The sequence below is a fragment of the Citrobacter sp. wls710 genome (genome assembly GCF_005281115.1).
GTDB classification, from domain to species: domain Bacteria; phylum Pseudomonadota; class Gammaproteobacteria; order Enterobacterales; family Enterobacteriaceae; genus Citrobacter; species Citrobacter werkmanii.
In genome coordinates this window covers 57672-115342 of the sequence record NZ_SZXD01000025.1, presented here as the reverse complement: position 1 = coordinate 115342, position 57671 = coordinate 57672, and the positions used below count along the sequence as shown (strand labels likewise).

Annotated in this window: 50 protein-coding genes (2 of these 50 cut by a window edge); 35 read left to right on the top strand and 15 right to left on the bottom strand. The window is 53.2% G+C overall.

Going from position 1 to position 57671, the window contains the following annotated elements; translation table 11 throughout:
• Both FDX14_RS08780 and FDX14_RS08775 read right to left on the bottom strand, forming a co-directional pair.
• A protein-coding gene (locus FDX14_RS08780; RefSeq protein WP_137349352.1) for a sugar ABC transporter ATP-binding protein crosses the window boundary here: on the bottom strand, positions 1-807 show its 5' portion. 702 nt of this gene lie to the left of the window's left edge; the window shows 807 of its 1509 coding nt (coding positions 1-807); its start codon is at positions 805-807; its stop codon lies off the left edge, out of view.
• Positions 808-910: 103 nt separating this feature from the next.
• A complete protein-coding gene (locus FDX14_RS08775) occupies positions 911-1894 on the bottom strand; it encodes an autoinducer 2 ABC transporter substrate-binding protein (RefSeq protein WP_137349351.1) in 984 nt (327 codons plus the stop codon).
• 417 nt (positions 1895-2311) lie between these two features.
• Between FDX14_RS08775 and FDX14_RS08770 the strand changes: the two genes are divergently transcribed.
• Positions 2312-2950: a DUF1007 family protein gene (locus FDX14_RS08770; RefSeq protein WP_079223151.1), complete on the top strand. Its 639-nt coding sequence runs from the start codon at positions 2312-2314 to the stop codon at positions 2948-2950.
• Complete coding sequence (locus tag FDX14_RS08765) at positions 2941-3921, top strand: nickel/cobalt transporter (RefSeq protein ID WP_137349350.1); 981 nt, start codon at positions 2941-2943, stop codon at positions 3919-3921. Before FDX14_RS08770 ends, FDX14_RS08765 begins: the two co-directional genes overlap by 10 nt.
• A 67-nt stretch (positions 3922-3988) precedes the next feature.
• Here the strand turns inward: FDX14_RS08765 and suhB are convergent, their stop codons facing one another.
• A complete protein-coding gene (gene suhB, locus FDX14_RS08760) occupies positions 3989-4792 on the bottom strand; it encodes an inositol-1-monophosphatase (RefSeq protein WP_137349349.1) in 804 nt (267 codons plus the stop codon).
• Between the two features lie 118 nt (positions 4793-4910).
• On the opposite strand from suhB, the gene trmJ reads away from it, so the two are divergent.
• The 11 genes from trmJ (at position 4911) to sseB (ending at position 13718) form a co-directional block, all read left to right on the top strand.
• Entirely contained in the window at positions 4911-5642 is a 732-nt protein-coding gene (trmJ, locus tag FDX14_RS08755) for a tRNA (cytosine(32)/uridine(32)-2'-O)-methyltransferase TrmJ (protein ID WP_042306733.1), read from the top strand.
• Between the two features lie 173 nt (positions 5643-5815).
• A complete protein-coding gene (gene iscR, locus FDX14_RS08750) occupies positions 5816-6307 on the top strand; it encodes a Fe-S cluster assembly transcriptional regulator IscR (RefSeq protein ID WP_003037674.1) in 492 nt (163 codons plus the stop codon).
• A 242-nt stretch (positions 6308-6549) separates the two neighbouring features.
• Complete coding sequence (gene iscS, locus FDX14_RS08745) at positions 6550-7764, top strand: cysteine desulfurase (protein WP_003835233.1); 1215 nt, start codon at positions 6550-6552, stop codon at positions 7762-7764.
• 26 nt (positions 7765-7790) lie between these two features.
• Positions 7791-8177, top strand: a complete 387-nt coding sequence (iscU, locus tag FDX14_RS08740) for a Fe-S cluster assembly scaffold IscU (RefSeq protein ID WP_002913991.1) — start codon at positions 7791-7793, stop codon at positions 8175-8177.
• Between the two features lie 20 nt (positions 8178-8197).
• Positions 8198-8521, top strand: coding sequence for an iron-sulfur cluster assembly protein IscA (gene iscA / locus FDX14_RS08735; RefSeq protein WP_003037681.1), 324 nt, complete (start codon positions 8198-8200; stop codon positions 8519-8521).
• Positions 8522-8595: 74 nt separating this feature from the next.
• Entirely contained in the window at positions 8596-9111 is a 516-nt protein-coding gene (hscB, locus tag FDX14_RS08730; RefSeq protein ID WP_042306735.1) for a co-chaperone HscB, read from the top strand.
• Between the two features lie 15 nt (positions 9112-9126).
• Positions 9127-10977 carry a Fe-S protein assembly chaperone HscA gene (gene hscA, locus FDX14_RS08725; protein WP_042306737.1) on the top strand — a complete coding sequence of 617 codons (1851 nt, stop codon included), beginning with the start codon at positions 9127-9129 and terminating at the stop codon, positions 10975-10977.
• Position 10978: 1 nt separating this feature from the next.
• The gene (gene fdx / locus FDX14_RS08720; protein ID WP_003037690.1) at positions 10979-11314 is read left to right on the top strand and encodes an ISC system 2Fe-2S type ferredoxin; all 336 of its coding nucleotides are present in this window, start codon (positions 10979-10981) and stop codon (positions 11312-11314) included.
• Positions 11315-11325: 11 nt separating this feature from the next.
• Complete coding sequence (gene iscX / locus FDX14_RS08715; RefSeq protein WP_003037694.1) at positions 11326-11526, top strand: Fe-S cluster assembly protein IscX; 201 nt, start codon at positions 11326-11328, stop codon at positions 11524-11526.
• A gap of 61 nt (positions 11527-11587) precedes the next feature.
• A complete protein-coding gene (pepB, locus tag FDX14_RS08710) occupies positions 11588-12871 on the top strand; it encodes an aminopeptidase PepB (protein WP_042306738.1) in 1284 nt (427 codons plus the stop codon).
• A 70-nt stretch (positions 12872-12941) separates the two neighbouring features.
• On the top strand, positions 12942-13718 hold the full coding sequence (gene sseB / locus FDX14_RS08705) for an enhanced serine sensitivity protein SseB (protein WP_042307197.1): 777 nt from the start codon (positions 12942-12944) through the stop codon (positions 13716-13718).
• A 233-nt stretch (positions 13719-13951) separates the two neighbouring features.
• On the opposite strand, the gene sseA is transcribed toward sseB, so the two are convergent.
• Positions 13952-14803, bottom strand: coding sequence for a 3-mercaptopyruvate sulfurtransferase (gene sseA / locus FDX14_RS08700; protein WP_137349348.1), 852 nt, complete (start codon positions 14801-14803; stop codon positions 13952-13954).
• Positions 14804-15009: 206 nt separating this feature from the next.
• On the opposite strand from sseA, the gene FDX14_RS08695 reads away from it, so the two are divergent.
• From FDX14_RS08695 to FDX14_RS08640, 12 genes are all read left to right on the top strand, one after another.
• Positions 15010-19944 carry an alpha-2-macroglobulin family protein gene (locus tag FDX14_RS08695; protein WP_137349347.1) on the top strand — a complete coding sequence of 1645 codons (4935 nt, stop codon included), beginning with the start codon at positions 15010-15012 and terminating at the stop codon, positions 19942-19944.
• Positions 19945-22257 carry a peptidoglycan glycosyltransferase PbpC gene (gene pbpC, locus FDX14_RS08690; protein WP_137349346.1) on the top strand — a complete coding sequence of 771 codons (2313 nt, stop codon included), beginning with the start codon at positions 19945-19947 and terminating at the stop codon, positions 22255-22257.
• A 149-nt stretch (positions 22258-22406) separates the two neighbouring features.
• Positions 22407-22838, top strand: a complete 432-nt coding sequence (gene ndk / locus FDX14_RS08685; RefSeq protein WP_003037710.1) for a nucleoside-diphosphate kinase — start codon at positions 22407-22409, stop codon at positions 22836-22838.
• Positions 22839-23032: 194 nt separating this feature from the next.
• Positions 23033-24199 (top strand): dual-specificity RNA methyltransferase RlmN, encoded by a 1167-nt coding sequence (rlmN, locus tag FDX14_RS08680; RefSeq protein ID WP_003037713.1) that lies wholly within the window; start codon positions 23033-23035, stop codon positions 24197-24199.
• A gap of 285 nt (positions 24200-24484) precedes the next feature.
• Complete coding sequence (rodZ, locus tag FDX14_RS08675; RefSeq protein WP_042306747.1) at positions 24485-25483, top strand: cytoskeleton protein RodZ; 999 nt, start codon at positions 24485-24487, stop codon at positions 25481-25483.
• Positions 25484-25509: 26 nt separating this feature from the next.
• Entirely contained in the window at positions 25510-26628 is a 1119-nt protein-coding gene (gene ispG / locus FDX14_RS08670) for a flavodoxin-dependent (E)-4-hydroxy-3-methylbut-2-enyl-diphosphate synthase (protein ID WP_016154000.1), read from the top strand.
• 110 nt (positions 26629-26738) lie between these two features.
• Positions 26739-28013, top strand: a complete 1275-nt coding sequence (gene hisS / locus FDX14_RS08665) for a histidine--tRNA ligase (RefSeq protein ID WP_069324459.1) — start codon at positions 26739-26741, stop codon at positions 28011-28013.
• A gap of 13 nt (positions 28014-28026) precedes the next feature.
• Entirely contained in the window at positions 28027-28647 is a 621-nt protein-coding gene (locus FDX14_RS08660; protein WP_042306752.1) for a YfgM family protein, read from the top strand.
• A gap of 10 nt (positions 28648-28657) precedes the next feature.
• Positions 28658-29836 (top strand): outer membrane protein assembly factor BamB, encoded by a 1179-nt coding sequence (gene bamB, locus FDX14_RS08655; RefSeq protein WP_137349345.1) that lies wholly within the window; start codon positions 28658-28660, stop codon positions 29834-29836.
• Between the two features lie 117 nt (positions 29837-29953).
• Positions 29954-31426, top strand: a complete 1473-nt coding sequence (der, locus tag FDX14_RS08650) for a ribosome biogenesis GTPase Der (protein ID WP_038642605.1) — start codon at positions 29954-29956, stop codon at positions 31424-31426.
• Positions 31427-31726: 300 nt separating this feature from the next.
• Positions 31727-33268 (top strand): peptide MFS transporter, encoded by a 1542-nt coding sequence (locus FDX14_RS08645; RefSeq protein ID WP_042306756.1) that lies wholly within the window; start codon positions 31727-31729, stop codon positions 33266-33268.
• 139 nt (positions 33269-33407) lie between these two features.
• Entirely contained in the window at positions 33408-33623 is a 216-nt protein-coding gene (locus tag FDX14_RS08640) for a zinc ribbon domain-containing protein (RefSeq protein ID WP_072276969.1), read from the top strand.
• On the opposite strand, the gene xseA is transcribed toward FDX14_RS08640, so the two are convergent.
• Entirely contained in the window at positions 33620-34993 is a 1374-nt protein-coding gene (xseA, locus tag FDX14_RS08635) for an exodeoxyribonuclease VII large subunit (protein WP_137349344.1), read from the bottom strand. The two genes, FDX14_RS08640 and xseA, sit on opposite strands and share 4 nt — an antisense overlap.
• 160 nt (positions 34994-35153) lie before the next feature.
• Between xseA and guaB the strand changes: the two genes are divergently transcribed.
• A complete protein-coding gene (gene guaB / locus FDX14_RS08630; RefSeq protein ID WP_061382184.1) occupies positions 35154-36620 on the top strand; it encodes an IMP dehydrogenase in 1467 nt (488 codons plus the stop codon).
• A 69-nt stretch (positions 36621-36689) separates the two neighbouring features.
• Complete coding sequence (guaA, locus tag FDX14_RS08625) at positions 36690-38267, top strand: glutamine-hydrolyzing GMP synthase (protein WP_042306761.1); 1578 nt, start codon at positions 36690-36692, stop codon at positions 38265-38267.
• Between the two features lie 108 nt (positions 38268-38375).
• Here guaA and mscS read toward each other — a convergent pair whose 3' ends face one another.
• Both mscS and FDX14_RS08615 read right to left on the bottom strand, forming a co-directional pair.
• Positions 38376-39254 carry a small-conductance mechanosensitive channel MscS gene (gene mscS / locus FDX14_RS08620; protein WP_137349343.1) on the bottom strand — a complete coding sequence of 293 codons (879 nt, stop codon included), beginning with the start codon at positions 39252-39254 and terminating at the stop codon, positions 38376-38378.
• 368 nt (positions 39255-39622) lie between these two features.
• Positions 39623-39826: a YfgG family protein gene (locus FDX14_RS08615; protein WP_032939486.1), complete on the bottom strand. Its 204-nt coding sequence runs from the start codon at positions 39824-39826 to the stop codon at positions 39623-39625.
• A 350-nt stretch (positions 39827-40176) separates the two neighbouring features.
• Here FDX14_RS08615 and FDX14_RS08610 point away from each other — a divergent pair, with 350 nt between their 5' ends.
• Positions 40177-42447, top strand: a complete 2271-nt coding sequence (locus FDX14_RS08610; RefSeq protein WP_042306853.1) for a sensor domain-containing phosphodiesterase — start codon at positions 40177-40179, stop codon at positions 42445-42447.
• Here FDX14_RS08610 and ppx read toward each other — a convergent pair.
• The 4 genes from ppx to purM all read right to left on the bottom strand — a co-directional run bounded on the left by ppx (position 42427) and on the right by purM (position 47894).
• Complete coding sequence (gene ppx, locus FDX14_RS08605) at positions 42427-43968, bottom strand: exopolyphosphatase (RefSeq protein WP_061382182.1); 1542 nt, start codon at positions 43966-43968, stop codon at positions 42427-42429. The two genes, FDX14_RS08610 and ppx, sit on opposite strands and share 21 nt — an antisense overlap.
• A 4-nt stretch (positions 43969-43972) precedes the next feature.
• Positions 43973-46039 carry a polyphosphate kinase 1 gene (gene ppk1 / locus FDX14_RS08600; protein WP_042306859.1) on the bottom strand — a complete coding sequence of 689 codons (2067 nt, stop codon included), beginning with the start codon at positions 46037-46039 and terminating at the stop codon, positions 43973-43975.
• Positions 46040-46218: 179 nt separating this feature from the next.
• Positions 46219-46860 (bottom strand): phosphoribosylglycinamide formyltransferase, encoded by a 642-nt coding sequence (gene purN, locus FDX14_RS08595; protein ID WP_042306860.1) that lies wholly within the window; start codon positions 46858-46860, stop codon positions 46219-46221.
• Positions 46857-47894, bottom strand: a complete 1038-nt coding sequence (gene purM / locus FDX14_RS08590; protein ID WP_061382236.1) for a phosphoribosylformylglycinamidine cyclo-ligase — start codon at positions 47892-47894, stop codon at positions 46857-46859. The genes purN and purM overlap by 4 nt, the downstream gene beginning before the upstream one ends.
• 521 nt (positions 47895-48415) lie before the next feature.
• Between purM and upp the strand changes: the two genes are divergently transcribed.
• From upp to FDX14_RS08575, 3 genes are all read left to right on the top strand, one after another.
• On the top strand, positions 48416-49042 hold the full coding sequence (gene upp / locus FDX14_RS08585) for a uracil phosphoribosyltransferase (RefSeq protein WP_003835110.1): 627 nt from the start codon (positions 48416-48418) through the stop codon (positions 49040-49042).
• Positions 49043-49138: 96 nt separating this feature from the next.
• Positions 49139-50428, top strand: a complete 1290-nt coding sequence (gene uraA / locus FDX14_RS08580; RefSeq protein ID WP_042306864.1) for a uracil permease — start codon at positions 49139-49141, stop codon at positions 50426-50428.
• A gap of 95 nt (positions 50429-50523) precedes the next feature.
• Positions 50524-51225, top strand: a complete 702-nt coding sequence (locus FDX14_RS08575; RefSeq protein ID WP_211924219.1) for a DnaA inactivator Hda — start codon at positions 50524-50526, stop codon at positions 51223-51225.
• Positions 51226-51260: 35 nt separating this feature from the next.
• On the opposite strand, the gene arsC is transcribed toward FDX14_RS08575, so the two are convergent.
• Positions 51261-51620 carry an arsenate reductase (glutaredoxin) gene (gene arsC, locus FDX14_RS08570; RefSeq protein WP_042306866.1) on the bottom strand — a complete coding sequence of 120 codons (360 nt, stop codon included), beginning with the start codon at positions 51618-51620 and terminating at the stop codon, positions 51261-51263.
• Between the two features lie 11 nt (positions 51621-51631).
• Positions 51632-53095 carry a beta-barrel assembly-enhancing protease gene (bepA, locus tag FDX14_RS08565; RefSeq protein WP_042306868.1) on the bottom strand — a complete coding sequence of 488 codons (1464 nt, stop codon included), beginning with the start codon at positions 53093-53095 and terminating at the stop codon, positions 51632-51634.
• Positions 53096-53321: 226 nt separating this feature from the next.
• Between bepA and FDX14_RS08560 the strand changes: the two genes are divergently transcribed.
• From FDX14_RS08560 to iadA, 4 genes are all read left to right on the top strand, one after another.
• Positions 53322-54386: an AI-2E family transporter gene (locus FDX14_RS08560; protein ID WP_006683504.1), complete on the top strand. Its 1065-nt coding sequence runs from the start codon at positions 53322-53324 to the stop codon at positions 54384-54386.
• Between the two features lie 165 nt (positions 54387-54551).
• Positions 54552-55211, top strand: coding sequence for a nucleoside recognition domain-containing protein (locus FDX14_RS08555; RefSeq protein WP_061382181.1), 660 nt, complete (start codon positions 54552-54554; stop codon positions 55209-55211).
• A 1-nt stretch (position 55212) separates the two neighbouring features.
• The gene (locus tag FDX14_RS08550) at positions 55213-55674 is read left to right on the top strand and encodes a YjiG family protein (protein ID WP_003037948.1); all 462 of its coding nucleotides are present in this window, start codon (positions 55213-55215) and stop codon (positions 55672-55674) included.
• An 11-nt stretch (positions 55675-55685) separates the two neighbouring features.
• Complete coding sequence (iadA, locus tag FDX14_RS08545) at positions 55686-56849, top strand: beta-aspartyl-peptidase (protein WP_137349342.1); 1164 nt, start codon at positions 55686-55688, stop codon at positions 56847-56849.
• A 116-nt stretch (positions 56850-56965) separates the two neighbouring features.
• On the opposite strand, the gene bcp is transcribed toward iadA, so the two are convergent.
• Positions 56966-57436, bottom strand: a complete 471-nt coding sequence (gene bcp / locus FDX14_RS08540; protein ID WP_038642568.1) for a thioredoxin-dependent thiol peroxidase — start codon at positions 57434-57436, stop codon at positions 56966-56968.
• Positions 57436-57671: the final stretch of a glycine cleavage system transcriptional repressor gene (locus FDX14_RS08535; RefSeq protein WP_038642566.1), read on the bottom strand. It continues 337 nt past the right edge of the window; only the last 236 of its 573 coding nucleotides appear in the window; the start codon falls outside the window, past its right edge; the stop codon is at positions 57436-57438. Before FDX14_RS08535 ends, bcp begins: the two co-directional genes overlap by 1 nt.

The following is a 57671-nucleotide window of genomic DNA, read 5'->3' as shown; positions in this document are numbered from 1 at the left end:
GCTGAGGTTGCGCAGCTCGAGCAGCGGCTCTTGCTCAATAGCAGGTCTTTCCGGCAGCGGGCTGTAGTGGAAGCGTTGTCCGGTCATCAGGAAGGCCAGTTCGTGACTGTCGAGTTCGCTGGCCGGGTAAGTCCCCACCAGTTTGCCGTCGCGCATCACGCTGATACGGTCCGCCACTTCCATCACTTCATCCAGACGGTGGCTGACAAACACCACGCAAATCCCGGCCGCTTTCAGTTCGTTGACGACCCGTAGCAGGCCATTGACCTCCTGGCGGGTTAACGAAGCGGTGGGTTCATCCATAATCACCAGACGCGCATCGGCGGCAATAGCCCGGCAAATGGCGACCAGTTGCCGGTCGGCAATCGACAGTTTTTCGACTTTTTTATCGGGATCGATGTTCACGCCGATGCGTTTCATAGCGGCCAGCGCCTGCTGTTTCATCGCGCCACGGCGCACCCAGATATCGCCACCGGGCAGATAGCGGTTGACCGCGATATTTTCAGCGACGCTAAAGTTAGGGAATAACGACAGGTCCTGATAAATAACCTGAATACCATAATGGGAAGAAAGCTGCGGCGTCAGGTGATGGAATAATTTGCCATCGAGTAAAATCTGCGCGCCTTTTTCCGGATGATACACTCCAGAGATCACTTTAATAATGGTGCTTTTACCACAGCCGTTTTGACCCGCCAGACAGTGAACTTCGCCTTTTCTCAGCGTCAGATTCACGTTATCCAGCGCCAGCACGCCCGGGAATTGTTTGCTGATATTCTCAAGAGTGATAAATGCGGTGGTGTCTGTCATGGACAATACCCCTGCGCACGTCCGCATGGACGCTAAGTGTTAGTTTGGTTGATAGCGCCGACCAGACGGTCGGCGTTAAGGTTCCCTGGTGTCGGCTAAAGCCTTAGAAACCGAGTGATTGTGCGTTGTCTTTGGTGACTTCGAGGATCTTGTTAAAGCGGATCACTTTCTTCTCCGTGTCGATATCGGCTTTCCCTAAACCATCGATATTCAGATCAGCGTTCACTTCTTTACCCTGCAACAGCTGATCGGCCACCGTTACCAGCGCATAGCCCGCGTCTTTTGGATCCCACAGCAGCGCTTTCTTAATATCACCGCGCATCAGGTAAGGTGCAGCCTGTGCTGGCATGGCGATCCCGACGACGGCGATTTTATCTTTGGCGCGTTTTTTCTGTACCGCCTGACCCGCACCGATAGGACCCAGCGAGCCAAAGCCGATAATGCCCTTCATCTGCGGATAGGTTTTCATCAGGTCCAGCGTGGTGGCGTAGGATTTATCGATGCTTTCCGCGACCGGCAGACGTGAAGTGACCTCGAACATCTCCGGATATTTTTCTTTCTGGTACTTAATTGCATAATCTGCCCACGCGTTATGCAGTGGGACCGTCAGCGAACCGACATAGATGGCATACCCGCCTTTGCCGCCCATGTTTTTTGCTAATTCATCGACGTTAGCCTGCGCATATTTTTCACTGTCGATGGTTTCGATATCCCACTGGCCAATCTGCTCGTCCGGGGATTCGTGCGTCAGCACCACGATGCCTTTGTCGCGCGCTTTTTTCAGCACCGGCTCAAGGACCTTGGCATCATTCGGCACCACGATGATTGCGTTAACATTTTTGGCGATCAGATCCTCAATGACTTTCACCTGCTGAGCCGGATCTGGCGTGGAAGGCCCGGTCTGGTAAGCATTCACATCCAATTTTTTTGCTGCTTCATTCACGCCGGTTTCCATGCGGTTAAACCATGGGATCCCGGTGACTTTGGCAACCACAGCAATTTCATATTTTTCCGCCGCAAAGGACGTGCCGGACAACATGCATGCAGAAACCAGGGTTGCACTGAGTAATGCGAGTTTGAATTTCATAGTTGTACCTTTCGTAGGGGGCAGGACATGTCACGGGGTGAAGTTAACTACGAATGGAAGAGGGAATGAATCATGAGTTTCATGAATGTGATCTATGCCCAGTATTGTGAATTTATGGAAAAATAATGGTTAAAAATTGGTTAAATTAAAGGGGTTTTATATCCATGGCAGCAAAGTTATTGTTAATGAATTATTAAAATGAAACCATAAATTAACAATTAATTATCATTTTGCGTAAATCGTGGTGGCGAGAAGGGATTTAGACGGGGGTTGCTGGAAAAAGAAATCTCGAAATTGAGAACTGAATCGATACCGGAAAAGGGTGCTCAACATTTTTTCGTTCAATGATATCCTCAGCACTCTTTCGCCAAACACACCATTATTTCTGGCGGCCTGGATTTTTATCGTGGAGAAGCCATGCAGCGCGTTAAACGCATCATTGTCACGTTGTTTCTTGCTGTCCTGTCTTTTGACGCAGGCGCTCATCCCCATAGCTTTATCCATTTGAAAACTGAGATCGTGAGCGAGAATAATCAGTTCGTGGCGCTGAAAATGCGCTGGACGATGGATGAAATCACCTCGGCTGATCTGCTTTACGATGCGGGGAATGCCAAACCTGGCTCGGAGATCTGGAAAAAACTGGCGGCGGAAGTGATGGCGAATGTGCTTGGGCAGCATTATTTCACCGAAGTGTGGCATGACGGGCAAAAGGTAAAGTTTAAAAACAGGCCGACGGAATACGGCATGGAACGGGAGGAACATCAGGCGGTGCTAACGTTCGTTTTACCATTAGCTGAACCGCAGCCGCTGAGTGGTCAAAAATATACCATTTCAACCTTCGATCCGACCTACTACGTTGATATGAGCTATGACCAGGACAGCGACGCCAGGCTAACGCAGGCCATTAGCCAGCAATGCCGACTCACTGTCCATACCCCGACGCCGAATGAACAAACGCTGAGCTTTGCCCAGTCGCTGGATAAAGAAGACGCCCCGCCGGAGGATATGGAGTTGGGTAAACAGTTCGCACAAACGGTAACGCTGCAATGTCAGTAGTTTATCAGCCACGCCCCGCCGGACGCCGCTGGCTCACGCTGTGGCCGCTGGCGCTATTTTTGTTGCTGGCGGCAGGCGGCATACTGTGGCTATGGCAGGTCTGGCCGCAGGTGATGATGAAAAGCATCGTCTGGCAGCGCGAAGTAAACCAACAGATGAGCGGATTGCTGAAAGCGGTTGCTGCCAGTCCGACCCAGGCAGGGGGATCGCTGCTACTGTTTAGTTTTCTCTATGGCGTCCTGCATGCGCTGGGGCCGGGTCATGGAAAAGTGGTGATTACTACCTGGCTTGCGACGCACCCGTCAAAACTCAAATCAAGTATCGGCCTGACGCTGGCGTCGTCTTTATTACAAGGACTGGTCGCGATTGGTCTGGTCGTTATCGTGCTCACCGTCTTGCAGTTACCTGCGCGACAGCTGCATATGAGCAGCTTCTGGCTGGAGAGAGGGAGCTATGTGCTGGTGGGCGTGTTAGGCCTACTGCTGTGCTGGCGGGCGCTGAAAAAACTGCGCTTATTGCTAAAACGGCCAACGTTTACTGCCTTCACACCTTACCATGAACATCACGACGGCTGTGGCTGCGGGCATCAGCATTTACCGCAGCCGGAACAGTTGCAAAGCGGTGATGACTGGCGCGCCCGGCTGATGATTATTCTGTCTATGGGGATGCGCCCATGCTCCGGGGCCATCATGGTGCTGCTGTTCAGCAAAGTGATTGGCGTCTTTAGCTGGGGCATGCCCTCGGCGCTGGCGATGGCGGCGGGAACTTCTTTGACGATTACGTCACTGGCTTTATTGGTACACAGTTTCCGCTCGCTGGCGGTAAGACTTAGCGGGCATAAAGCGCCGGTGCTGTGGCGACAGATTGGCTGGACAACGCTGGCATTAGCCGGTGGGGCGATATTGATTGCGGCGGCGGTGGTGATGTGGATGAGCGCGGTGCCGGTAGGCAGGGGATTAAGACCGTTTTAGATTAGTGAGCGGCAGGAATTGTAGGCCGGATAAGACGCGAAAGCGTCGCATCCGGCACCACAGCAGATTAACGCTTCAGCGCGTCGCTCAGTTCGTCACGCATGTTAGCCAGCATGGCTTTCACTACGCGCGGGTTACCTGCAACGATGTTGCCGGTTGTCATGTAGTTATGACCTCCGGTGAAGTCGCATACCAGGGCGCCAGCTTCACGAGCAATCAGCTCACCTGCGGCGAAATCCCACGGGCGCAGACCAATTTCGAAATAACCGTCAACGCGGGCTGCGGCAACGTAGGCCAGATCCAGCGCGGCAGAGCCGGTGCGGCGGAAGTCAGCGCATTCGGTAAACATGTTGCCAAGGATTTTCATGTAAGAAGCAGCGTGCTGTTTCGCTTTGAACGGGAAGCCGGTGGCAATGATGGTGCCGTCCAGATCGCGAGCCGTGCTGCCACGCAGACGGTAACCGTTAAGCTGAGCGCCTTGGCCGCGGGTTGCGGTGAACAGTTCATTACGCATTGGATCGTAAACAACGGCAACTTCAGTACGGCCTTTAATGCGTACTGCGATAGATACCGCGAAGTGCGGCAGACGTTTTACGAAGTTGGTAGTGCCATCCAGTGGATCGATAACCCATTGAACATCCAAATCTTCACCAACATGTTCACCGCTTTCTTCGGTGATGATGGTGTGCTGTGGGTAAGATTTGCGAATCGTTTCGATAATAATCGCTTCGGCGGCTTTATCGACGTTAGTCACGAAATCATTGCTGCCTTTCTGGCTGGTTTCTACAGAGTCTGGGGTTTCGTAGTGTTTGGCAATTACATTACCCGCCTTGCGCGCTGCGCGCACGGCGATGGTCAGCATCGGATGCATCGGTCTCTCTCACTGGATGTTAAAGAACGGGAAAACGGCGCAGAGTATAGCAGCGAGTTCGGAATATGTCTTCGTTTTATGATAATATGCCCGAATAATCTTTAGCCGAAGAAATACAATGCTGCAAAATATTCGAATTGTGCTGGTGGAAACCTCTCACACTGGCAACATGGGCTCTGTGGCCCGCGCAATGAAAACCATGGGTTTAACCAATCTGTGGCTGGTTAATCCACTGGTCAAACCGGACTCGCAGGCCATCGCCCTGGCGGCAGGTGCCAGCGATGTGATTGGCAGCGCGCAGATCGTCGATACTCTCGATGAAGCGCTGGCGGGTTGCAGTCTGGTGGTAGGCACCAGCGCGCGTTCCCGTACGTTGCCGTGGCCGATGCTGGACCCGCGCGAATGCGGCTTAAAAAGCGTCTCTGAAGCGGCGAATACGCCGGTGGCGCTGGTATTTGGCCGTGAACGCGTTGGCCTGACCAACGAAGAACTGCAAAAATGCCATTACCACGTCGCCATTGCCGCGAACCCGGAATACAGTTCGCTCAACCTGGCGATGGCGGTGCAGGTTATCTCTTATGAAGTCCGCATGGCCTGGCTGGCGACGCAGGAAGGTGATAAGACCGTCGAATACGAAGAAGCTGAGTATCCGCTGGTGGATGATTTAGAGCGTTTTTACGGTCATCTGGAACAAACGCTGCTGTCGACCGGATTTATTCGCGAAGGCCATCCGGGACAAGTGATGAACAAGCTGCGTCGTCTGTTTACGCGTGCGCGTCCTGAGAGTCAGGAGCTGAACATTTTGCGCGGAATTTTGGCGTCGATTGAACAGCAGAATAAAGGCAAGTAAGCGAAACGCCTCCTGCAAGTGAAAACGGCACTGAAGGTTAAATACCTGACTAAATTAGTCAAGTAAATAGTTGACTGATTTAGTCGGGAATGTCAGACTTGCCCCTGCTATGCAATACCCCCATTTTACAATAAAAAACCCCGGGCAGGGGCGAGTTTGAGGCTAAGTAAGACATGAGACTGACATCAAAAGGGCGTTACGCCGTGACCGCAATGTTGGACGTTGCGCTCAACTCCGAAACGGGCCCGGTACCGTTGGCTGATATTTCTGAACGTCAGGGAATTTCCCTGTCATATCTGGAGCAGCTGTTTTCCCGTTTGCGTAAAAACGGTCTGGTTTCAAGCGTACGTGGACCAGGCGGCGGGTATCTGCTGGGTAAAGATGCCGGGAGCATCGCAGTAGGTGAAGTCATTAGCGCTGTCGACGAGTCTGTAGATGCGACCCGTTGCCAGGGCAAAGGCGGTTGTCAGGGCGGCGATAAATGCCTGACCCACGCGCTGTGGCGCGATCTGAGCGATCGTCTGACCGGATTCCTCAACAACATTACGTTGGGCGAACTGGTGAATAATCAGGAAGTCCTGGATGTGTCTGGTCGCCAGCACACGCATGACGCTCCACGCACTAATCGTGCTCAAGACGCGATCGACGTTAAGTTGCGCGCATAATTTGCCCGTTATATTTCGTGCCGCAACTGCGTTGGCCGCACTTGCTCGCCCCAGTCACTTACTTGATGTAAGCTCCTGGGCACTCTCAAGTTTGCCGCCTTGCTGCAACACGAACTATTTAGGGCAAAGATAATAAGATATTAGAATCAGGCCGGGGTGTTCGACGCCCCGTTAACTCGGTCGTACATCCAGCCGGTTGCCTGGTTCCTTGCATTGAAGCGATGTACGGAGTTTATAGAGCAATGAAATTACCGATCTATCTCGATTACTCCGCAACCACGCCGGTGGACCCGCGTGTTGCCGAGAAAATGATGCAGTGTCTGACCCTGGACGGAAACTTTGGTAACCCAGCGTCTCGTTCACACCGTTTTGGCTGGCAGGCTGAAGAGGCGGTAGATATCGCCCGTAACCAGATTGCCGACCTCGTGGGCGCTGACCCGCGTGAAATCGTCTTTACCTCCGGTGCGACTGAATCCGATAACCTGGCGATTAAAGGTGCAGCCAACTTTTATCAGAAAAAAGGCAAGCACATCATCACCAGCAAAACCGAACACAAAGCCGTGCTGGATACCTGCCGTCAGCTGGAGCGCGAAGGGTTTGAAGTTACCTACCTCGCCCCGCAGCGTAACGGCATCATCGATCTTAAAGAACTTGAAGCGGCAATGCGTGACGACACCATCCTCGTGTCCATCATGCACGTGAACAACGAAATCGGCGTGGTGCAGGATATCGCGACTATCGGCGAAATGTGCCGTGCGCGCGGCATCATCTATCACGTTGACGCCACTCAGAGCGTGGGCAAACTGCCGATCGACCTGAGCCAGCTGAAAGTTGACCTGATGTCCTTCTCCGGCCACAAAATCTATGGCCCGAAAGGTATTGGCGCGCTGTACGTGCGTCGTAAACCGCGTATTCGTATTGAAGCGCAGATGCACGGCGGTGGTCACGAGCGCGGCATGCGTTCCGGTACTTTGCCTGTTCACCAGATCGTGGGCATGGGTGAAGCGTACCGTATCGCTAAAGAAGAGATGGAAACCGAGATGGCGCGTCTGCGCAGCCTGCGTAACCGCCTGTGGAACGGCGTGAAGGACATGGAAGAAGTGTACCTGAACGGCGATCTCGAACAGGGCGCACCGAACATTCTCAACGTCAGCTTCAACTTTGTTGAAGGCGAGTCGCTGATTATGGCGCTGAAAGACCTGGCGGTATCCTCCGGTTCTGCATGTACTTCAGCAAGCCTGGAGCCATCCTACGTGCTGCGCGCGCTGGGTATGACCGACGAGCTGGCACACAGCTCAATTCGTTTCTCTTTAGGTCGTTTCACTACCGAAGAAGAGATTGACTATGCCATCAATTTGGTTCGCAACTCCATTGGCCGTCTGCGCGACCTTTCTCCACTGTGGGAAATGTTCAAACAGGGCGTGGATTTGAACAGTATTGAATGGTCACATCACTAATTCGGCACCGATAAGGAGAATTCAACATGGCTTACAGCGAAAAAGTTATCGATCATTACGAGAATCCACGTAACGTGGGCTCTTTTGACAACAGCGACGAGAACGTGGGTAGCGGCATGGTCGGTGCACCAGCCTGTGGCGACGTGATGAAGTTGCAGATCAAAGTCAACAATGAGGGTATCATTGAAGACGCGCGTTTCAAGACTTACGGCTGCGGTTCCGCTATTGCCTCCAGTTCTCTGGTTACCGAATGGGTAAAAGGGAAATCTCTGGACGAAGCACAGGCGATTAAAAACACCGATATCGCCGACGAGCTTGAACTGCCACCGGTGAAAATTCACTGCTCTATCCTGGCTGAAGACGCGATTAAAGCCGCGATTGCGGATTACAAAAGCAAACGTGAAGCAAAATAATTAAGAGTTGAGGTTTTATTATGTCGATTACCTTAAGCGACAGTGCAGCAGCGCGTGTAAATACCTTCCTGGCAAACCGCGGTAAAGGGTTTGGTCTGCGTCTGGGCGTGAGAACCTCCGGCTGCTCAGGTATGGCCTATGTACTGGAATTTGTTGACGAGCCGGCGGCTGAAGATACCGTGTTTGAAGACAAAGGCGTTAAAGTTGTGGTCGACGGTAAGAGCCTGCAATTTCTCGACGGTACGCAGTTAGACTTCGTCAAAGAAGGTCTGAACGAAGGGTTTAAGTTCACTAACCCGAACGTGAAAGACGAATGTGGATGCGGCGAAAGCTTCCACGTATAACGCGCTCACCGATAACCCCACACGCATGATTTTACGTGTGGGGTTTGTTCTAACAGGCTACCCCTGAGATAGTTATGGATTACTTCACTCTCTTCGGATTACCCGCTCAATATCCTATTGATCTCCAGGCTCTGACGATCCGTTTTCAGGATCTCCAACGTCAGTATCATCCTGATAAATTCGCCAGCGGTTCTCAGGCGGAGCAACTTGCTGCGGTTTCGCAGTCCGCCACCATTAACCAGGCCTGGCAAACGCTGCGTCATCCCTTGATGCGCGCCGAATACTTATTGTCTTTACACGGCTTTGATATTCGCAATGAGCAGCACACAGTGCGTGATACCGCGTTCCTGATGGAGCAACTGGAGCTGCGGGAAGAGCTTGACGAGATTGAGCAGGCGAAAGACGAATCGCGACTGGAAAGCTTTATCCAGCGCGTGAAAAAAATGTTTGAAAGTCGCCATCAACTGATGGTTGAACAGCTGGATAACGAGATGTGGGACGCGGCGGCGGATACCGTGCGTAAGCTGCGTTTTCTCGATAAACTGCGAAGCAGTGCAGAACAACTCGAAGAAAAACTGCTCGATTTTTAATTTCCGGAAGCGAAAATGGCCTTATTACAAATTAGTGAGCCTGGTCTGAGCGCCGCGCCGCATCAGCGTCGTCTGGCGGTAGGCATCGATTTAGGCACCACCAACTCCCTGGTTGCGACTGTACGCAGCGGCCAGGCCGAAACGCTGGCAGACCACGAAGGTCGCCACCTGTTGCCGTCAGTGGTTCACTATCAGCCGCAGGGCTACTCTGTCGGTTACGATGCTCGCGCCAATGCCGCGCTTGACCCGGCCAATACCGTTAGTTCGGTAAAACGCATGATGGGCCGCTCTCTGGCGGATATCCAGGCGCGCTATCCGCATCAGCCTTATACATTTCAGGCCAGTGAAAACGGCCTGCCGATGATTGAAACCGCTGCCGGTTTACTTAATCCGGTGCGCGTATCCGCTGACATTCTGAAAGCGCTGGCCGCGCGGGCAACCGAATCGCTGTCCGGTGAACTGGACGGCGTCGTGATCACCGTTCCGGCATATTTTGACGATGCGCAGCGTCAGGGGACCAAAGACGCCGCGCGTCTGGCTGGCCTGCACGTATTACGTCTGCTGAATGAGCCGACCGCTGCGGCGATCGCTTATGGCCTGGACTCCGGTCAGGAAGGTGTGATCGCAGTCTATGACCTTGGCGGCGGTACCTTTGATATTTCTATTCTGCGCCTGAGCCGTGGCGTGTTCGAAGTGCTGGCGACCGGCGGTGATTCCGCACTCGGCGGTGATGATTTTGACCATCTGCTCGCCGATTACATTCGCGAGCAGGCGGGAGTTACCGATCGTAGCGACAACCGCGTACAGCGTGAACTGTTGGATGCCGCCATTGCGGCGAAAATTGCGCTCAGCGACGCCGATTCTGTGGCAGTTAACGTGGCGGGATGGCAGGGTGAAATCACCCGTGAAACCTTCAATGAACTTATTTCCGCACTGGTTAAGCGTACGCTGCTGGCCTGTCGTCGCGCGCTGAAAGATGCGGGTGTTGAGCCGCAGGATGTGTTGGAAGTGGTGATGGTCGGTGGTTCAACGCGCGTACCGCTGGTACGTGAACGCGTGGGTGAGTTTTTTGGCCGTACGCCGCTGACCTCTATTGACCCGGACAAAGTGGTCGCTATCGGTGCGGCAATCCAGGCGGATATTCTGGTCGGAAATAAACCGGACAGCGAAATGCTGCTGCTGGACGTCATCCCGCTGTCCCTGGGACTGGAAACCATGGGCGGCCTGGTGGAGAAAGTGATCCCGCGTAATACCACTATCCCGGTGGCGCGTGCGCAGGACTTTACCACCTTTAAAGACGGCCAGACCGCAATGTCCATCCACGTGATGCAAGGCGAGCGTGAGCTGGTGCAGGACTGCCGTTCACTGGCGCGTTTTGCGCTGCGCGGTATTCCGGCGCTGCCAGCAGGCGGCGCGCATATCCGCGTGACCTTCCAGGTGGATGCCGATGGGCTGCTGAGCGTCACCGCCATGGAGAAATCCACAGGCGTTGAGTCCTCAATCCAGGTTAAACCGTCCTACGGTCTGACTGACGGCGAAATCGCCTCCATGATTCAGGATTCGATGAGTTTTGCCGAGCAGGACGTCAAAGCCCGTATGCTGGCAGAACAGAAAGTCGAAGCGGCACGTGTACTGGAAAGTTTATCCGGTGCGCTGAACGCTGATGCCGCGCTGTTAAGCGCCGCAGAACGTCAGGCTATCGACACCGCCGCCGCGCACTTGAGCGAGGTTGCGCAGGGTGACGATGTTGACGCGATAGAACAAGCCATTAAAAACGTAGACAAACAAACCCAGGAATTCGCCGCTCGCCGCATGGACAAATCCGTCCGTAGCGCGCTGAAAGGCCATTCCGTGGACGAGGTTTAATATGCCAAAGATTGTTATTTTGCCTCATCAGGATCTCTGTCCCGATGGCGCAGTTCTGGAAGCTGAGACCGGCGAAACCATTCTCGACGTTGCCCTGCGTAACGGTATCGAAATTGAACACGCCTGTGAAAAATCCTGTGCCTGTACGACCTGTCACTGCATTGTACGTGAAGGTTTTGATTCTTTGCCGGAAAGCACGGAAGAAGAAGACGACATGCTGGATAAAGCCTGGGGTCTGGAGCCGGAAAGCCGTTTAAGCTGCCAGGCGCGGGTAACCGAGGACGATTTAGTGGTCGAAATCCCACGTTACACAATCAATCATGCACGTGAGCATTAACAGAGGGTAGTATGGGACTGAAGTGGACCGATAGCCGTGAAATCGGTGAAGCGCTGTACGATGCCTTCCCCGACCTTGATCCCAAGACCGTTCGTTTCACCGATCTGCACCAATGGATCTGTGACCTGGAAGAGTTCGATGATGATCCACAGGCATCGAACGAAAAAATCCTTGAGGCCATTTTGCTGGTCTGGCTGGACGAAGCCGAATAAGTCAACGGGCTGCCCACGGGTGGCCCGTTTTCCTGTATGCGCGAAAATAAGGATAAATAAAATGACAGAAGCCATGAAAATTACGCTTTCCACGCAACCTGCCGATGCCCGCTGGGGTGAAAAGGCAACATACAGCATTAATAATGAAGGCATTACCCTGCACCTGAACGGAAAAGATGACCTCGGTCTTATCCAGCGCGCCGCGCGTAAAATCGATGGCCTGGGTATTAAACACGTGCAACTGGACGGTGAAGGTTGGGATACCGAACGCAGTTGGGCTTTCTGGCAGGGTTATAAAGGACCAAAAGGCAGTCGCAAAGTTGAGTGGGCTGCCCTGGACGAAGCACAGCGCAAAGAGCTGGATAACCGTCTGAAGATTATTGACTGGGTGCGCGATACCATTAACGCCCCGGCGGAAGAACTGGGTCCGGAACAACTGGCGCAGCGCGCGGTCGACCTGCTGTGCGGGGTGGCCTGCGATAACGTCTCTTACCGCATCACCAAAGGTGAAGATCTGCGCGAGCAGAACTACATGGGACTGCATACCGTGGGGCGCGGTTCTGAGCGTCCTCCGGTGCTGCTGGCGCTGGACTACAATCCTACCGGTGATAAAGAAGCCCCGGTTTATGCTTGCCTGGTTGGTAAGGGAATTACCTTTGACTCCGGCGGTTACAGCATCAAGCAAAGCGCATTTATGGACTCAATGAAGTCCGATATGGGCGGTGCGGCAACGGTCACTGGCGCGCTGGCGTTTGCCATTACCCGTGGTCTGAACAAGCGTGTGAAACTGTACCTGTGCTGCGCGGATAACCTGATCAGCGGCAACGCCTTTAAACTGGGCGATATTATTCACTATCGCAACGGCAAAAAAGTTGAAGTGATGAATACCGATGCGGAAGGACGCTTGGTGCTGGCGGATGGTTTGATCGACGCCAGCGCGCAGAAACCGGAGCTGATTATTGATGCAGCTACGCTGACCGGTGCCGCGAAAACCGCCCTGGGTAACGATTATCACGCGTTGTTCAGCTTTGACGACAAGCTGGCTGCCCGTCTGCTGGCAAGCGCGGCACAAGAAAACGAGCCGTTCTGGCGTCTACCGTTGGCTGAGTTCCACCGTAGTCAGTTGCCATCTAACTTTGCTGAACTAAACAACACCGGTAGCGCGGCCTACCCGGCGGGTGCGAGCACGGCGGCGGGCTTCCTGTCCCATTTTGTGGAAAACTACCAGCAAGGCTGGCTGCACATCGACTGCTCTGCAACCTATCGCAAAGCGCCGGTTGAGCAGTGGTCTGCGGGCGCAACCGGTCTGGGTGTGCGCACCATCGCGAATCTGCTGACCGCATAATTCATGACTGTATTGCCGGATGGCGCGACGCTTATCCGGCCTACATGTATTCATCCAATTTGTGATCCTTATGACCGAAACAAAAAATGAATTAGAAACGTTGCTGGAACAAGCGGCGACAGAGCCTGCGCATCGACCGGCATTTTTCCGTACTTTACTTGAATCCACCGTTTGGGTGCCGGGTACTGCTGCAGAAGGCGAGGCGGTGGTTGAAGACAGCGCTCTCGATCTGCAGCACTGGGAAAAAGAAGACGGCACAACCGTGATCCCGTTCTTTACTTCCCTTGAGGCTTTGCAGCAGGCGGTTGAAGATGAGCAAGCATTTGTCGTTATGCCGGTGCGTACGTTGTTTGAAATGACGCTTGGTGAAACGCTGTTTCTCAACGCGAAACTGCCGACCGGCAAAGAGTTTATGCCTCGTGAAATCAGTCTGCTGATCGGTGAAGAGGGGAGTCCGCTAAGCACCCAGGAGGTTCTGGAAGGGGGGGAATCGCTGATCCTCTCTGAAGTCGCTGAACCGCCAGCGCAGATGATTGACTCGCTGACCACGCTGTTTAAAACCATCAAGCCGGTAAAACGTGCGTTTCTTTGCTCAATCAAAGAAAGTGCGGAAGCTCAGCCAAACCTGTTGATCGGGATTGAAGCTGACGGTGATATTGAAGAGATCATCCACGCTGCGGGCAGCGTCGCGACCGACACATTACCGGGCGATGAACCGATTGATATTTGCCAGGTGAAGAAAGGCGAGAAGGGTGTCAGCCACTTTATCACCGAGCATATCGCGCCGTTCTACGAACGCCGCTGGGGCGGCTTCCTGCGCGATTTTAAACAGAACCGGATTATCTGAGTAAAGGAAAGCCGCCCCGAAGGGCCACGGAGAATAATATCTCACGTTGTGAATAATTTCTCGGCTAACTAACTTGACTTTTACTCCCTTAAAAGGGAGTATTAAATCACTACGATGTGCCTGCGTTGCTATGGCAACACAGCCTGCCAGAAAGGCCGCGAACCGGACTGGCACAAAAAAACCGCTCAACTGAGCGGTTTTTTTGTCGGCGAAAAAGAAGGGTAAATCAGATTTTATTTAGCCTCAGTCGGTTCTACCGGTAAATCGTTGCGCGCTCCCCATTCGCTCCACGCCCCGTCATACAATGAGACGTTCGAAACATCCAGAGTGGCAAGCGCCAGTACCACCACGGCAGCCGTTACGCCGGAGCCGCAGCTGGCGATAATGGGGCGGTCAAAGCTCACGCCGTGGCTGAAGAAAATAGCATCCAGTTCGTCGGTAGTTTTCAGTTCGCCGTCACGAACCAGCTCTGTCCACGGTACGTTAAGCGCACCAGGCACATGACCACGCTTCAGACCAAGACGCGGCTCGTCAACTTCGGCATTAAAACGTGCAGCCGGGCGGGCATCGACGATCTGCGCCGTTTTTTCATGACTGGCCAGCAGCACATCAGTGACGCGCACCACGGCTTCAGGCGTAAATGCGGCGTTAAATTCGCCTTCGGGTAACTCCTCGTTTCCTTCCTGCAGCATTAGCTCATCGCGCTGCCAGCCAGCAAGACCGCCCGCCAGAATGGAGACATTCTCGACGCCAAAAGTCCGCAGCATCCACCATGCGCGGGGGGCGGAAAAAAGGTTGCCGTCATCGTAGACAACCAGATGTTTATCCTGATGAACACCCAATTCGCGCATCGCGACAGCGAAGGCTTCCGGGCGCGGCATCATGTGCGGCAACGGCGAGGTATGGTCAGAAAGCGCTTCAATATCAAAAAAAACGGCGCCAGGAATATGACCCGCACGATACTCCTCGCCAACATCGCGATCTTCCTGACCTGGAGGTGCCATCCGGGCATCAAGGATTTGTATTTCCGGGTCGTCAATGTGTTCGGCAAGCCAGTCGGCAGCGACAAAGAAGGCGGTGGTCATAGGCATCTCCATTTTTACCAGGTTTTGGCAAATTGTCGGACGTTTAGTGCAAAGCGACAAGTAAAAGAGGCTGATTTGGCAGGCGAATCCACATTAATCACGAAAATTAGGACAACGTTGTTCATTTACTGGCTTCCACAGCCAGAAAACTAACGCATAATAGTTGTTCTACGTAGCTAACGGGCCACTACGGCCAGGGATGAACAATGAAACATTTACGCGTAGCGGCCTGCATGCTGATGCTGGCACTTGTCGGGTGCGATAATAATAACGAAAAATCGACGACGGCTGCGAAGCCGGATGCACCTGCGCCGCAGACCGCGCCCGCAAAAGACAAGGCTCAGTTAGAAAAGCTGATGCAACAAAGTCAGGGCAAGTCGCTGACGCTGTTGGATGCCTCAGAGGTCCAACTCGACGGCGTAGCAACGCTCGTATTGACCTTCTCCATTCCCCTCGATCCGGAACAAGATTTTTCCCGTGTAGTGCACGTTGTCGATAAAAAAAGCGGCAAAGTCGATGGGGCGTGGGAACTGGCGCCAAACCTGAAAGAGCTACGCTTACGCCACCTCGAACCTAACCGGGAACTGGTGGTTACCATTGAGCGTGATTTACTGGCGCTGAATAAAGCGACGTTTGGCATCGATTATGAAAAAAACATCACCACGCGTGACGTCCAGCCGAGCGTAGGCTTCGCCAGTCGCGGTTCGCTACTGCCGGGAAAAGTGATTGAAGGGCTGCCGGTGATGGCGCTCAACGTTAACAGTGTGGATGTGAATTTTTATCGCGTGAAGCCAGAGTCGCTTGGCGCGTTCGTCAGCCAGTGGGAATACCGCAATTCGTTGTCGAACTGGGAATCCGATAATCTGCTGAAAATGGCGGAACTGGTCTATACCGGACGCTTTGATCTCAACCCTGCGCGTAACACGCGCGAAAAGCTATTGCTCCCGCTGAGCGAAATCAAACCGTTGCAGCAGGCCGGCGTTTACATCGCGGTGATGAATCAGGCCGGAAAATACAACTACAGTAATGCCGCGACGCTGTTTACGCTCAGCGATATTGGTGTATCGGCGCATCGCTACCACAATCAACTGGATGTCTTTACGCAGAGTCTGGAAAACGGCGCAGCGCAGCAGGGCATTGAAGTCACATTACTCAACGAAAAAGGGCAGACGCTGGCGCAAGCCACCAGCGACGCACAGGGTCATGTACAGCTTAAGACTGATAAAGAAGCTGCCTTATTGCTGGCCCGCAAAGACGGGCAGACCACGCTGCTTGACCTGAAACTTCCGGCGTTGGATCTGGCTGAGTTTGATATTGCCGGCGCGCCGGGATACAGCAAACAGTTCTTTATGTTTGGTCCGCGCGATCTCTATCGCCCCGGTGAAACGGTGATCCTCAATGGATTACTACGTGACAGCGACGGTAAAACGTTACCCGACCAGCCGGTGAAGCTGGAAGTCGTTAAGCCCGACGGACAGGTTTTACGCTCGGTTGTCAGCCAGCCGGAGAACGGTCTGTACCGCTTTAGCTGGCCGCTGGACAGCAGCGCGCCGACCGGGATGTGGCATATTCGCGCCAATACTGGCGACAACCAGACGCGGATGTGGGATTTCCACGTCGAAGATTTTATGCCAGAGCGGATGGCGCTCAATCTCACCGCCAGCAAAATGCCGGTAGCGCCAACTGATGAAGTGAAATTCTCGGTGGTGGGTTACTACCTGTACGGCGCGCCCGCCAACGGCAACGCGCTGCAAGGGCAGCTTTTCTTGCGGCCATTGCGCGAGGCGGTGCAGGCGTTGCCAGGGTTCCAGTTTGGTAATATTGCCGAAGAAAACCTTTCCCGCAGCCTTGATGAAGTTCAGCTCACGCTGGACGATCACGGTCGTGGCGAAGTGACCACCGCCAGCCAGTGGCAGGAGACGCACTCCCCGTTACAGGTGGTGTTGCAAGCCAGCCTGCTGGAGTCGGGTGGCCGCCCGGTGACGCGTCGGGTTGAGCAAGCCATCTGGCCTGCGGATACGCTGCCGGGGATTCGACCACAGTTTGCGGCGAAAGCCGTTTATGATTATCGCACTGACACCACGGTGAACCAGCCTATCGTCGATGAAGACAGCAATGCCGCTTTCGATATCGTTTATGCCGATGCACAAGGCGATAAAAAAGCGGTGTCCGGCTTGCAGGTGCGTTTGATCCGGGAACGTCGTGATTATTACTGGAACTGGACTGAAGGCGAGGGCTGGCAATCACAGTTTGATCAAAAAGATCTGATCGAAGGTGAGCAGACGCTGGATCTTAAGGCCGATGAAACCGGTAAAGTGAGCTTCCCGGTTGAGTGGGGTGCCTATCGTCTGGAAGTAAAAGCGCCGAATGATGCGGTGAGCAGCGTGCGCTTCTGGGCCGGTTATAGCTGGCAGGATAATAGCGACGGCAGTGGCTCTGTTCGTCCCGATCGTGTAACCCTGAAACTGGATAAACCCGGCTATCGTCCTGGCGATACCATGAAGCTGCATATTGCCGCCCCCGCGGCTGGCAAAGGTTATGCGATGGTGGAGTCCAGCGAAGGACCGCTGTGGTGGCAAGAAATAGACGTGCCTGCGAATGGCCTGGATCTCACTATTCCGGTCGATAAAACCTGGAATCGCCACGATTTGTATCTCAGTGCGCTGGTGGTTCGTCCTGGCGACAAATCCCGTTCGGCGACGCCAAAACGGGCGGTTGGGTTGCTGCATTTACCGTTGGGCGATGAAAATCGTCGTCTGGGACTGGCGCTGGAAAGTCCGGCGAAAATACGTCCAAATCAGCCGTTAACCGTCAAGATTAAAGCCAGCGTTAAAAATGGCGACGTGCCAAAGCAGGTTAACGTACTGGTCTCTGCCGTTGATAGCGGGGTGTTGAACATCACCGATTACGTCACGCCCGACCCATGGCAGGCGTTTTTCGGGCAAAAACGCTATGGCGCGGATATTTATGATATTTACGGTCAGGTTATCGAAGGGCAAGGTCGTCTGGCGGCGCTGCGCTTTGGTGGCGATGGCGATGAGTTAAAGCGTGGCGGTAAGCCTCCGGTCAATCACGTCAATATCGTGGCGCAACAGGCGTTGCCGGTCACGCTTAACGAGCAGGGCGAAGGTACGGTGACGTTACCGATTGGTGATTTCAACGGCGAGCTGCGGGTCATGGCGCAGGCCTGGACGGCGGATGACTTTGGCAGCAGCGAAAGCAAAGTGATTGTCGCCGCGCCGGTGATTGCTGAACTGAACATGCCGCGCTTTTTGGCCGGGGGAGATACTTCGCGCCTGACGCTGGACGTGACCAACCTGACCGATAAACCGCAGACGCTGAATATTAAGCTCGCGGCCAGTGGTTTACTGGAACTGATAGGGCAAGATCCTACGCCTGTGAATCTGGCGCCAGGCGTACGGACTACGCTGTTTATTCCGGTGCGCGCGCGGGAAGGCTTTGGCGAGGGCGACATTCAGGCGCAGATTAGCGGTCTGTCCCTGCCAGGGGAAACGCTGCCTGTGCAGCACAAACAGTGGAAGATTGGCGTGCGTCCGGCGTTTCCCGCGCAAACCGTCAATAATGGCATTGCGCTCCAGCCGGGGGCAACCTGGCAGCTGCCAGGCGAAGAGTTGGCTAATTTCTCTCCTGTGACAATGCAGGGGCAACTGCTGTTCAGCGGTAAGCCGCCGCTTAATCTGGCGCGCTACATCCGTGAACTGAAAGCTTACCCTTACGGTTGCCTTGAGCAAACGGCGAGCGGGTTGTTCCCTTCTTTATACACCAATGCCGCGCAACTGAAGGCATTAGGTATCGCGGGCGACAGTGATGAAAAACGCCGTGCGGCAGTAGAGATTGGCATCTCCCGTTTACTGCAAATGCAGCGCGATAACGGCGGTTTTGCGCTGTGGGATAAGAACGGATCAGAAGAGTACTGGCTGACCGCGTATGTAATGGATTTCCTCGTCCGTGCGAACGAACAAGGCTACAGCGTCCCGGTTGAGGTGATTAACCGGGGTAATGAGCGGCTGCTGCGTTATTTGCAGGATCCGGGGATGATGTCGATTCGTTATACTGATGACTCGTCTGCAAGCCGGTTTGCTGTACAGGCCTACGCCGCGCTGGTGCTGGCTCGTCAGCAAAAAGCCCCGCTTGGCGCACTGCGTGAAATCTGGGAGCGCCGCGCTCAGGCGGCTTCTGGTTTACCGCTGTTGCAACTGGGGATCGCGCTGAAAAACATGGGCGATGCTAATCGTAGTGAACAGGCGCTTACGTTGGCGCTGAATACTCCGCGTCGCGATGCACAGCAGTGGATGGCGGATTACGGCAGTCAGCTACGCGACAACGCGCTGATGCTGGCCTTGCTGGAAGAGAACAAGCTCAAACCTGAAGAGCAGAATACGTTGCTGAATACCTTGTCAGAACAGGCCTTTGGTCAGCGCTGGCTTTCTACTCAGGAAAATAATGCGTTGTTCCTTGCCGCACGTACGCTACAGGATTTACCTGGCACGTGGCAGGTGCAAACATCACTCTCTGAACAGCCGTTATCAGGTGAGAAATCGCAAACCCGGAATCTGGATGCCGACGAGCTGTCCACGCTGAGCGTCACGAATACCGGTAATCTGCCGCTGTGGCTGCGTCTGGATGTCAGCGGGTATCCGCAAACCTCACCCACGCCTGCCAGCAACGTCCTGCATATTGAACGTCAGATCCTGGGACTCGACGGGAGCAGCAAATCACTGGATTCTCTGCGCAGCGGCGAGCTGGTGCTGGTCTGGCTGGAGGTGAAAGCCAGCCAGAACGTGCCGGATGCGTTGGTCGTCGACTTACTGCCTGCCGGACTGGAGCTGGAAAACCAAAATCTGGCCAACGGCAGCGCCAGCCTGCAGGATAGCGGTAGCGAAGTGGCGAATCTGCTCAATCAGATGCAGCAGGCGGATATCCAGCATATTGAGTTCCGAGACGATCGCTTTGTTGCTGCGGTGGCGGTCAATGAAGGACAGCCGGTTACGCTGATGTACCTGGCGCGGGCAGTAACGCCGGGGACGTATCAGGTTCCCGTCCCACAGGTGGAATCAATGTATGTTCCACAGTGGCGGGCAACCGGTGCGGCAGAGGGGCTTTTGATTGTCAGACCGTAAATGATGCGCAGGTTGGGTAAACGCGGCTGCTGGCTCTGGCTGGCAGTCGTTGCGCTAGTGTTGGTGACGGCAATTTGGGCGGCAGATAAAATCTGGCCACTGCCGCTTCACGAGGTGGATCCCGCACGTGTCGTGGTGGCGTACGATGGTACGCCTCTCTGGCGCTTCGCCGACGCGGACGGTATCTGGCGTTATCCGGTGACGATTGATGAGGTATCACCCCGCTACCTTGAGGCCTTAATCAACTACGAAGACCGCTGGTTCTGGAAACATCCTGGCGTCAATCCATTTTCAGTGCTGCGCGCCGCATGGCAGGACCTCTCCTCAGGGCGTGTTGTTTCGGGCGGCAGTACGCTCACCATGCAGGTGGCACGTTTACTCGACCCCCACCCACGCACCTTTGGCGGCAAGTTTCGCCAGCTCTGGCGCGCTTTGCAGCTGGAATGGCATCTGTCCAAGCGCGACATTCTGACGCTGTATCTTAACCGTGCGCCGTTTGGCGGCACGTTGCAAGGTGTGGGCGCAGCAAGCTGGGCCTATCTTGGCAAATCGCCTGCACAACTGAGCTACTCCGACGCCGCACTGCTGGCTGTGCTGCCACAGGCGCCGAGTCGTCTGCGTCCGGACCGTTGGCCGGACCGCGCTGAAGCGGCGCGTAATAAAGTGCTCGAACGTATGGCAATTCAGGGCATTTGGCCCGCAAAACAGGTGCAGGAGTCACGCGAAGAGCCGGTCTGGCTGGCTCCCAGGCAGATGCCGCAGTTAGCGCCGTTATTTTCGCGCATGATGCTGGGAAAAAGCCGCAGCGACAAAATCGTGACAACCCTTGACGCCGGGTTGCAGCGGCAACTTGAAGAACTGGCGCAAAACTGGAAAGGGCGGTTACCGGCGCGTAGTTCGCTGGCGATGATTGTGGTCGATCATACCGATATGAGCGTGCGTGGCTGGGTGGGGTCAGTTGATATGAATGATGACTCCCGCTTTGGTCATGTGGATATGGTGAATGCGATCCGCTCACCGGGATCGGTGCTGAAGCCGTTTATCTATGGTCTGGCGCTGGATGACGGATTAATTCATCCCGCTTCGTTGTTGCAGGATGTACCACGGCGAACCGGTGATTATCGACCGGGGAATTTTGACAGTGGTTTTCACGGACCGGTAAGCATGAGTGAGGCGCTGGTACGTTCACTGAATTTACCCGCGGTCCAGGTACTGGAAGCCTATGGTCCGAAGCGTTTTGCCGCATCGTTACGTAACGTCGGTTTACCGTTATATCTGCCTGCAGGGGCTGCGCCGAATCTGTCGCTGATTTTGGGCGGTGCGGGGGCAAGGCTTGATGATATGGCGGCGGCTTATAGCGCCTTTGCCCGCCACGGGAAGGCGGGTAAACTGCGCCTGCAGCCGTCAGACCCGCTACTGGAGCGCCCGCTGATGTCGGCTGGTGCGGCGTGGATTATTCGCCGGATTATGGCTGACGAAGCACAACCGCTACCGGATAACGCACTGAGCAGAGTGGTTCCGCTGGCGTGGAAAACGGGCACCAGCTATGGCTATCGCGATGCGTGGGCGATTGGGATTAACGCCCGTTATGTGATTGGCATCTGGACCGGCAGGCCCGACGGTACGCCGGTGGTGGGGCAGTTTGGCTTTGCCAGCGCCGTACCGCTGCTCAATCAGGTCAACAATCTTCTGCTCTCTCGCGGGACGAATCAGCCGGAAGATCCTCGTCCTGAATCCGTTAGCCGCGGCGTGGTATGTTGGCCGGGCGGGCAATCTCTTGCGGCTGGAGACAGCAACTGTCGCCGCCGTCTGGCAACCTGGTTATTGGAAGGCAGTCAGCCGCCAACGCTGTTATTACCCGAGCAGGAAGGCGTTAACGGCATTCGTTTCCCTGTCTGGCTGGACGGCGAGGGCAAACGCGTGGCGGCGGATTGCCCACAGGCGCGCGAACAGACGCTTATCGTATGGCCGTTGCCGCTGGAGCCATGGCTGCCGGAATCAGAGCGCCGTGGGGCAAGATTACCGCCTGTTTCTGCCACATGTCCGCCGTTGGGGCAGGATCCCGCGTTACCGTTGCAGTTGACAGGTCTGCGCGATGGCGCGATTGTGAAGCGTTTACCTGGTTCTCCAGAGGCTTCATTGCCGGTGCAAACCAGCGGTGGAACAGGCGAGCGCTGGTGGTTTCTTAACGGACAACGTCTGGACGAGCGCGGGCGTCACCTGACGCTACGTCTGACGGTCAAAGGGGATTACCAACTGCTGGTGATGGATGACGCCGGACAGGTGGCGACGGTGAGATTTTCGTTGCAGTAGACCAGTTGCTGACTATTTGTTGCTAAAACTCATCTTATTTTAAAGAAATGTTACCTTCATCAATAGTCAATTGCCGGGATGCTCTTTATAATCCGCGCCAGGTCGTACATCTATATAGACAACAACAGAACATATTACAGAGGTTATCAATGGCTATTGAACGTACTTTTTCCATCATTAAACCAAACGCGGTGGCAAAAAACGTTATTGGGAGCATCTTTGCGCGCTTTGAAGCTGCAGGGTTCAAGATTGTCGGGACTAAAATGCTGCACCTGACCGTTGAGCAGGCGCGTGGCTTCTATGCTGAGCACGACGGCAAGCCGTTCTTTGACGGTTTGGTTGAATTCATGACCTCCGGTCCGATCGTTGTTTCAGTTCTGGAAAGCGAAAATGCCGTACAGCGTCATCGCGATCTGCTGGGCGCTACCAACCCGGCGAACGCGCTGGCCGGTACCCTGCGTGCCGACTACGCTGACAGCTTCACCGAGAACGGGACTCACGGTTCTGATTCCGTTGAATCTGCCGCTCGCGAAATCGCCTATTTCTTTGGTGAGGGCGAGGTTTGCCCGCGTACGCGCTAATCTCCTGCGTCTATAACGCCGTTGAGATGAATTAGCGATTTACATATTATTTTCGCTAATGCTTCGTGCAAACGTGGCATCCCTGCGCCAGACTTTGTACAATGCAACGCCCCGGAAGAGCAGACCGCTTGCCGGGGCGTTTCTTTTTAACCCTCCACGGGCCACAACGTGTAACAACGAGGCCGGAAAAAATTATGTCTGAATTAGTTAACACCTCTGAAGTCGTCATTCCTGCGGTTCCAAATAAAAATGGAAAAATTAACCTGCTGGATCTGAACCGTCAGCAAATGCGCGAATTCTTCAAAGAGATGGGCGAAAAGCCGTTTCGTGCCGATCAGGTCATGAAGTGGATGTACCACTATTGCAGCGACAACTTTGATGACATGACTGACATCAATAAGGTGCTGCGCAACAAGCTGAAAGAAGTCGCTGAAATTCGCGCCCCGGAAGTGGTGGAAGAGCAGCGTTCCTCTGACGGCACGATCAAATGGGCTATCGCGGTTGGCGATCAGCGCGTTGAAACTGTTTATATTCCTGAAGACGATCGCGCGACCCTGTGTGTTTCTTCACAGGTTGGTTGTGCATTAGAGTGTAAATTCTGCTCTACGGCGCAACAGGGATTTAACCGTAACCTGCGAGTGTCGGAAATCATTGGCCAGGTTTGGCGTGCGGCGAAAATCGTTGGCGCGGTCAAAGCAACGGGCGTACGTCCTATCACCAACGTGGTGATGATGGGGATGGGCGAGCCGCTGCTCAACCTGACTAACGTGGTGCCGGCGATGGAAATCATGCTGGATGACTTCGGTTTCGGGCTGTCCAAGCGTCGCGTTACGCTTTCCACCTCAGGGGTTGTACCTGCGTTGGATAAGCTGGGCGATATGATTGACGTCGCGCTGGCGATCTCTCTGCATGCGCCAAACGATGAAATTCGTGACGAAATTGTGCCTATCAACAAAAAGTACAATATCGAAACGTTCCTCGGGGCAGTACGTCGTTACCTGGAGAAATCCAACGCCAACCAGGGTCGTGTGACCATTGAGTATGTCATGTTGGATCACATCAATGACGGTACCGAACACGCGCATCAACTGGCTGAACTGCTGAAAGATACACCGTGTAAGATCAACCTGATCCCATGGAACCCGTTCCCTGGCGCACCGTATGGTCGTAGCTCTAACAGCCGTATCGATCGTTTCTCCAAAGTGTTGATGAGCTATGGTTTCACCACCATCGTGCGTAAAACACGTGGCGATGACATCGATGCAGCCTGCGGTCAATTGGCCGGCGATGTTATCGACCGTACCAAGCGTACTCTGCGCAAGCGTATGCAGGGTGATGCTATCGACATCAAAACCGTTTGATGTCGAGTGCACTACGGTATAATTCATGTACCGTAGTGCAATGTAAGCCAGATGAGGTTCTTTGGTTGTTGTCGTCAGGTCAATAATAACGGTGCGTTTTTGTCGACTTTAAGGCAGTATGTAACGGCGCAACAAGAGTTTAGCCCTCAGGTTTACGCTTTTTTGTCATTGGTAGTCTGACCGTTTTATACTGTCTGACGAAGGTTAACTGACCAGATGTTTCGCGGTGTGGGTGAGCATTGTGACTCGCCGGCGCCAGAACCCAAATTTACGCAGCTGTAGCGAATGAATACTGAAGCCACGCACGACAAAAATGAAGCACTCTCCACCGGCGTTCGTCTGCGCAATGCCCGTGAACAACTCGGATTCAGCCAGCAGGCAGTCGCGGAGCGACTGTGCCTGAAGGTCTCCACGGTACGCGATATTGAAGAAGATAAGGCACCAGCCGATCTCGCTTCAACATTCCTGCGTGGGTACATCCGTTCTTATGCGCGTCTGGTGCATATTCCTGAAGAAGAACTGTTGCCAGGGCTGGAAAAACAGGCTCCAATTCGTCCTGCTAAAGTCGCGCCGATGCAGAGCTTCTCGCTCGGTAAGCGTCGTAAAAAGCGCGATGGCTGGTTAATGACCTTCACCTGGCTGGTGCTGTTTGTCGTTGTCGGACTGACAGGGGCCTGGTGGTGGCAGAACCATAAAGCGCAGCAGGAAGAGATCAGCACCATGGCCGATCAATCTTCCGCTGAACTGAATGCCGGTAAAGACACTGCGCAGAATGTACCGTTAGATACCAGCGCCGCAGCAGGTCAGGAGACAACTCCGGCTGCGGGCGATGGCGTGGTGGCGGACGCAGCGCCAGCGACTGATGCCCCGACAGCCCCGGCACCAGCCGCGGATGCGCAACAGAACGCCGTAGTGGCGCCTTCTCAGGCTAACGTCGATACCGCAACCGCCGCGCCAACAGCGCCAGCGAATGCGGCACCGCTGCCGACTGACCAGGCGGGTGTGACTACCCCAGCAGCCGATCCTAACGCGCTGGTAATGAATTTTACCGCTGATTGCTGGCTGGAAGTGACCGATGCGACCGGTAAAAAACTGTTCAGCGGTATGCAGCGTAAAGACGGCAATCTCAATCTGACCGGTCAGGCGCCGTACAAACTGAAAATTGGCGCTCCGGCGGCAGTGCAGATTCAGTTCCAGGGGAAACCTGTCGATCTGAGTCGTTTTATCAGAACTAACCAGGTTGCACGTCTGACCGTTAATGCCGAACAATCACCGGCTCAGTAACAGACGGCAATGCGGGAGATTTTTTAATGCATAACCAGGCTCCAATTCAACGTAGAAAATCGACACGCATTTACGTTGGGAATGTGCCGATCGGCGATGGCGCGCCCATCGCCGTACAGTCTATGACCAATACGCGTACCACTGACGTGGAAGCTACGGTTAATCAGATTAAAGCGCTGGAACGCGTAGGCGCAGACATTGTTCGCGTCTCTGTACCGACAATGGATGCCGCAGAAGCGTTCAAGCTGATCAAACAGCAGGTTAATGTACCGCTGGTTGCCGATATTCACTTCGATTACCGCATTGCGCTGAAAGTCGCGGAATACGGTGTCGATTGCCTGCGTATTAACCCAGGCAATATCGGTAATGAAGAGCGTATCCGCATGGTGGTTGACTGCGCGCGCGATAAAAATATCCCTATCCGCATCGGCGTAAACGCCGGCTCGCTGGAAAAAGATCTGCAAGAAAAATACGGTGAACCGACGCCGCAGGCGCTGCTGGAATCCGCTATGCGTCATGTGGATCATCTGGATCGTCTGAACTTCGATCAATTCAAAGTCAGCGTTAAAGCCTCTGACGTTTTCCTCGCCGTAGAATCCTATCGCCTGCTGGCGAAACAGATCGATCAACCGCTGCACCTGGGGATCACCGAAGCCGGTGGCGCACGTAGCGGGGCGGTGAAATCCGCGATCGGTTTAGGATTGCTGCTATCCGAAGGGATCGGCGATACGCTGCGTGTTTCTCTGGCCGCCGATCCGGTGGAAGAGATCAAAGTGGGCTTCGATATTCTGAAATCGCTGCGCATTCGCGCGCGCGGGATCAACTTTATCGCTTGTCCAACCTGCTCACGTCAGGAATTCGACGTTATCGGTACGGTTAACGCGCTGGAGCAACGTCTGGAAGATATCATTACGCCAATGGATGTTTCGATCATCGGCTGCGTGGTAAACGGTCCTGGCGAAGCGCTGGTTTCTACGCTGGGCGTGACGGGCGGTAACAAGAAAAGCGGCCTGTACGAAGACGGTGTGCGTAAGGACAGACTCGACAACGACGATATGATCACGCAGCTTGAAGCCCGTATTCGCGCCAAAGCGAGTATCCTGGACGAAGCGCGTCGTATCGACGTGCAGCAGCTTGAAAAATAACAACGTGATGGGAAGCGGCGTGCTTCCCGTGTATGATTGAACCCGCATGGCGCCCGCATTGTTCGGGTTAGCGCTGAGGGTTCATTTTTATATTCATAAAGAGAATAAACGTGGCAAAAAACATTCAAGCCATTCGCGGCATGAACGATTATCTGCCTGGCGAAACCGCCATCTGGCAGCGCATTGAAGGCACTCTCAAAAACGTGCTCGGTAGCTACGGTTACAGTGAAATCCGCTTGCCGATTGTAGAGCAGACCCCGTTATTCAAACGCGCGATCGGTGAAGTCACCGACGTGGTTGAAAAAGAGATGTATACCTTTGAGGACAGAAATGGCGACAGCCTGACTCTGCGTCCTGAAGGGACAGCGGGCTGCGTACGCGCCGGCATCGAACATGGTCTCCTGTACAATCAGGAACAGCGTCTGTGGTATATCGGGCCGATGTTCCGCCACGAACGTCCGCAGAAAGGACGCTATCGTCAGTTCCATCAGTTGGGTGTCGAAGTGTTTGGCCTGCAGGGTCCGGACATCGATGCTGAACTGATTATGTTGACCGCTCGCTGGTGGCGCGCGCTGGGTATATCTCAGCATGTCAGCCTGGAGCTGAACTCAATTGGTTCTCTTGAAGCCCGCGCTAACTACCGTGATGCGCTGGTCGCCTACCTGGAACAGCATAAAGAGAAGCTGGACGAAGACTGCAAGCGTCGCATGTACACTAACCCGCTGCGTGTGCTTGACTCCAAAAACCCAGAAGTGCAGGCGCTGCTCAACGATGCACCTGCGCTGGGTGATTATCTTGATGACGACTCTCGCGAGCATTTCGCGGGTCTGTGCAAACTGCTGGAATCCGCAGGGATTGCCTACACCGTCAATCAGCGTCTGGTTCGTGGCCTTGATTACTACAACCGCACCGTATTTGAGTGGGTTACCAGCAGTCTTGGCTCGCAGGGTACCGTGTGTGCCGGTGGTCGTTACGACGGTCTGGTAGAGCAACTTGGCGGTCGCGCAACGCCTGCTGTGGGCTTCGCCATGGGCCTGGAACGACTTGTTTTATTAGTTCAGGCAGTTAATCCGGAATTTATTGCCTCCCCTGTTGTCGATATATACCTGGTTGCCTCAGGCACAGACACGCAGTCGGCGGCAATGCGGCTTGCAGAACGTCTGCGTGATGAAGTTCCTGGTGTGAAACTGATGACCAACCACGGCGGCGGCAACTTTAAGAAACAGTTTGCCCGTGCCGATAAGTGGGGCGCCCGCGTTGCACTGGTACTGGGTGAGTCCGAAGTGGCTGACGGTACCGTTGTAGTGAAGGATTTGCGCTCTGGTGAGCAAACGGCAGTAGCGCAGGATGGCGTTGCCGCGCATTTGCGCACTCTACTGGGCTAAGGAGAAGGACAGCGTGGAAATTTACGAGAACGAACACGACCAGGTTGATGCGGTAAAACGCTTCTTTGCCGAAAACGGCAAAGCGCTGGCGGTTGGGATAATTTTAGGGGTTGGCGCGCTGGTTGGCTGGCGTTACTGGACCAGCCATCAGACGGAGTCCGCACGCTCTGCTTCTCTGGCATACCAAAATACGGTGACCGCGGTTAGTGCGGGTAAAGCGGATAGCATTCCTGCGGCAGAGAAATTTGCCGCAGAGAATAAAAATACCTACGGCGCGTTAGCTTCACTGGAACTTGCGCAGCAGTTTGTTGACCAAAATGAACTTGAGAAAGCCGCCAGCCAGCTGCAACAAGGCCTGGCTGCAACCAGCGATGATAATCTCAAAGCGGTGATTAACCTGCGTCTGGCTCGTGTTCAGGTTCAGCTTAAACAGGCTGATACCGCGCTGAAAACACTCGACACCATTAAAGGTGAAGGGTGGACGGCCATTGTTGCCGATCTGCGCGGTGAAGCGTTGCTGAGCAAGGGCGACAAACAAGGTGCGCGTAGCGCATGGGAAGCGGGTGTGAAAAGCGATGCCTCTCCTGCTCTGAGCGAAATGATGCAGATGAAAATCAATAATTTGTCCATCTGAGAGGGACCCGATGCAATTGCGTAAATTACTTCTGCCAGGGCTGCTTTCCGTTACCCTATTGAGCGGCTGTTCACTGTTTAGTGGCGAAGAAGATGTCGTTAAGATGTCCCCATTACCGGTGGTTGAAAACCAGTTTACTCCGTCTACGGACTGGAGCACTTCCGTGGGCAACGGTATTGGTGATTTCTATTCCAATCTTCATCCTGCGCTGGCGGATAACGTTGTCTATGCAGCCGATCGCGCAGGTGTCGTGAAAGCGTTGAACGCAGACGACGGCAAAGAAGTGTGGTCTGTTAATCTGGGTGAGAAAGACGGTTGGTTCTCCCGTGCATCTGCACAGCTTTCTGGCGGCGTAACCGTGTCCGGTGGTCATGTTTACATTGGCAGTGAAAAAGCGCAGGTTTATGCGTTGAATACCAGCGATGGTACCACCGCATGGCAGACGAAAGTTGCCGGTGAAGCGCTGTCTCGTCCGGTTGTGAGCGATGGCGTGGTATTAATCCGCACCAGTAACGGTCAATTGCAGGCGTTGAACGAAGCTGACGGCGCCATCAAGTGGACCGTTAACCTCGATATGCCATCCCTGTCTCTGCGTGGCGAATCTGCCCCTGCGACGGCCTTTGGCGCAGCTATTGTTGGTGGTGATAACGGTCGCGTAAGCGCCGTGCTGATGCAGCAGGGTCAGATGATTTGGCAGCAACGTATTTCTCAAGCGACAGGCCCAACGGAAATCGATCGTCTGAGTGACGTTGATACCACGCCGGTTATCGTCAATGGCGTTGTTTACGCGCTGGCTTATAATGGTAACCTGACCGCGCTGGATCTGCGCAGTGGCCAGATTATGTGGAAACGTGAACTGGGCTCGGTGAATGATTTCATCGTCGACGGAAACCGTATCTACCTGGTCGATCAAAACGACCGCATCCTGGCGCTGACTACCGACGGCGGCGTGACGCTGTGGACGCAAAGCGATCTGCTGCACCGTCTGCTGACGTCTCCGGTATTGTATAACGGCAATTTAGTTGTGGGCGATAGCGAAGGCTACCTGCACTGGATTAACGTTGAAGATGGTCGCTTTGTTGCCCAGCAGAAAGTCGACAGCTCCGGTTTCCTGACTGAGCCAGTCTCTGCTGATGGTAAACTGCTGATCCAGGCGAAAGACGGTACGCTGTACTCTATTACGCGTTAATCGTCCTGGCCGCTCGCTTTGAAAAACGGCTCCTGGTGCAGGGGCCGTTTTACTGTTTTTAACAACGGCGCAAAAATGTGCGCGTTGTCTGATGATTTTTTAAATGAGGCTTTAAACATGGTACCTGTGGTCGCGCTTGTCGGGCGCCCTAACGTTGGCAAATCCACGTTATTTAACCGTCTAACTCGCACCCGAGATGCGCTGGTTGCGGATTTCCCGGGTCTGACTCGTGACCGTAAGTACGGTCGTGCGGAAATTGAAGGCCGCGAGTTTATCTGCATTGATACCGGCGGTATTGATGGCACCGAAGACGGTGTTGAAACCCGCATGGCTGAACAGTCTCTGTTGGCTATCGAAGAAGCGGACGTTGTGCTGTTTATGGTGGATGCGCGTGCTGGCCTGATGCCAGCGGATGAAGCCATTGCTAAACATCTGCGTTCACGCCAGAAACCGACGTTCCTGGTGGCCAACAAAACTGACGGACTGGATCCCGATCAGGCGGTTGTTGATTTCTACTCGCTGGGTCTGGGTGAAATTTATCCGATTGCTGCCTCCCATGGTCGCGGCGTTCTCAGCCTGCTGGAGCATGTTCTGCTGCCGTGGATGGATGACGTTGCGCCGCAGGAAGAAGTCGATGAAGATGCGGAATATTGGGCGCAACTGGAAGCCAAAGAAAACGGTGAAGAAGAGCCTGAAGACGACTTCAACCCGCAGGATCTGCCGATCAAACTGGCGATTGTGGGTCGTCCGAACGTAGGTAAGTCCACATTGACTAACCGTATTCTGGGCGAAGACCGCGTGGTGGTTTACGACATGCCTGGGACCACGCGTGACAGCATTTATATTCCGATGCAACGCGACGAACGTGAATATGTGCTGATCGACACCGCGGGCGTGCGTAAGCGCGGGAAAATTACCGAAGCGGTAGAAAAATTCTCAGTCATCAAAACGCTGCAGGCGATTGAAGATGCCAACGTGGTCATGCTGGTGATTGATGCGCGGGAAGGTATTTCCGATCAGGACCTGTCGCTGTTGGGCTTTATCCTCAATAGTGGGCGCTCACTTGTTATTGTCGTCAACAAATGGGACGGCCTGACGCAGGAAGTGAAAGAGCAGGTCAAGGAAACGCTGGACTTCCGTCTGGGCTTTATTGATTTTGCGCGTGTACACTTTATCTCTGCACTGCACGGTAGCGGCGTCGGTAATCTGTTTGAATCGGTCCGCGAAGCGTACGACAGCTCGACCCGTCGCGTTAGTACCGCGATGTTGACGCGTATCATGACCATGGCGGTAGAAGATCATCAGCCGCCGCTGGTACGTGGTCGTCGCGTGAAGCTGAAATATGCCCATGCCGGCGGTTATAACCCGCCGATTGTGGTGATTCATGGTAATCAGGTGAAAGATCTGCCGGATTCATATAAGCGCTATCTGATGAACTACTTCCGCAAAACTCTGGACGTGATGGGGACACCGATTCGCATTCAGTTCAAAGAAGGGGAAAACCCGTTTGCGAATAAACGTAATACGCTGACGCCGACCCAGATGCGTAAACGTAAGCGTTTGATTAAGCACATTAAAAAAAGCAAATAATCGTTGCTGATGTTGATAAAAACCCGCGCTTGTCGCGGGTTTTTTTTCGGTATTCCATCGCCAGCTTCAGCCCGTGCGATGTCAATCACTATTCGTTTTTTACCAAGTTTAAATCTAAGAAAGTAGACATTTGTCGAGTTTTCATCTTAAAGTCCGGGGGCTGGTACTAGACAAAACTAGCCTTAAGTTATCAAATGGTTAAATAACTTTTCGCCGCATGTAAAAAATCGGTCAGATACGTAACTGGCTGGCGTACATCGCGGTGTTTACACGCACGACGACATAACTTTCGGGAGAATTATGCAATCCTCTGTTAATCAAAAAGAAAGCCGAACTTTCTTCGGTCATCCTTATCCGCTCGGCTCGCTGTTCTTCACAGAGATGTGGGAGCGTTTCTCGTTTTATGGCATTCGCCCATTACTGATCCTGTTTATGGCGGCTACCGTCTATGACGGCGGCATGGGGCTGGCGCGTGAAAACGCCTCGGCGATTGTGGGTATCTTTGCCGGTACGATGTATCTCGCTGCGCTGCCGGGTGGTTGGCTGGCGGATAACTGGCTCGGCCAACAGAAAGCGGTATGGTACGGCTCCATCCTGATTGCGCTTGGTCATCTGTCGATTGCGCTTTCGGCCATTATGGGTAACAACCTGTTCTTTATCGGCCTGATGTTTATCGTGCTCGGTTCCGGTCTGTTTAAGACCTGTATTTCGGTCATGGTTGGCACATTGTATAAAAAAGGCGATGCGCGTCGTGATGGCGGTTTCTCGCTGTTTTACATGGGCATCAATATGGGATCATTCATCGCCCCCTTGATCTCCGGTTGGTTGATTAAAACCCATGGCTGGCATTGGGGCTTTGGTATCGGTGGTATCGGCATGCTGGTGGCGTTAATCATCTTCCGTGTGTTTGCCGTTCCGTCGATGAAACGCTACGACAGCGAAGTGGGACTGGACTCGACCTGGAACAGCCCGGTAGTGAAGCGTAACGGTGTGGGCGCATGGCTACTCGCGCTGGCTGTCGGTGTGGCGGTTATCGTTACGCTGATTGCGCAGGGCGTGATTGTGATTAATCCGGTCGCGGTTGCCAGCATACTGGTGTACGTGATTGCCGCCTCTGTTGCGCTCTACTTTATCTACCTGTTCATCTTTGCCGGCCTGAATCGCAAAGAGCGCGCCAGACTGCTGGTTTGCTTTATCCTGCTGGTTTCCGCCGCATTCTTCTGGTCGGCGTTTGAGCAAAAGCCAACCTCGTTCAACCTGTTCGCCAACGACTACACTAACCGTATGATCGGTGATTTTGAAATTCCGGCGGTCTGGTTCCAGTCGATAAACGCCCTGTTTATCATCCTGCTGGCGCCGGTATTCAGCTGGGCGTGGCCGAAGCTGGCGAGCATGAACATTCGCCCGAGCAGTATCACTAAGTTCGTTATCGGCATTTTGTGTGCGGCGGCAGGCTTTGGCTTGATGATGCTGGCGGCGCAAAACGTTCTCAGCAACGGCGGGGCGGGCGTTTCTCCATTCTGGCTGGTGGGCAGTATCCTGATGCTGACGCTCGGCGAGCTGTGTCTGAGCCCGATCGGTCTGGCGACCATGACGCTGCTGGCACCGGAAAGAATGCGTGGGCAAATGATGGGCCTGTGGTTCTGTGCCAGTGCGCTGGGTAACCTGGCCGCAGGTCTGATTGGCGGTCATGTGAAGGCTGACCAACTGGATATGCTGCCGGATCTCTTCGCTCGCTGCTCGATTGCGCTGCTGATCTGCGCCGCGGTCCTGATCGTCCTCATTGTGCCGATTCGTCGCATGCTGGAGAATACGCAAACTAAACCGGCAACCAGCGCCTGATAACACCTCGATTGTGCCGGGGCAGAGGCTATGCCCCGGTCATTCAATTGATGAGGTATGACGTTTTGTTGGGCCTGGGCGACATTCAGCGTAGCGTGTTAAACTCAACACAAGAATGGAGCCCTGTACTGGAGTTGTTATGTCTATCATTTGCCCGGATTGCCACGCTGAACTGGAACCACACAACGGTGCGGCGCACTGTGAGAGTTGTCAAAAAGATCTTCAACTGGAAGCACGTTGCCCAGAGTGCCATCAACCACTCGAAGTACTAAAGGCCTGTGGCGCGATAGATTATTTCTGTCAGCATGGCCATGGGCTTATTTCGAAAAAACGCGTGGAGTATGTGCCGGTTTAAACCGGCTTTTTCTTCCGCGTTTTTTTCGCCGCCGTTACGCCCCTAACTTCGCTTTCCACCCAGCCATCTGCTAGTCGGGTGGTGATGACATCGCCTGCGCTGACCTGTTTGATCTGTTTCAGTACGCCGCCGCCAGTGGTGGTAGAAACGCTATAGCCGCGCGCCAGGGTCGCCAGCGGACTGACCGCTTCGAGATGAGTAACCGCATTACCAAAACGTTCGCGCTGTTCGCTGAGGCGCGCGCGAATGGATTCGGCCAGGCGATATTCCAGTTGCTGGATACGGGTTTGTGCGCGATAAATGCGTGGCTGCGGGTTTTGCTGATTGAGACGTTGCAGCATGCGTTGCTGACGCTGATTTGCCTGTTTAATCTTATTTTCAAGCGCAAATCCCATCCGCTGGCGCAACCGCTCCAGCGACGTTTGCTGACGGGCCAGACGCAGTTGCGGATGTTGCTGTTGCAAACGGTGATGAAGCTGGGTAAATCGACGAGTACGGTTGGCGAGGTAGTAGTCCATCGCCATGCCCAAACGCTGCTGGATGGACTGGATCTGACGCAACAACTCCTGCTGGTTGCGGCTGACAATTTCTGCCGCTGCCGAAGGCGTCGGCGCACGCAGGTCGCCGACAAAATCAGCGATAGTGACGTCGGTTTCGTGGCCGACGGCGCTAACCACCGGAATGCGGCTGGCAAAGATTGCCCGCGCCACGCGTTCGTCGTTAAAACTCCATAAATCTTCCAGCGAGCCGCCGCCGCGCCCGACAATTAACACGTCGCACTCTCCGCGGGCGTTGGCCAGTTCAATCGCGCGCACGATCTGCCCCGGCGCATCGTCGCCCTGTACCGCGGTGGGGTAAATCACCACCGGCAGCGATGGGTCGCGGCGTTTTAGAACGTGGAGAATATCGTGCAGTGCCGCACCGGTTTTCGAGGTAATCACCCCGACACAGTGGGCCGGGGAGGGCAGAGGCTGCTTATATTGCTGATCGAACAATCCTTCCGCCTGCAGTTTGGCTTTCAACTGCTCATATTTTTGCTGCAATAGCCCTTCGCCCGCAGGCTGCATACTCTCGACGATAATCTGGTAGTCGCCGCGTGGCTCATACAGCGTGATGTTGGCGCGCACCAGCACCTGTTGCCCGTGCTGCGGGCGGAATGTTACCCGACGGTTGCTGTTGCGAAACATCGCGCAGCGTACCTGGGCGGTGTCATCTTTGAGCGTGAAATACCAGTGACCGGAGGACGGCTGAGTGAAATTCGAGATTTCACCGCTGATCCACACTTGTCCCATCTCCTGCTCAAGCAGCAAACGAACCGTCTGGTTCAGGCGGCTTACGGTAAAAATTGAGGTGGTCTGAGAGGATAACATGTGAGCGGGATCAAATTCTAAATCAGCAGGTTATTCAGTCGAAAGTAACATGCTCACAGAGGAGCGCAAGGTTTTTTTGCAAAAAAGTGTGGATGCAATCGGTTACGCTCTGTATAATGCCGCGGCAATATTTAATAACCTCCCAGGTGAGATATTGCCCATGCTACGTATCGCAAAAGAAGCCCTGACGTTTGACGACGTCCTCCTCGTTCCCGCTCATTCTACCGTTCTGCCGAATACTGCTGACCTCAGCACCCAGTTGACGAAAACCATTCGCCTGAACATTCCTATGCTCTCCGCAGCAATGGATACCGTGACGGAAGCGCGCCTGGCAATTGCCCTGGCACAGGAAGGCGGCATCGGTTTTATCCACAAGAACATGTCTATCGAGCGCCAGGCTGAAGAAGTTCGCCGCGTGAAAAAACACGAATCCGGCGTGGTAACTGACCCACAGACCGTACTGCCAACCACTACCCTGCGTGAAGTGAAAGAACTGACTGAACGTAACGGTTTTGCGGGCTACCCGGTAGTGACTGAAGACAACGAACTGGTTGGCATCGTCACCGGCCGTGACGTGCGCTTTGTGACTGACCTGAACCAGCCGGTTAGCGTATACATGACGCCAAAAGAGCGTCTGGTGACTGTGCGTGAAGGTGAAGCACGTGATGTCGTGCTGGCCAAAATGCACGAAAAGCGTGTAGAGAAAGCGCTGGTTGTTGATGACAGCTTCCATCTGCTCGGCATGATCACCGTTAAAGATTTCCAGAAAGCGGAACGTAAACCGAACTCATGTAAAGACGAGCATGGTCGTCTGCGCGTCGGTGCAGCTGTAGGCGCTGGTGCAGGTAACGAAGAACGTGTTGACGCGCTGGTTGCTGCGGGCGTTGACGTGCTGTTGATCGACTCCTCTCACGGTCACTCTGAAGGCGTGCTGCAACGTATCCGTGAAACCCGTGCTAAATATCCTGACCTGCAAATCATCGGCGGTAACGTCGCCACTGGCGCTGGCGCTCGCGCACTGGCGGAAGCCGGTTGCAGCGCGGTGAAAGTCGGTATCGGCCCTGGCTCCATCTGTACGACTCGTATCGTTACTGGCGTGGGCGTTCCGCAGATCACTGCCGTTTCTGACGCGGTTGAAGCGCTGGAAGGTACCGGTATTCCGGTTATCGCTGACGGCGGTATCCGTTTCTCCGGCGACATAGCCAAAGCGATTGCCGCTGGCGCCGCTGCCGTCATGGTTGGCTCGATGCTGGCCGGTACCGAAGAATCCCCGGGCGAAATCGAACTGTACCAGGGCCGTTCTTACAAATCTTACCGCGGTATGGGCTCTCTGGGTGCGATGTCCAAAGGTTCTTCCGACCGTTACTTCCAGAGCGACAACGCCGCTGACAAACTGGTGCCGGAAGGTATCGAAGGTCGCGTAGCGTATAAAGGCCGCCTGAAAGAGATCATTCACCAGCAGATGGGCGGCCTGCGCTCCTGTATGGGTCTGACCGGTTGTGGTACCATCGACCTGCTGCGTACGAAGGCTGAATTCGTGCGTATCAGCGGTGCGGGTATCCAGGAAAGCCACGTTCATGACGTGACCATTACCAAAGAGTCCCCGAACTACCGCTTGGGCTCCTGATAAGTTTCCGCGCCCGGTTTTAAACCGGGCGTTTTGTTATTGTTTCACTTGCCTCGGAATTATCGTCAAATGACAGACAATATTCATAAACATCGCATTCTCATCCTCGATTTCGGATCGCAGTACACCCAACTGGTTGCACGTCGCGTACGTGAACTGGGCGTCTACTGTGAACTGTGGGCATGGGATGTTACTGAAGCACAAATCCGTGAGTTCAACCCGAGCGGCATCATCCTCTCCGGTGGCCCGGAAAGCACCACCGAAGCAAACAGCCCGCGTGCGCCTGAGTACGTCTTCAACGCAGGTGTGCCGGTCTTCGGCGTCTGCTACGGTATGCAGACCATGGCAATGCAGCTGGGTGGCCACGTTGAAGGTTCTAACGAGCGTGAATTCGGCTACGCCCAGGTTGAGGTACAGACCGACAGCGCACTGATTCGCGGTATCGAAGATTCTCTGACCGCCGACGGCAAACCGCTGCTTGACGTATGGATGAGCCACGGCGACAAAGTGACCGCGATCCCGGAAGGCTTCGTTACCGTTGCCAGCACCGAGACCTGCCCGTTCGCCATTATGGCGCACGAAGAAAAACGCTTCTACGGCGTGCAGTTCCACCCGGAAGTGACCCACACCCGTCAGGGCATGCGCATGCTGGAGCGCTTCGTACGCGATATCTGCCAGTGTGAAGCCCTGTGGACTCCGGCGAAAATCATCGACGATGCCGTTGTCCGTATTCGCGAGCAGGTTGGCGACGACAAAGTGATCCTCGGCCTTTCCGGCGGCGTGGATTCTTCCGTAACCGCCATGCTGCTGCACCGCGCAATCGGTAAAAACCTGACCTGTGTGTTCGTAGACAACGGTCTGCTGCGTCTGAACGAAGCCCAGCAGGTGATGGACATGTTCGGCGACCACTTTGGCCTGAACATTGTTCACGTGGAAGGCGAGCAGCGCTTCCTGGAAGCGCTGAAAGGCGAGAACGATCCGGAAGCCAAACGTAAGATCATTGGTCGTGTGTTCGTGGAAGTGTTCGACGAAGAAGCGCTGAAGCTGGAAGATGTGAAGTGGCTGGCGCAGGGGACTATCTACCCAGACGTAATTGAATCTGCCGCTTCCGCGACCGGTAAAGCGCACGTCATCAAATCTCACCACAACGTGGGCGGCTTGCCGAAAGAGATGAAGATGGGTCTGGTTGAGCCGCTGCGTGAGTTGTTTAAAGACGAAGTGCGTAAAATTGGTCTGGAACTGGGCCTGCCGTACGACATGCTGTACCGTCACCCGTTCCCGGGTCCGGGTCTGGGCGTGCGCGTGCTGGGCGAAGTGAAGAAAGAGTACTGCGACCTGCTGCGTCGTGCGGACGCTATCTTCATCGAAGAGCTGCACAAAGCTGACCTGTACAACAAAGTGAGCCAGGCGTTCACCGTATTCCTGCCGGTTCGCTCCGTTGGCGTAATGGGCGATGGCCGCAAGTACGACTGGGTTGTTTCCCTGCGCGCGGTTGAAACCATCGACTTTATGACCGCACACTGGGCGCACCTGCCGTATGATTTCTTAGGCCGCGTGTCTAACCGCATCATCAATGAAGTGAACGGTATTTCCCGTGTGGTGTATGACATCAGCGGTAAGCCGCCGGCTACCATTGAGTGGGAATAATATCCCTCTCTGTAAGCGGTTTCTGAATTCGTAATATCAAAAAACCCTCTGATTATAGAGGGTTTTTTATTGCTCTCATTTCAGAAGGAAATTCTGATGGATGATGTTCTAATCAACCAGTTGAAGCTGAGGTTGAGAGTGGGATGCCACGTTCTCCACGCGAATATCCATCTGCGGATACGGCAGGTCAATATGATTAGCATCCAGGGCCTCTTTAATGTTTTCCAGCAAATCGTAATAGGTGTTCCAGTACTCAATATTAGGCACCCACACGCGGACGTAAAAATTGAGCGCAGAGGCACCTAACTCACCCAGACGAACGGTTACCCCTCGTTGCTTATCGATGCGACTGTCCTGCTCGATGATATGGTTAATCACGCGCTTAACATCTGCGATCCGACTCTGATAACCCACGCCAATCACAAGATCGATACGACGAAAAGGGTGGCGGGAATAGTTAATAATATTATCTGCGATGATCTTGCCGTTTGGGATCACCACTTCTTTGCTGTCAGCGGTGAGTAGGGTGGTAGAGAAAATGTGCACCTTTTCAACTGTCCCGGTGACTGCGCCAATCTGCACGATTTCTCCGGCGCGGAAAGGTCGCAGGGAAACCAACAGTACACCAGCGGCGAAGTTGGAGAGCGATCCTTGTAGCGCGAGGCCAATAGCCAGTCCGGCGGCGCCAATGACGGCAATAATGGAGGATGTTTCAATACCGACTCTCCCCAACGCAGCGACCACGAAAAAGGCGATCGTGATGTAACGTACCAGGGCGGTGAAGAACTGAATGATGGTCCGGTCAACTTTACGTTTTAACAGCAACTTTTCCAGTCCACGGGAGAGCAGTCGAGAGATAAATTTACCGATAAAAAGTAAAATCACGGCAGCAACGATATTCCAGCCGAATTGCATAACGGCATCGCTGTGACCGGCGATCCACTCAATTCCGTTTCTTATTTTCGGGAATAATGAAAAACCATTCATAGTATTGCTCTGTAGTATTTAAAAATGTTAACAGTTCAAATAAGGTCTTAATTTCATACGAAATATTAATGTTATCGCCAGTGATATTTTCTGGTGATATTAATTAAAGACTATTTGAACTGACTTTGTCTTGTTTATGTCCAGTAAACGGGAGCGTAAGAAATTAGCGCGAATGGTGCGGTGAAGCCGGATTAAAAGATTGTGTATTTGTGCGAAAAGCAGGGGATGATTATCTGTATTTTCAATGCGTGTCGAGGGCAAGATGATGAGTAGTGCCGTCACTCAAATCCCTTACCGGATGGTTAATTGTCAGGCGATTAGCCATCCGGTAAGGAATCTTAATGCTGGGGGATTGCAGGCAAGCGCGATCAACGTACGTCGGTTTGCGTTGGCGATGTCTGTTGCGGCTGGGTTAACTGCTGAGATTCTTTTTTGTCCTGGTGGTGATGCCACGCACCAATGGCGGAGTAGACGAAGCGTCCGAAGAAGAAGAGAAAGCTAATAAGCAGTACGATCCGGATCATGCGACTGTTAAATCGGTGTCGTTTGCGTAGGCTGGTAACCTGGCTCACAAAAGGTTCCTTGTTGTGTACCCGACGAGGGGCGATACTTACATTAAGGCATACTGTGAGGGAATGGTCAATTCTTCGTTATGTAAAATTGCTTCAGTTGTTTTATCCTCTTATGTTATGAAAATTAATATTATTATTTACATGAATAATGAATTAACGATAAAAAACAATGAAAAGAGTAATAATTGATTAATGAGGGGTGTTTTTTTTGATATGTATCAAACGCCACCCTTTGCTAATAACTAAAATTGATGAGCCCTTATGATGTATTTTACTTTATCGTTTTAAAGTCAGGTGGGATGCCTGTCTGAATACCCCCTACAGGATGTGTGGGATTCTACTGAGCATCTATGAAACTCAATAAAAAATATATTGGTATTAGAGATAGATGGTGGGCGTTACCTCTCATCTTACCTTCTTTACTGTTGCCTATATTGAGCACCGCCAACACCTATGCCCATATTAGTACAGGGACCGTAGTACTTTTCTATCTGCCATTGGCGCTGATGATTAGTCTGATGCTTTTTTTTGGCTGGGCGGCATTGCCAGGAATTATCATTTCCATTATCTGGTATAAATATCCGCAGGTTGGCCTATTTGAAACACTCTCAATAATTTCGCACTTTATAGTTACGTTAGTGCTTAGCTGGGGCGGGTATAAGGTATTTACTCCCCGACGCAATAATGTTTCGCACGGCGATTCTCACTTGATGTTTCAGCGAATGTTCTGGCAGGTGTTCTGCCCGGCAACGCTGTTTCTGATTCTCTTCCAGTTTGCCGCCTTTGTGGGCGTCTATGAGAGCAAATCAGGCATGGTGGGCGTAATGCCCTTCAATACTGGTACGTTGATTAATTATCAGGCCTTGCTGGTAGGGAATCTTGTTGGGGTTCCACTGTGCTATCTTATTATTCGAACGATACGTAATCCTTTGCACCTTAGAGGCTATTTTTCTCAATTAAAGCAGCAGTTTGATAGCAAAGTCACCAAGACAGAGCTTGCAGTCTGGTCGATTATATTAATGGCACTGATGTCTATGTTATGCATGCCGTTAAATGAACAAAGCTCAATATTTAGCACGAATTACACCTTGTCGCTGTTACTGCCCGTTATGCTTTGGGGCGCAATGCGTTACGGGTACAGGTTTATTTCGTTGGTATGGTCAGTCGTACTTATTACTGCAATTCATTATTATCAGCGCTATATGCCCTGGTATTCGGGCTATGACACCCAGCTTGCCATTACCTCATCGAGCTATCTGGTTTTCTCCTTTATAGTGAATTTCATTGCCGTACTGGCAACGCGACAGCGGTTCGTTACCCGACGGAACCATCGTCTGGCATACTTTGATCCGATGGTACATATTCCTAACCTGCGCGCGTTGAATCGGGATTTGAAAAAAGCGCCCTGGTCAGTGCTTTGTTTTTTGCGGGTTCCCGGCATGGAACTGCTGGTGAAAAATTACGGTATTATGCTGCGTATCCAGTACAAGCAAAAACTCGCTCAGTGGATAACACCTCTGTTAGAACTGGATGAGCATGTCTATCAATTATCGGGCAATGATCTCGTTTTACGTTTTAACACAGAGGCTCATCAGGAACGTATTGAAGCACTGGACAGGCATATTAAGCAATTCCGCTTTATCTGGGATGGCATGCCTTTACAGCCGCAGGTAGGCATCAGCTTTTGCTATGTTCGTGCTCCGGTTAACCACATTTATTTGTTGCTCGGTGAGTTAAGCACCATTGCTGAGATCTCCCTGGCGACCAATTCTCCAGAAAATATGCAGCGGCGCGGCGTGATGCACTTACAACGTGACCTGAAAGATAAGGTTGCGATGATGAACCGTCTGCAGCAGGCACTGGAGCACAATCGTTTTTTCCTGATGGCGCAGCCGATCGCTGGCGTGCGTGGCGATGTCTATCACGAAATTCTGCTGCGACTTCATGGGGATGACGGTGAAATTATCGCCCCGGATAATTTCTTGCCAGTAGCGCACGAGTTTGGCTTGTCATCCAGCATCGACATGTGGGTGATTGAAAATACGCTGAAATTTATGGCGCAGAATCGGGAACAAATGCCTGCCCGTCGGTTTGCTATTAACTTATCACCTACATCGGTATGCCGCGCTCGGCTTCCGCATGACATCAATCAGTTACTGACGAAATACAAAGTTGAAGCCTGGCAACTCATCTTTGAGGTGACGGAAAGCAATGCCTTAACCAATGCGGACCAGGCGCAGGCGACGTTACTACAGCTGCAGGCTTTGGGTTGTCAGATTGCGATTGATGATTTTGGGACCGGATATGCCAGCTATGCGCGACTGAAAAATGTGAATGCCGATATCCTGAAAATTGACGGCAGTTTTATTCGTAATATCGTTTCGAACAGCCTCGATTACCAAATCGTGGCCTCCATTTGTCATTTGGCGCGGATGAAAAGAATGCTGGTGGTTGCGGAGTACGTCGAAAGCGAAGAAATACGCAGTGCAGTGGTTTCGCTGGGGATTGATTACTTGCAGGGGTATTTGATTGGCAAACCGCAGCCGCTGCATGAAACTCTGGAGGAGCAGGTGCCAGACGAGCCGGCACCTGTTGAGAGCTTATGCGGCGAGATCGGGTGAGCTTTCTTCTTCAATTTTGAGACGCCAGCCGGTTACTGCGTCCCAGTATTGCTGCTCTTTTTCCAGATCGAGCAGGACCAGCGCATTTTGGCTGAACCAGTCATGCGGGAAGCGTAAGGTCCAGTGGTTGTCTTCGGTTAACAGGGTCAGAGTCGGCGGCGTAGTTGTCGCCTGACGCTGATTATTTAGCAATACCCCCAGACGCAACAGCTGGATTAACGGCAGAAACTGTTTTTTCTTAAACAGCGTAAAGCGGGGTAAATCATCAAGTTTCACCGCTTTACGATGGTAACGAACTAGTGTTGCCATCATCAGCTGTTGTTCCTGATTAAATCCAGGTAAATCGCTATTTTGTAGAATGTAAGCAGAATGGCGATGCAGACCGCTGTGGTTGATGTTCAGCCCAACCTCATGCAGCATCGCAGCCCAGCGCAGTAATGCTTCCAGCTGCGGATTGGCCAGTTTTGGTTGCTGGTTATGCCACTGGTCATACATCTGCATGGTGGTTTCCAGCACACGGCGGGCTTGCTCACTGTCGATGTTGTACTGATTAGCCAGGCTGCTGGCGGTGCGGCTGCGTACATCCTGATGGCGAAAACGGCCTTCCATCTCATACAGCACGCCTTCACGTAGCGCGCCATCGGACAGTCGAAGTTCGCGAATAGCCAGCGCATCAAAAACGCCACACAAAATAGCTAGCCCAGGTACAAACACCGCTTTTCGTTCTTCTGACAGTCCCGGCAAACTGAGCGCATCGAATGACGTGTGCTTCAGCACTTCAGCGGTCAGTTTTTGCAGACGTTCGGGGGTGATAAAACCATCTTTTTCACCCATCTCCAGCAGCACCTCGTGTGCCGCTTTAATGGTCCCCGACGCGCCCAGCGCAACGTTCCAGCCCTGAATGCGAAACTGCCAGGTTAGCGTTTCAAGTTTCTGCGCTGCCGCCATGCGGGCGCGCTGGAAGTTTTCCCGACTAATGGCGCCGCCCGGGAAATACATCTGAGCAAAACTAACGCAGCCCATACGGCGGCTTTCAACCAGTTTGGGTTCGAAATCTTCGCCGATCACCAGTTCCGTTGAGCCGCCGCCGATATCGATAACCAGCTTGCGGCCTTTTTCCGGCTGGGTGTGTTCAACGCCCATAAAAATCAGTCGGGCTTCTTCGTTACCGGAAATAATCTCAATCGGGTAGGGGATGACTTTTTCTGCGCGCTTGAGAAAATCGGTCGCATTCAGCGCCTGACGTAGAGTATGGGTTCCCACGATACATACGCTCGATGGGGGAAAGCCTTGCAGTCGTTCGGCGAAAAGTGACAAACAGCTTAATCCGCGCTCCATTGCTTCTTCGCTCAGCTTGTTGTCTGCGCCGAGCCCATCCGCCAGATGTACGCGTTGTTTCAGTCGGCCGATAATTTGCATTGCACCATCAACCACACGGGCAATGACCATATGAAAACTGTTTGAACCCAGGTCGACCGCAGCAAATTCCTGCGGTCGCGGTGACTTGTCGTGTATTGGCATATCGTTAGTCAGGTTGCTCGAGTGATTTGATGTAGTCGTAAATCGCCAATTGTGACTGAACCTTACGGCGGTTTCCACGTGGCACGTAGCGATTACTCAGTTCTTTATCGATGAAGCGAGCCTTCACCGTATCGCTAAACAGGATATCAATGATATCCAGCACGCGTTGCTTGAGGCGCGGGTCAAGTAGCGGGGTAGCGACTTCGATACGATAGTCGATATTTCTTGTCATCCAGTCAGCCGAGGAGAGATACACCTGCTTATCGCCGCCATTCTCAAAAATATAGACCCGGTCATGTTCGAGGTAGCGGTCAACAATGCTGATAACGCGAATATTGTCGCTGATGCCTTCCAGGTTCGGGATCAGAGAACACATACCGCGAATCAATAAATTGACCGGCACGCCCGAGCCTGAGGCCGCATAGAGACGATCCACCAGACCTTTATCGACCAGGTTATTCAGTTTTAACGTAATACCTGAAGGTAACCCTTGCTGTGCGTTGGCGATCTCTTTGTCGATCATGGCGTACAGCAGGCGACGTGAGTTCTGCGGAGAAACCAGCAGATAATCAAACGTGACCGGACGATATGGGTTTTCAATGAAGTTGAATACCCGACGAACTTCGTTGGTAATGCGCGAATCGGCGGTAAGCAATGAGTAGTCGGTATACAGTCGTGCCGTTTTTTCGTTGAAGTTCCCGGTCCCGATATGCGCATAGCGCACGACTTCATCGCCTTCTTTACGTGAGATAAGAAACAGCTTGGCGTGAATTTTCAGGCCTGGGGCGGAGAAGATGACGTGCACGCCCGCTTCGGTAAGACGTTTGGCCCAGTGAATGTTAGCTTCTTCATCGAAGCGTGCCTGCAGTTCCACGACGACAGTGACTTTCTTACTGTTATGCGCGGCATGGATCATCGCATCGATGATGCGCGAGTCTTTTGCCACACGGTAGATGTTGATTTTTATCGCCAGCACGCTTGGGTCGAAAGAGGCCTGACGCAGCAGTTCCAGGACATGTTCAAAGGTGTGATACGGATAATAAAGCAGTACATCACGCTCGCGGATTGCATCAAATCCGTTGCGGAATTTCTCGTTATCGAACCAGATGTGACGCAGACGGGGCAGTGGTTTATTCACCAGGTTAGCTTTGCCAACGTTGGGGAAGTTAATAAAGTCTTTGAAGTTATGGTAACGCCCGCCGGGAACGATGGAGTCGTAGCGAGAAATGGTCAGTTTTTCACGCAGCACTTCGACCAGCGCATTAGGCATATCTCGCTGATAAACAAAGCGCACAGGCTCGGCGGTCAGACGCTGTTTCAGGCTGGATGACATCAGCTCCATCAGGCTGGATTCCATCTCGTGCACTAAATCGTATTCGGCGTCGCGGGTCATTTTCATCGAATAGGCGTTCAGCGCATCGTAATCAAAGAACCCTTTGAAAATATCGTCAAGGCAATAACGTAAAATGTTGTCCAACAGGATCATCGGTTTACGACGGCGCGGGGTCTCCGGCGGTAAATTCACAAAACGGGGAACCTTGTCAGAAGGGATTTCCAGTAGCGCATAGCGGATCGTATCACCACGGATAATCTCCACCGCCAGATAGGTATAGTCATCTTTCAGAAACTGGACTAAATCCGTCTCGCGGTTAATCAGGATCGGCGTAATGTGCTGGCGAAGATACTGCTTGAAGTAATGGCGTAACCAGCTCTGCTGATTCACCGACAATTGGCGTTCGTTGATTAAGAAAATCTGGTTGCGCGCCATCTCCAGCAGTAATTCGTTGTACAGGCCGTCAAATTCCTGATCGGCTTTTAATACGCGGGCCTGGATTTTGCCGAGTAAATGGCGGGAGTGAGAGTTTGAACCCTGTTCTTCGCTAATGATGATTCGGCGCTTCAGTTCGGCAAAACGAACCTTGTAAAACTCGTCGAGGTTATTGGAATAGATGCCTAAAAAACGCATCCGTTCGATCAACGGGTTTGATTTATCAGCAGCTTCCTGGAGTACACGTTCGTTGAACGCTAACCAGCTGAGTTCTTTCTCGATATATAGCTTTTCCTGACCCATTACCACTTTTACTCCGTTTCATTCACGGGACACTACCGATTTATTATGGCGAGCATTGCTCTCAGATGTCCAACTGTGCCAGAAAAATATGACAATAAACTGTCTGATAGCAAAGAGAAAGAGGGGAAGAAGAGTAGGCCCGATAAGCGAAGCGCCCTCAGGCCTACCGGAGGATGTGATTATTCGTCGGCGGCATAACCTTGTGGTGGCAGGCGATTACCGTCCAGCCACGCGGCGTTATCGCGCATTTTCAGTCGGCCGTCGGCAAACCAGCTAATCACCAGCGGGTAAATATCATGTTCCTGCGCCTGAACCCGGGCAGTGACATCATCTTCGCTGTCGCCTTCAAATACCGGTACTGTCGCCTGGAGAATAACCGGTCCGCCGTCCAGTTCATCCGTTACGAAATGGACTGAGGTTCCATGCTGTTCATCGCCGTTTTCCAGTACCTGACGGTGCGTATGCAGGCCGGGATACTTTGGCAACAACGAAGGGTGGATATTCAACAATCGTTCAGAATAGTGAGCGACAAACGCTGGGCTGAGGATGCGCATATAACCGGCCAACACCACGACATCGGGGCCGTAGGCGTCAATCTCTTGTATCAGTTGGCGGTCAAATGCTTCGCGGCTGGCAAACTGAGCGGCTTCCAGCGAATGTGCCGGAATATTCGCTTCTCGTGCACGTTCAAGGCCGAACGCATCGGCCTTGTTACTGAATACTGCACGTATGGTGCCATTGATTTTTTTCTGTTCGCAGGCGTTGATGATCGCCTGCAAATTGCTTCCGTTACCGGAAATGAGCACCACAATGTTTTTCATTCAATGACCACACGCTGTTCGGAATCAGAGGCTTTGATAATACCGATTTTCCATGCGTTTTCACCTTTCTCATTGAGCAAAGCGAGGGCGTTGTCAACTTCCGAAGCTGGCAGGGCGATGACCATGCCGACGCCGCAGTTAAAGGTGCGATACATCTCGTGCTGGCTGACGTTACCCGCCGTTTGCAGCCAGTTAAAGACGGCTGGCCACTGCCATGAGGATTCGTCGATCACTGCCTGCGTGTTGTCTGGCAGGACGCGCGGAATATTTTCCCAGAAGCCGCCGCCGGTCAGGTGAGCAATGGCATGCACATCCACCTTCTCGATCAGTTCCAGAATGGATTTAACGTAAATGCGGGTCGGGGCCAGTAAGTGATCGGCCAGCGGTTTACCGTCAAGCTCAGTGGTTTCCGGGTTGCATCCGCTGACTTCAACGATTTTACGCACCAGGGAATAGCCGTTGGAGTGTGGACCACTGGAGCCGAGCGCAATCAGCACGTCGCCGTCAGCCACTTTTGAACCGTCGATAATCTCGGATTTTTCGACGACGCCAACGCAGAAGCCAGCCACGTCGTAATCTTCACCGTGGTACATTCCCGGCATTTCAGCCGTTTCACCGCCCACCAGCGCACAGCCTGACTGCAGACAGCCTTCGGCAATACCATTAATGACGCTGGCTGCGGTATCCACATCCAGTTTGCCAGTCGCATAATAGTCGAGGAAAAACAGCGGCTCAGCGCCCTGAACCACGAGGTCGTTGACGCACATTGCGACCAGATCGATGCCAATAGTGTCGTGACGTTTCAGGTCCATCGCCAGACGCAGTTTTGTGCCAACGCCATCCGTCCCGGAAACCAGCACCGGTTCACGATATTTTTGCGGCAATGCGCACAGCGCACCGAAGCCACCCAGACCACCCATCACTTCCGGGCGACGCGTTTTCTTTACTACGCCTTTGATTCGATCAACCAGAGCATTACCTGCATCAATATCAACACCGGCATCTTTGTAGCTAAGAGAGGTTTTATCGGTCACTGCCTGCTTCCCCACATGTTTACTTGCAGTAAAAGTTAAATTCGGCGCAATTCTAACAGGGAAAGCAAACGTTTGCGAGCGTGCTCTGCATCAAGTTTTATCTGCTGATTTTTTCAGCATTTTACAGTCATTTATCTATTTGTTTGAATCACGTTACGAAAAGGAAACCGGTTTCTTTTTTCTGTTACGGACCTCACGGAGAGTGTTTTGCACAGAGCAAGCTGCGGGCTTATCTTCATCGATAAAAATAATGACGGTAGTGGGGCTTAGCACGCTCGCCTAAGAAATCTTTTTCATGGTATTAACACTTCATCCAGAATAATGCTTAATATCTTTAAAATTCATGGTATTGAATGCAGGCCCCGCCATTAGCTCGGACCTTGTTTTATACTCATCATCCAGACGCAAACGACTTTGGTTGATCCATATCAAGCGGATGCAGTGTTGCGCCAGAGACGAAAAGCGGTATAATCCGGCGATTTTTTTTGTGGTTGCCACTCGTCTGAGGAAAGGAGAAGAGTATGAAGATCGTGGAAGTCAAACACCCACTCGTCAAACACAAGCTGGGACTGATGCGTGAAAACGATATCAGCACTAAACGCTTTCGTGAACTCGCCTCGGAAGTTGGCAGCCTGCTGACTTATGAAGCAACCGCAGGCCTGGAAACCGAAAAGGTGACCATTGAAGGCTGGAACGGTCCGGTTGAAGTAGACCAAATCAAAGGTAAAAAAATCACCGTTGTGCCAATCCTGCGTGCCGGTCTGGGTATGATGGAAGGTGTACTGGAAAACGTTCCGAGCGCGCGTATCAGCGTTGTCGGTATGTACCGTAACGAAGAAACGCTGGAGCCGGTTCCGTATTTCCAGAAGCTGGTTTCTAACATCGATGAGCGTATGGCGCTGATCGTTGACCCGATGCTGGCGACCGGCGGTTCCGTTATCGCCACTATTGACCTGCTGAAAAATGCAGGCTGCACCAGCATCAAAGTGTTGGTGCTGGTTGCGGCGCCGGAAGGTATCGCGGCGCTGGAAAAAGCGCACCCGGATGTTGAGCTGTACACGGCCTCCATCGATCAGGGGCTGAACGAGCACGGATACATTATTCCGGGGCTTGGCGATGCCGGCGATAAGATTTTTGGTACCAAGTAAACGAATAAGTGAAAAGAAGCCGACTTTAAGAGTCGGCTTTTTTTTGAATACAACAAGCTAATCGCTAATAACAAACAACACTCAGAGGAAAACACTATGACGCGCCGTGCTATCGGGGTAAGTGAAAGACCGCCGCTTTTACAGACAATCCCGCTTAGTTTACAGCACCTGTTCGCCATGTTTGGCGCAACGGTACTGGTGCCAGTCCTGTTCCACATCAACCCGGCTACCGTTTTGCTGTTTAACGGCATTGGTACGTTGCTGTATCTCTTTATCTGTAAGGGTAAAATCCCCGCGTACCTCGGTTCCAGCTTTGCGTTTATTTCTCCGGTGCTGCTGCTGTTGCCGTTAGGTTATGAAGTGGCGCTGGGCGGTTTCATTATGTGCGGCGTGCTGTTCTGCCTGGTTTCTTTCATCGTTAAGAAAGCAGGCACCGGCTGGCTGGATGTGATGTTCCCTCCGGCGGCGATGGGCGCAATCGTTGCCGTCATCGGCCTGGAACTGGCGGGCGTCGCCGCAGGCATGGCGGGGTTACTGCCTGCCGAAGGGCAATTACCGGATTCGAAAACCATCATCATCTCAATGGTGACGCTGGCGGTGACGGTATTTGGCTCCGTACTATTCCGCGGTTTTATGGCGATTATCCCGATTCTGATTGGGGTGTTAGCCGGTTATGCACTTTCTTTTGTGATGGGCGTCGTGGACACTACGCCGATTGCCCAGGCGCACTGGTTTGCGCTGCCGACTTTCTACACGCCGCGTTTTGAATGGGTTGCCATTCTGACCATCCTGCCTGCTGCGCTGGTGGTTATTGCTGAACACGTCGGACACCTGGTGGTGACGGCAAATATCGTGAAAAAAGATTTGGTTCGCGATCCTGGCCTGCATCGTTCCATGTTCGCCAACGGTCTGTCTACGGTGATCTCCGGTTTCTTCGGCTCTACGCCGAACACCACGTATGGCGAAAATATCGGCGTCATGGCGATTACCCGCGTATACAGTACCTGGGTTATTGGCGGCGCCGCGATTTTTGCCATCCTGCTCTCCTGTGTGGGCAAACTGGCGGCGGCGATTCAGATCATCCCACTGCCGGTCATGGGCGGCGTATCGCTGTTACTGTACGGCGTGATTGGCGCTTCCGGTATTCGCGTACTGATCGAATCAAAAGTTGACTACAACAAAGCTCAGAACCTGATCCTGACCTCTGTCATTTTGATCATTGGTGTGAGTGGGGCGAAAGTTCATATCGGTGCCGCAGAGCTGAAAGGTATGGCGCTGGCGACCATTGTCGGCGTCTGCCTGAGCCTGATTTTCAAAGTCATCAGCCTGCTGCGTCCGGAAGAAGTGGTGCTCGACGCAAAAGATGCAGACAGCCCGCAACAGTGAGTCTCTGACCGGGTGGCATCGCTGCCCGGTTCTATCGCGACGTATTTCTGTGTTAAACTCAACGCGATTTTATGAAATCCTGGGTTGAGGTATCTCTGAACACACCGGCACAGCTCTCTCTGCCACTTTATCTTCCTGACGACGAAACGTTTGCAAGTTTCTGGCCGGGGGATAACTCCTCTTTACTGGCTGCACTGCAAAACGTGCTGCGTCAGGAACATAGCGGGTATATTTATCTCTGGTCGCGTGAAGGCGCTGGCCGTAGTCATTTGCTGCATGCAGCCTGTGCGGAACTGTCTGCACGCGGCGACGCGGTAGGCTACGTGCCGCTCGATAAGCGCACCTGGTTTGTTCCCGAGGTGCTCGACGGTATGGAGCATTTATCGCTGGTATGCATCGATAACATCGAATGTGTGGCCGGTGATTCGCTGTGGGAAATGGCGATCTTTGATCTCTATAACCGTATTCTGGAGTCGGGAAAAACGCGATTGCTGATCACCGGCGATCGCCCACCCAGGCAGCTCAATCTGGGGTTACCGGATCTCGCTTCGCGCCTGGACTGGGGACAAATCTACAAGCTGCAGCCGCTTTCTGATGAAGATAAGCTGCAGGCGTTACAATTACGCGCCAGACTTCGTGGGTTTGAACTGCCGGAAGATGTGGGACGTTTCCTGCTTAAACGTTTGGATCGGGAAATGCGTACGCTGTTTATGACGTTGGATCAGCTTGATCACGCATCGATCACCGCCCAGCGTAAGCTGACCATTCCGTTCGTAAAAGAGATTTTGAAACTGTAAACGCCGCAGCCGAAAAGACTGCGGCTGGCTTCAGCTTAACCGACGATTTCCAGTACCTGCTCCGGCGGACGTCCAATCCGCGCCTGGCCTTTGGCCACCACAATTGGGCGCTCCATCAGTTTCGGGTTGTCTACCATGGCCTGAATCAGCGCATCTTCACTCAAATTTTTGTCCGCCAGGTTAAGCGACTTGTAGAGATCTTCTTTCTGGCGCATCAGTTCACGCGCGCTGGACATCCCCAGCATCTGCAGCAGTTCACGCAGGGTTGCGGCGTCAGCCGGAGTGTCCAGATACAGCACCACTTCCGGGTCCACGCCGTTGGACTTCAGTAATTCCAGCGTTTCGCGGCTCTTGGAACAACGTGGGTTATGGTAGATTTTAATCGCGTCTGACATTTTTTTTCCTGTTACATTTTCGTATACGGTTTAAAGCGTTCTTGCAGTTGGCGCAACTGGTCGATACGGGCGTCGTATCTGGCCTGCTGCTGGCTTCCCAGTTTAACCTGCGAACTTGCGCTGCTGAGCATCGAAATCGCCTGGTCAAGACGTCCTGCAAGGGCATACCCTTCCGCGCGAGCCGCCAGTTCCTGATCGCGGTTACCGAGACCGGCCTCCGTTTGCGCTAACAAATCCCAGCCGTTAGGGTCATCCTTGTGGTTAAACGTATAACGATTCAGGATATTGGCTGCTTCTTTGGCTTGTCCGCCCTGTAAATACGCATTTGCCAGATTGAGCTGCAGTACCGGGTTGACTCGCAGGTCTCGAGCATTTTTAAGGCGATTAATAGCGTCGCCGGTTTTCTTCTGTCCGAGATCGATATCCGTTGCCAGGTCGAGATACCAGGCATTGTTAGGGTCAGCCGTCAGCAATGGTTGCAGCGCTTTACGCGCCTCGTCGTATTTACTGGCTTCCATCGCCTGGAGTGCGCGGCCATACTGCGCCGCACGTTGCTCGCGTACGTTGCCTTTCGACCAGTTACTCAGTAAGTCATCGGTCAACTGATTGCGGCCAGAGTTATACATGCCTAAGGTACGCGCCTTGGCCAGATAAAAATCTTCTGAAGACTGGACGACGACCGGGCGCATCTGGTTGGCGCGGTTACGCGCATCTGCCAGACGGCTTTCTGGCAGGGGGTGGGTCAGCAAAATTTCCGGTGGACGCGAAGAGTAACGGGCCTGATCGAGCAGTTTTTCCAGGAACGTCGGCATGGCCTGGGGATCGAATCCCGAACGTTGCAGTACCTGAATACCGATGCGGTCCGCTTCCTGTTCGTTTTGCTGCGTAAAGCTGATCATTCCCTGGCGCGTACCCGCCAGCGTACCGGTCAGCGCCGCCATACCCGCCTGGGGGCTGGCCATCGCTAATAAAATGGAGCCTAACGCACCGACCCACGTTAGCGGGGCGCTGCGTTTCTGATCTTCCATCGCACGTGCCAGGTGACGCTGCGTGACGTGGGAAATTTCGTGCGCCATAACCGATGCCAGCTGGCTTTCGTTATCGGAATAGCGGAATAACGCGGAGTGCAGGACAACGTTACCGCCAAAGAAAGCAAAGGCGTTGATTTCATCGTTGTTGATTAAAAAGAAGGTGAAAGGCGTTTTTACCGAGTCGGCGTGGGCAACTAAACGCATCCCCAGACTATTAATATATTGGGTCAGCAGCGGATCGTTAATTAACGGCGCGCTGCCTCGCAGCTGGCGTACGTAAAAATCGCCCATCTGCATTTCCTGTCCTATGGAAAGGGTACTCCCTGCCGAGGTTCCCATATCAGGCAGTGTGTCCGCGGGGTCAGCAAATGCGGGCGCAACCTGACCGATGGTCAGTGCGGCAATGAGGGTAGCAACCAGGTTTTTTTTCAACTGCCTGAACATAACCTCTGTCCTGTATTCTTTTTTGAGATAGCCATTTGACCAATGCCGTGAAGTATCGTTCACACTCCGCAAGCTTAGGAAGTTTAACTGTGAAACCTGACGATGAACACCCAGGAAAAATGTCTTTTCACTTTGCGTAATCAGCCATAAAAAGCGAAGTCTTTTTTGTGACATTTCGATACAATTCGGGATCGCAATCCCGCTATTGGGTTCATGGAAGGGTTTTATGCTCGAAATGTTGATGCAATGGTATCGCCGCCGCTTTAGCGACCCCGAGGCCATCGCCCTGCTAATTATTCTGGTTGCCGGTTTTGGCATCCTGTTCTTCTTTAGCGGTCTTTTGGCGCCGCTGTTGGTCGCCATTGTGTTGGCGTACCTGCTTGAGTGGCCGACTGTACGGCTGGAACATATCGGCTGCTCACGGCGCTGGGCGACATCAATCGTGCTGGTGGTGTTTGTCGGCATTTTGCTGCTGATGGCGTTTGTCGTGATGCCCGTCGCGTGGCAGCAGGGGATCTACCTGATCCGCGATATGCCCGGTATGCTCAATAAATTATCTGATTTTGCCGCCACTTTACCACGACGTTATCCGGCGCTGATGGATGCGGGCATTATTGATGCGATGGCGGAGAATATGCGCTCGCGAATGCTCACCATGGGGGATTCGGTGGTGAAATATTCGTTAGCCTCCCTGGTCGGATTACTCACGCTGGCGGTTTATCTGGTGCTTGTCCCGTTGATGGTGTTCTTCCTGATCAAAGATAAAGGCCAGATGCTGAACGCCGTGCGCCGGGTGCTACCGCGTAATCGCGGGCTGGCGGGACAGGTATGGAAAGAGATGAACCAGCAAATCACCAACTATATCCGCGGTAAAGTGTTGGAAATGGTGGTGGTTGGTGTGGCGACCTGGCTTGGATTCCTGCTGTTTGGCCTTAACTATTCTCTGCTACTGGCGGTGCTGGTGGGGTTCTCGGTTTTGATCCCATATATCGGCGCTTTTGTGGTGACGATCCCGGTCGTTGGGGTGGCGTTGTTCCAGTTCGGGCTTGGCACCGAATTCTGGAGCTGCTTTGCCGTGTACCTGATAATCCAGGCGCTGGACGGTAATCTGCTGGTCCCCGTACTGTTCTCCGAGGCCGTTAACCTGCATCCGCTGGTGATTATTCTGTCGGTCGTGATTTTTGGCGGGCTATGGGGGTTCTGGGGCGTATTCTTTGCGATTCCTCTGGCGACGCTCATCAAAGCCGTCATGCATGCCTGGCCTGACGGTCAGGCCGTTGACGAACCTTAATCTGCAAACTCCGGTGATGCAATGTCGCCGGAACTGAACTTGTCTGACCTCTATCCACACATTCTGAATAATCTCCTCTGGTGTCGTTTTTCTCCGCATTTGTCTTTAACTTGACCAACGTGATGTCTTTTCGTCACGCAAGGATAAGGCCAACAGGAGAACAAAATGGGTCACAACACACACACGCAGCAAAAGGTGGGATGGGGCGGTTATCTCGCTTTTTTAATTACAATAATTCTTTTTTCCGGCATGTTTGCGAAAAGTACCGAATGGTGGCGGGTTTTTGACTTCACCGTCCTCAACGGTGCGTTTGGGAAAGTTAATGCGGCAGGCGATACGGCGATCTCTTTTCGCGGCACGGGTGGTATGGGCGCTAAAGATGGCTTTTTATTCGCACTGGAGCTGGCACCTTCCGTCATTCTTTCTCTGGGGATTATTTCCGTCACCGAAGGGTTAGGTGGATTGCGCGCCGCACAACAGTTGATGACACCTGTCCTGCGCCCGTTACTCGGCATTCCAGGTGTTTGTTCGCTGGCGCTGATCGCGAATTTGCAAAATACCGATGCCGCGGCCGGGATGACGAAAGAGATGGCTGAAGAGGGCATTATCACTGAACAGGAACGTGCCATTTTTGCCTGCTGGCAAACCAGTGGCAGCGCCTGTATTACCAACTATTTTTCCTCGGGAGCCGCGCTGTTTACGATGGTTACCGTTCCGGTGATTACGCCGCTGGCGGTGATCCTCGTGTTCAAATTTGTGGGGGCTAACCTGCTGCGCTTATGGATTACGCAGTTGGAAAATCGCCGTACGCAGCAGGAGGCATGAGATGACAACTCAGGTACGTAAAAACGTCATGGATATGTTTATCGATGGCGCACGGCGCGGGTTTACCATAGCAACAACCAGCCTGTTGCCGAACGTGGTGATGGCGTTTGTGATTATTCAGGCGCTGAAAGTGACGGGGCTGCTCGAGATTGTCGGGCGGGTATGTGAGCCGGTTATGGCGCTATGGGGGCTGCCTGGCGAATCTGCCACCGTCCTGCTGGCGGCGGTAATGAGTATGGGAGGTGGCGTCGGTGTTTGCGCCAGCCTGGTTGTTGCCGGTACGCTTTCGGGACATGATGCTACGGTATTGTTACCCGCTATCTACCTGATGGGTAACCCGGTGCAAAATGTGGGACGTTGTCTGGGGACAGCGGGGGTCCATCCTCGTTACTATCCGCTTATTATTGCGGTGTGCGTCATTAATGCACTGCTCTCTATTTGGGTCATGCAGGTTATTGCCTGACAAGGAAGGTTATGAACTGTTCAATTCTTGATTTGACGTTGTTCCAGCAGGGACATGTGTACGCGCCGGAAGATTTAGGCCGACAGGATATACTGGTGTCCGGCAGCAAAATTGTTGCCATCGCGCCGTCGATTTCCCTGGAAGACTTTCCCGGCTGTGAGTGTGTCAATCTTGACGGCGCGATTGTGTGTCCTGGGTTTATCGATCAGCACGTCCATTTGATTGGCGGCGGCGGAGAAGCGGGGCCGCACACCCGCACGCCGGAAGTGCGTTTGTCACGGTTGGTTGAAGCAGGGGTCACTTCGGTGGTGGGATTACTGGGCACAGATGGTATTACCCGTCATCCGGAGTCGCTGCTGGCGAAAACCCGCGCGCTGGAGTTTGAAGGTATCAGCGCCTGGATGCTGACCGGGGCGTACTCTCTGCCTTCCCCGACTATCACCGGCAGCATCGATCGCGACGTGGCGCTGATCGATAAAGTGATTGGCGTGAAGTGTGCGATTTCGGACCATCGTTCTTCAGCACCAGATACTCAGGCACTGGCGAACATGGCGGCGCAGTCGCGCGTCGGTGGATTACTGGGGCGTAAACCGGGAATCAGCGTTTTCCATATGGGCGACAGCCCGCGCATGCTGGAACCGTTGTATCAGATCCTTGAAAACTGCGACGTGCCGATAACTAAACTGTTACCGACACACGTTAATCGTGCGGAACCTTTGTTCCAGGCGGCACTGGAGTATGCCCGCCAGGGCGGTTATATCGACATTACCAGCAGCATTGATGAGCCTGTTGATCCGGCCACGGCTATTGCCACGGCGCTGCGCCAAAATGTGCCGCTGTCGCGCATTACCTTAAGCTCGGACGGCAACGGCAGCCAGCCGGAATTTGATGAGTCAGGTAATCTCACCGGGATTGGCGTCGCGGGGTTTGAATCCCTGGCGGAAACGGTGCGTCAGTTGGTGAAGGTGCATGCTGTGCCGTTGGAACAGGCGCTGTGTCCGCTGACGCGTACGGTGGCAGAGTTTTTAGGACTGGAGCATAAAGGGCGTCTGGCGGTGGGATGCGATGCGGACATTCTGGTGCTGAACGACGCGCTGGAGGTGAATCACCTGTGGGCGAAGGGAAAAACCGTAGTCAGAGCGAAAAAAGCCTGCGTCAAAGGGACGTTTGAATAACCGAGGTTGATGCTGGATGGCGGCGTAAACGCCTTATCCGGCCTACGGGTTTGTGCAGATCGAAGCCTGATAACACGCGTAGCGTCGCCATCAGGCTTTTTTCTGCAAAACGTGAATCAGGCGTTCTCTTTCAGCCAATTCATTACCACGTCGTGGTGATTGCTGGTTTTGAAGTTATCAAACACATGCTCGATTTTCCCTTCAGCATCAATCAGGAAGCTGATGCGGTGGATGCCATCGTAGGTTTTGCCCATAAATGACTTCTCACCCCAGACGCCGAACTGCTCGCAAACCTGATGATCTTCGTCGGACAAGAGCGTGAAGTTAAGAACTTCTTTCTCAGCGAATCGGGAAAGTTTTTCCGGTTTATCGGTGCTGATTCCCAGCACTTCAACACCTGCTTTTTTTAACTCATCCATGTTATCGCGCAGGCCGCAGGCCTGTACGGTACAGCCGGGTGTCATGGCTTTCGGGTAAAAATAAACCAGAACACGCTGTCCCTGGAAGTCGGTTAAATTAACTTGTTCTCCGTCTTGATCCGGCAAGCTAAATTTCGGTGCGATATCACCGGCTTTCAGTGGGTTCATTACTTAACTCCATCCTGTTCATCATGCTGTGAGTAATTGACGACGTTAATACTGCCTTGCGCATTGAGTTCTGTACAGAGTGCTTTAAACGCATCTTCAATATTTGCCGCGTCATGTGACGCAGGACTATGTGCGGTAATTTGAATAAACAGCTGTGCCGTCTTTCCATTTTCAGCCGGTTGCGTGCGTGAAACCAGTTCCGCAATATTCATTTGGTGGCTGTCAAACAGGGCGG

Bases quoted from the DNA above. Each gene is read 5' to 3' on its own strand.
- FDX14_RS08775 (WP_137349351.1), bottom strand. From the start codon at position 1,894: ATGAAATTCAAACTCGCATTACTCAGTGCAACCCTGGTTTCTGCATGC.
- FDX14_RS08770 (WP_079223151.1), top strand. From the start codon at position 2,312: ATGCAGCGCGTTAAACGCATCATTGTCACGTTGTTTCTTGCTGTCCTG.
- FDX14_RS08765 (WP_137349350.1), top strand. From the start codon at position 2,941: ATGTCAGTAGTTTATCAGCCACGCCCCGCCGGACGCCGCTGGCTCACG.
- suhB (WP_137349349.1), bottom strand. From the start codon at position 4,792: ATGCATCCGATGCTGACCATCGCCGTGCGCGCAGCGCGCAAGGCGGGT.
- trmJ (WP_042306733.1), top strand. From the start codon at position 4,911: ATGCTGCAAAATATTCGAATTGTGCTGGTGGAAACCTCTCACACTGGC.
- iscR (WP_003037674.1), top strand. From the start codon at position 5,816: ATGAGACTGACATCAAAAGGGCGTTACGCCGTGACCGCAATGTTGGAC.
- iscS (WP_003835233.1), top strand. From the start codon at position 6,550: ATGAAATTACCGATCTATCTCGATTACTCCGCAACCACGCCGGTGGAC.
- iscU (WP_002913991.1), top strand. From the start codon at position 7,791: ATGGCTTACAGCGAAAAAGTTATCGATCATTACGAGAATCCACGTAAC.
- iscA (WP_003037681.1), top strand. From the start codon at position 8,198: ATGTCGATTACCTTAAGCGACAGTGCAGCAGCGCGTGTAAATACCTTC.
- hscB (WP_042306735.1), top strand. From the start codon at position 8,596: ATGGATTACTTCACTCTCTTCGGATTACCCGCTCAATATCCTATTGAT.
- hscA (WP_042306737.1), top strand. From the start codon at position 9,127: ATGGCCTTATTACAAATTAGTGAGCCTGGTCTGAGCGCCGCGCCGCAT.
- fdx (WP_003037690.1), top strand. From the start codon at position 10,979: ATGCCAAAGATTGTTATTTTGCCTCATCAGGATCTCTGTCCCGATGGC.
- iscX (WP_003037694.1), top strand. From the start codon at position 11,326: ATGGGACTGAAGTGGACCGATAGCCGTGAAATCGGTGAAGCGCTGTAC.
- pepB (WP_042306738.1), top strand. From the start codon at position 11,588: ATGACAGAAGCCATGAAAATTACGCTTTCCACGCAACCTGCCGATGCC.
- sseB (WP_042307197.1), top strand. From the start codon at position 12,942: ATGACCGAAACAAAAAATGAATTAGAAACGTTGCTGGAACAAGCGGCG.
- sseA (WP_137349348.1), bottom strand. From the start codon at position 14,803: ATGACCACCGCCTTCTTTGTCGCTGCCGACTGGCTTGCCGAACACATT.
- FDX14_RS08695 (WP_137349347.1), top strand. From the start codon at position 15,010: ATGAAACATTTACGCGTAGCGGCCTGCATGCTGATGCTGGCACTTGTC.
- pbpC (WP_137349346.1), top strand. From the start codon at position 19,945: ATGATGCGCAGGTTGGGTAAACGCGGCTGCTGGCTCTGGCTGGCAGTC.
- ndk (WP_003037710.1), top strand. From the start codon at position 22,407: ATGGCTATTGAACGTACTTTTTCCATCATTAAACCAAACGCGGTGGCA.
- rlmN (WP_003037713.1), top strand. From the start codon at position 23,033: ATGTCTGAATTAGTTAACACCTCTGAAGTCGTCATTCCTGCGGTTCCA.
- rodZ (WP_042306747.1), top strand. From the start codon at position 24,485: ATGAATACTGAAGCCACGCACGACAAAAATGAAGCACTCTCCACCGGC.
- ispG (WP_016154000.1), top strand. From the start codon at position 25,510: ATGCATAACCAGGCTCCAATTCAACGTAGAAAATCGACACGCATTTAC.
- bamB (WP_137349345.1), top strand. From the start codon at position 28,658: ATGCAATTGCGTAAATTACTTCTGCCAGGGCTGCTTTCCGTTACCCTA.
- der (WP_038642605.1), top strand. From the start codon at position 29,954: ATGGTACCTGTGGTCGCGCTTGTCGGGCGCCCTAACGTTGGCAAATCC.
- FDX14_RS08645 (WP_042306756.1), top strand. From the start codon at position 31,727: ATGCAATCCTCTGTTAATCAAAAAGAAAGCCGAACTTTCTTCGGTCAT.
- FDX14_RS08640 (WP_072276969.1), top strand. From the start codon at position 33,408: ATGTCTATCATTTGCCCGGATTGCCACGCTGAACTGGAACCACACAAC.
- xseA (WP_137349344.1), bottom strand. From the start codon at position 34,993: ATGTTATCCTCTCAGACCACCTCAATTTTTACCGTAAGCCGCCTGAAC.
- guaB (WP_061382184.1), top strand. From the start codon at position 35,154: ATGCTACGTATCGCAAAAGAAGCCCTGACGTTTGACGACGTCCTCCTC.
- guaA (WP_042306761.1), top strand. From the start codon at position 36,690: ATGACAGACAATATTCATAAACATCGCATTCTCATCCTCGATTTCGGA.
- mscS (WP_137349343.1), bottom strand. From the start codon at position 39,254: ATGAATGGTTTTTCATTATTCCCGAAAATAAGAAACGGAATTGAGTGG.
- FDX14_RS08610 (WP_042306853.1), top strand. From the start codon at position 40,177: ATGAAACTCAATAAAAAATATATTGGTATTAGAGATAGATGGTGGGCG.
- ppx (WP_061382182.1), bottom strand. From the start codon at position 43,968: ATGCCAATACACGACAAGTCACCGCGACCGCAGGAATTTGCTGCGGTC.
- ppk1 (WP_042306859.1), bottom strand. From the start codon at position 46,039: ATGGGTCAGGAAAAGCTATATATCGAGAAAGAACTCAGCTGGTTAGCG.
- purN (WP_042306860.1), bottom strand. From the start codon at position 46,860: ATGAAAAACATTGTGGTGCTCATTTCCGGTAACGGAAGCAATTTGCAG.
- upp (WP_003835110.1), top strand. From the start codon at position 48,416: ATGAAGATCGTGGAAGTCAAACACCCACTCGTCAAACACAAGCTGGGA.
- uraA (WP_042306864.1), top strand. From the start codon at position 49,139: ATGACGCGCCGTGCTATCGGGGTAAGTGAAAGACCGCCGCTTTTACAG.
- arsC (WP_042306866.1), bottom strand. From the start codon at position 51,620: ATGTCAGACGCGATTAAAATCTACCATAACCCACGTTGTTCCAAGAGC.
- bepA (WP_042306868.1), bottom strand. From the start codon at position 53,095: ATGTTCAGGCAGTTGAAAAAAAACCTGGTTGCTACCCTCATTGCCGCA.
- FDX14_RS08560 (WP_006683504.1), top strand. From the start codon at position 53,322: ATGCTCGAAATGTTGATGCAATGGTATCGCCGCCGCTTTAGCGACCCC.
- FDX14_RS08555 (WP_061382181.1), top strand. From the start codon at position 54,552: ATGGGTCACAACACACACACGCAGCAAAAGGTGGGATGGGGCGGTTAT.
- FDX14_RS08550 (WP_003037948.1), top strand. From the start codon at position 55,213: ATGACAACTCAGGTACGTAAAAACGTCATGGATATGTTTATCGATGGC.
- iadA (WP_137349342.1), top strand. From the start codon at position 55,686: ATGAACTGTTCAATTCTTGATTTGACGTTGTTCCAGCAGGGACATGTG.
- bcp (WP_038642568.1), bottom strand. From the start codon at position 57,436: ATGAACCCACTGAAAGCCGGTGATATCGCACCGAAATTTAGCTTGCCG.